50 protein-coding genes and 1 tRNA gene (2 of these 51 only partly in view) are annotated in these 57,027 nt (G+C 70.6%); 30 read left to right on the top strand and 21 right to left on the bottom strand.

Annotated features, from left to right (window positions below):
• From WG209_RS05035 to WG209_RS05025, 3 genes are all read right to left on the bottom strand, one after another.
• Window positions 1-209, bottom strand: partial view of an SRPBCC family protein gene (locus WG209_RS05035; RefSeq protein WP_337173915.1) — the 5' portion only. It extends 262 nt beyond the left edge of the window; the window shows 209 of its 471 coding nt (coding positions 1-209); its start codon is at window positions 207-209; the stop codon falls past the left edge of the window.
• Entirely contained in the window at window positions 202-510 is a 309-nt protein-coding gene (locus WG209_RS05030; RefSeq protein ID WP_337173914.1) for a metalloregulator ArsR/SmtB family transcription factor, read from the bottom strand. Before WG209_RS05030 ends, WG209_RS05035 begins: the two co-directional genes overlap by 8 nt.
• A 169-nt stretch (window positions 511-679) precedes the next feature.
• Window positions 680-1,384: a hypothetical protein gene (locus WG209_RS05025; RefSeq protein ID WP_337173913.1), complete on the bottom strand. Its 705-nt coding sequence runs from the start codon at window positions 1,382-1,384 to the stop codon at window positions 680-682.
• Window positions 1,385-1,742: 358 nt separating this feature from the next.
• Here WG209_RS05025 and WG209_RS05020 point away from each other — a divergent pair, with 358 nt between their 5' ends.
• The gene (locus WG209_RS05020; RefSeq protein ID WP_337173912.1) at window positions 1,743-3,761 is read left to right on the top strand and encodes an ATP-dependent helicase; all 2,019 of its coding nucleotides are present in this window, start codon (window positions 1,743-1,745) and stop codon (window positions 3,759-3,761) included.
• Between the two features lie 7 nt (window positions 3,762-3,768).
• Here WG209_RS05020 and WG209_RS05015 read toward each other — a convergent pair whose 3' ends face one another.
• The 5 genes from WG209_RS05015 to WG209_RS04995 are packed head-to-tail and all read right to left on the bottom strand — an operon-like array spanning window position 3,769 to window position 8,594.
• A complete protein-coding gene (locus WG209_RS05015; RefSeq protein WP_337173911.1) occupies window positions 3,769-3,996 on the bottom strand; it encodes a DUF6755 family protein in 228 nt (75 codons plus the stop codon).
• Window positions 3,993-4,538, bottom strand: a complete 546-nt coding sequence (locus WG209_RS05010; RefSeq protein WP_337173910.1) for a Rieske (2Fe-2S) protein — start codon at window positions 4,536-4,538, stop codon at window positions 3,993-3,995. The genes WG209_RS05015 and WG209_RS05010 overlap by 4 nt, the downstream gene beginning before the upstream one ends.
• Window positions 4,535-5,209, bottom strand: coding sequence for a 4Fe-4S dicluster domain-containing protein (locus WG209_RS05005; protein WP_337173909.1), 675 nt, complete (start codon window positions 5,207-5,209; stop codon window positions 4,535-4,537). Before WG209_RS05005 ends, WG209_RS05010 begins: the two co-directional genes overlap by 4 nt.
• Window positions 5,210-5,252: 43 nt before the next feature.
• Complete coding sequence (locus tag WG209_RS05000; RefSeq protein ID WP_337173908.1) at window positions 5,253-7,499, bottom strand: molybdopterin oxidoreductase family protein; 2,247 nt, start codon at window positions 7,497-7,499, stop codon at window positions 5,253-5,255.
• 36 nt (window positions 7,500-7,535) lie between these two features.
• The gene (locus tag WG209_RS04995; protein WP_337173907.1) at window positions 7,536-8,594 is read right to left on the bottom strand and encodes a hypothetical protein; all 1,059 of its coding nucleotides are present in this window, start codon (window positions 8,592-8,594) and stop codon (window positions 7,536-7,538) included.
• A 742-nt stretch (window positions 8,595-9,336) separates the two neighbouring features.
• On the opposite strand from WG209_RS04995, the gene WG209_RS04990 reads away from it, so the two are divergent.
• From WG209_RS04990 to WG209_RS04965, 6 genes are all read left to right on the top strand, one after another.
• Complete coding sequence (locus WG209_RS04990; RefSeq protein ID WP_337173906.1) at window positions 9,337-11,208, top strand: hypothetical protein; 1,872 nt, start codon at window positions 9,337-9,339, stop codon at window positions 11,206-11,208.
• A 3-nt stretch (window positions 11,209-11,211) separates the two neighbouring features.
• A complete protein-coding gene (locus WG209_RS04985; protein ID WP_337173905.1) occupies window positions 11,212-12,342 on the top strand; it encodes a hypothetical protein in 1,131 nt (376 codons plus the stop codon).
• 91 nt (window positions 12,343-12,433) lie between these two features.
• Complete coding sequence (locus WG209_RS04980) at window positions 12,434-13,255, top strand: glycerophosphodiester phosphodiesterase (RefSeq protein ID WP_337173904.1); 822 nt, start codon at window positions 12,434-12,436, stop codon at window positions 13,253-13,255.
• Window positions 13,256-13,366: 111 nt separating this feature from the next.
• Window positions 13,367-14,659 carry a diphosphate--fructose-6-phosphate 1-phosphotransferase gene (locus tag WG209_RS04975; protein WP_337173903.1) on the top strand — a complete coding sequence of 431 codons (1,293 nt, stop codon included), beginning with the start codon at window positions 13,367-13,369 and terminating at the stop codon, window positions 14,657-14,659.
• 103 nt (window positions 14,660-14,762) lie between these two features.
• A complete protein-coding gene (gene gnd / locus WG209_RS04970; RefSeq protein ID WP_337173902.1) occupies window positions 14,763-16,229 on the top strand; it encodes a decarboxylating NADP(+)-dependent phosphogluconate dehydrogenase in 1,467 nt (488 codons plus the stop codon).
• Window positions 16,230-16,446: 217 nt separating this feature from the next.
• A complete protein-coding gene (locus WG209_RS04965) occupies window positions 16,447-16,656 on the top strand; it encodes a carbon storage regulator (protein WP_337173901.1) in 210 nt (69 codons plus the stop codon).
• Window positions 16,657-17,791: 1,135 nt separating this feature from the next.
• Here WG209_RS04965 and WG209_RS04960 read toward each other — a convergent pair.
• Entirely contained in the window at window positions 17,792-18,526 is a 735-nt protein-coding gene (locus WG209_RS04960) for a hypothetical protein (RefSeq protein WP_337173900.1), read from the bottom strand.
• A 148-nt stretch (window positions 18,527-18,674) separates the two neighbouring features.
• On the opposite strand from WG209_RS04960, the gene WG209_RS04955 reads away from it, so the two are divergent.
• Window positions 18,675-19,022 carry a P-II family nitrogen regulator gene (locus WG209_RS04955; RefSeq protein ID WP_337173899.1) on the top strand — a complete coding sequence of 116 codons (348 nt, stop codon included), beginning with the start codon at window positions 18,675-18,677 and terminating at the stop codon, window positions 19,020-19,022.
• Window positions 19,023-19,042: 20 nt separating this feature from the next.
• On the opposite strand, the gene WG209_RS04950 is transcribed toward WG209_RS04955, so the two are convergent.
• Complete coding sequence (locus WG209_RS04950; RefSeq protein WP_337173898.1) at window positions 19,043-19,873, bottom strand: S24 family peptidase; 831 nt, start codon at window positions 19,871-19,873, stop codon at window positions 19,043-19,045.
• Between the two features lie 185 nt (window positions 19,874-20,058).
• Window positions 20,059-20,700, bottom strand: coding sequence for an FHA domain-containing protein (locus WG209_RS04945; RefSeq protein ID WP_337173897.1), 642 nt, complete (start codon window positions 20,698-20,700; stop codon window positions 20,059-20,061).
• 297 nt (window positions 20,701-20,997) lie between these two features.
• Here WG209_RS04945 and WG209_RS04940 point away from each other — a divergent pair.
• The 4 genes from WG209_RS04940 to WG209_RS04925 all read left to right on the top strand — a co-directional run bounded on the left by WG209_RS04940 (window position 20,998) and on the right by WG209_RS04925 (window position 24,129).
• Window positions 20,998-21,069, top strand: a tRNA-Gly gene (locus tag WG209_RS04940).
• Window positions 21,070-21,171: 102 nt separating this feature from the next.
• A complete protein-coding gene (tig, locus tag WG209_RS04935; protein WP_337173896.1) occupies window positions 21,172-22,656 on the top strand; it encodes a trigger factor in 1,485 nt (494 codons plus the stop codon).
• Between the two features lie 110 nt (window positions 22,657-22,766).
• A complete protein-coding gene (locus tag WG209_RS04930) occupies window positions 22,767-23,417 on the top strand; it encodes an ATP-dependent Clp protease proteolytic subunit (protein ID WP_337173895.1) in 651 nt (216 codons plus the stop codon).
• An 88-nt stretch (window positions 23,418-23,505) separates the two neighbouring features.
• Window positions 23,506-24,129 (top strand): ATP-dependent Clp protease proteolytic subunit, encoded by a 624-nt coding sequence (locus WG209_RS04925; protein WP_337173894.1) that lies wholly within the window; start codon window positions 23,506-23,508, stop codon window positions 24,127-24,129.
• A gap of 253 nt (window positions 24,130-24,382) precedes the next feature.
• Here the strand turns inward: WG209_RS04925 and WG209_RS04920 are convergent, their stop codons facing one another.
• From WG209_RS04920 to WG209_RS04905, 4 genes are all read right to left on the bottom strand, one after another.
• On the bottom strand, window positions 24,383-24,994 hold the full coding sequence (locus tag WG209_RS04920; protein WP_337173926.1) for a MarR family transcriptional regulator: 612 nt from the start codon (window positions 24,992-24,994) through the stop codon (window positions 24,383-24,385).
• 126 nt (window positions 24,995-25,120) lie between these two features.
• Entirely contained in the window at window positions 25,121-25,726 is a 606-nt protein-coding gene (msrB, locus tag WG209_RS04915; protein ID WP_337173893.1) for a peptide-methionine (R)-S-oxide reductase MsrB, read from the bottom strand.
• Window positions 25,727-25,751: 25 nt separating this feature from the next.
• Entirely contained in the window at window positions 25,752-27,254 is a 1,503-nt protein-coding gene (locus tag WG209_RS04910) for an aldehyde dehydrogenase family protein (RefSeq protein WP_337173892.1), read from the bottom strand.
• Window positions 27,255-27,344: 90 nt separating this feature from the next.
• A complete protein-coding gene (locus WG209_RS04905) occupies window positions 27,345-30,980 on the bottom strand; it encodes a protein kinase (protein ID WP_337173891.1) in 3,636 nt (1,211 codons plus the stop codon).
• A gap of 260 nt (window positions 30,981-31,240) precedes the next feature.
• On the opposite strand from WG209_RS04905, the gene WG209_RS04900 reads away from it, so the two are divergent.
• The 8 genes from WG209_RS04900 to WG209_RS04865 all read left to right on the top strand — a co-directional run bounded on the left by WG209_RS04900 (window position 31,241) and on the right by WG209_RS04865 (window position 39,751).
• Window positions 31,241-32,623, top strand: a complete 1,383-nt coding sequence (locus WG209_RS04900; RefSeq protein WP_337173890.1) for a Gfo/Idh/MocA family oxidoreductase — start codon at window positions 31,241-31,243, stop codon at window positions 32,621-32,623.
• 172 nt (window positions 32,624-32,795) lie between these two features.
• The gene (gene argB / locus WG209_RS04895) at window positions 32,796-33,734 is read left to right on the top strand and encodes an acetylglutamate kinase (protein WP_337173889.1); all 939 of its coding nucleotides are present in this window, start codon (window positions 32,796-32,798) and stop codon (window positions 33,732-33,734) included.
• A gap of 103 nt (window positions 33,735-33,837) precedes the next feature.
• A complete protein-coding gene (locus WG209_RS04890; RefSeq protein ID WP_337173888.1) occupies window positions 33,838-35,052 on the top strand; it encodes an aspartate aminotransferase family protein in 1,215 nt (404 codons plus the stop codon).
• A gap of 23 nt (window positions 35,053-35,075) precedes the next feature.
• Window positions 35,076-36,065, top strand: a complete 990-nt coding sequence (gene argF / locus WG209_RS04885) for an ornithine carbamoyltransferase (RefSeq protein WP_337173887.1) — start codon at window positions 35,076-35,078, stop codon at window positions 36,063-36,065.
• Window positions 36,066-36,076: 11 nt separating this feature from the next.
• Window positions 36,077-36,778 (top strand): ribonuclease PH, encoded by a 702-nt coding sequence (gene rph / locus WG209_RS04880; RefSeq protein WP_337173886.1) that lies wholly within the window; start codon window positions 36,077-36,079, stop codon window positions 36,776-36,778.
• A 192-nt stretch (window positions 36,779-36,970) separates the two neighbouring features.
• Window positions 36,971-38,020 (top strand): hypothetical protein, encoded by a 1,050-nt coding sequence (locus tag WG209_RS04875; RefSeq protein WP_337173885.1) that lies wholly within the window; start codon window positions 36,971-36,973, stop codon window positions 38,018-38,020.
• A gap of 133 nt (window positions 38,021-38,153) precedes the next feature.
• The gene (rdgB, locus tag WG209_RS04870) at window positions 38,154-38,807 is read left to right on the top strand and encodes an RdgB/HAM1 family non-canonical purine NTP pyrophosphatase (protein WP_337173884.1); all 654 of its coding nucleotides are present in this window, start codon (window positions 38,154-38,156) and stop codon (window positions 38,805-38,807) included.
• A complete protein-coding gene (locus WG209_RS04865) occupies window positions 38,804-39,751 on the top strand; it encodes a zinc-dependent alcohol dehydrogenase family protein (RefSeq protein WP_337173883.1) in 948 nt (315 codons plus the stop codon). The genes rdgB and WG209_RS04865 overlap by 4 nt, the downstream gene beginning before the upstream one ends.
• Window positions 39,752-39,759: 8 nt before the next feature.
• Here the strand turns inward: WG209_RS04865 and argC are convergent, their stop codons facing one another.
• Both argC and WG209_RS04855 read right to left on the bottom strand, forming a co-directional pair.
• Window positions 39,760-40,779 (bottom strand): N-acetyl-gamma-glutamyl-phosphate reductase, encoded by a 1,020-nt coding sequence (gene argC, locus WG209_RS04860; protein WP_337173882.1) that lies wholly within the window; start codon window positions 40,777-40,779, stop codon window positions 39,760-39,762.
• A gap of 18 nt (window positions 40,780-40,797) precedes the next feature.
• Window positions 40,798-43,203: a hypothetical protein gene (locus tag WG209_RS04855; protein ID WP_337173881.1), complete on the bottom strand. Its 2,406-nt coding sequence runs from the start codon at window positions 43,201-43,203 to the stop codon at window positions 40,798-40,800.
• A gap of 410 nt (window positions 43,204-43,613) precedes the next feature.
• On the opposite strand from WG209_RS04855, the gene csrA reads away from it, so the two are divergent.
• The 4 genes from csrA to tsaE all read left to right on the top strand — a co-directional run bounded on the left by csrA (window position 43,614) and on the right by tsaE (window position 47,103).
• Complete coding sequence (gene csrA, locus WG209_RS04850) at window positions 43,614-43,814, top strand: carbon storage regulator CsrA (RefSeq protein WP_337173880.1); 201 nt, start codon at window positions 43,614-43,616, stop codon at window positions 43,812-43,814.
• 86 nt (window positions 43,815-43,900) lie between these two features.
• Window positions 43,901-45,064, top strand: coding sequence for a glycerate kinase (locus tag WG209_RS04845; RefSeq protein ID WP_337173879.1), 1,164 nt, complete (start codon window positions 43,901-43,903; stop codon window positions 45,062-45,064).
• On the top strand, window positions 45,061-46,005 hold the full coding sequence (gene thiL / locus WG209_RS04840) for a thiamine-phosphate kinase (protein ID WP_337173878.1): 945 nt from the start codon (window positions 45,061-45,063) through the stop codon (window positions 46,003-46,005). Before WG209_RS04845 ends, thiL begins: the two co-directional genes overlap by 4 nt.
• A 609-nt stretch (window positions 46,006-46,614) precedes the next feature.
• A complete protein-coding gene (tsaE, locus tag WG209_RS04835) occupies window positions 46,615-47,103 on the top strand; it encodes a tRNA (adenosine(37)-N6)-threonylcarbamoyltransferase complex ATPase subunit type 1 TsaE (RefSeq protein ID WP_337173877.1) in 489 nt (162 codons plus the stop codon).
• Between the two features lie 18 nt (window positions 47,104-47,121).
• Here the strand turns inward: tsaE and hmpA are convergent, their stop codons facing one another.
• Complete coding sequence (hmpA, locus tag WG209_RS04830; protein WP_337173876.1) at window positions 47,122-48,354, bottom strand: NO-inducible flavohemoprotein; 1,233 nt, start codon at window positions 48,352-48,354, stop codon at window positions 47,122-47,124.
• Between the two features lie 93 nt (window positions 48,355-48,447).
• Between hmpA and WG209_RS04825 the strand changes: the two genes are divergently transcribed.
• Entirely contained in the window at window positions 48,448-48,975 is a 528-nt protein-coding gene (locus tag WG209_RS04825; RefSeq protein WP_337173875.1) for an Rrf2 family transcriptional regulator, read from the top strand.
• Here the strand turns inward: WG209_RS04825 and WG209_RS04820 are convergent.
• Window positions 48,865-49,836, bottom strand: coding sequence for a glycosyltransferase (locus WG209_RS04820; RefSeq protein ID WP_337173874.1), 972 nt, complete (start codon window positions 49,834-49,836; stop codon window positions 48,865-48,867). The two genes, WG209_RS04825 and WG209_RS04820, sit on opposite strands and share 111 nt — an antisense overlap.
• Window positions 49,833-50,144, bottom strand: a complete 312-nt coding sequence (locus WG209_RS04815; protein WP_337173873.1) for a DUF971 domain-containing protein — start codon at window positions 50,142-50,144, stop codon at window positions 49,833-49,835. Before WG209_RS04815 ends, WG209_RS04820 begins: the two co-directional genes overlap by 4 nt.
• A 58-nt stretch (window positions 50,145-50,202) precedes the next feature.
• Here WG209_RS04815 and WG209_RS04810 point away from each other — a divergent pair, with 58 nt between their 5' ends.
• The 5 genes from WG209_RS04810 to hemQ all read left to right on the top strand — a co-directional run bounded on the left by WG209_RS04810 (window position 50,203) and on the right by hemQ (window position 56,721).
• Window positions 50,203-50,490, top strand: a complete 288-nt coding sequence (locus WG209_RS04810) for a hypothetical protein (RefSeq protein WP_337173872.1) — start codon at window positions 50,203-50,205, stop codon at window positions 50,488-50,490.
• Between the two features lie 320 nt (window positions 50,491-50,810).
• On the top strand, window positions 50,811-52,799 hold the full coding sequence (locus WG209_RS04805; RefSeq protein WP_337173871.1) for a YjhG/YagF family D-xylonate dehydratase: 1,989 nt from the start codon (window positions 50,811-50,813) through the stop codon (window positions 52,797-52,799).
• Window positions 52,800-53,208: 409 nt separating this feature from the next.
• Entirely contained in the window at window positions 53,209-53,865 is a 657-nt protein-coding gene (locus WG209_RS04800) for a hypothetical protein (protein WP_337173870.1), read from the top strand.
• A gap of 402 nt (window positions 53,866-54,267) precedes the next feature.
• Window positions 54,268-55,713 carry a serine/threonine-protein kinase gene (locus tag WG209_RS04795; RefSeq protein WP_337173869.1) on the top strand — a complete coding sequence of 482 codons (1,446 nt, stop codon included), beginning with the start codon at window positions 54,268-54,270 and terminating at the stop codon, window positions 55,711-55,713.
• 105 nt (window positions 55,714-55,818) lie between these two features.
• Window positions 55,819-56,721, top strand: a complete 903-nt coding sequence (gene hemQ / locus WG209_RS04790) for a hydrogen peroxide-dependent heme synthase (protein ID WP_337173868.1) — start codon at window positions 55,819-55,821, stop codon at window positions 56,719-56,721.
• A gap of 79 nt (window positions 56,722-56,800) precedes the next feature.
• On the opposite strand, the gene rnhA is transcribed toward hemQ, so the two are convergent.
• A protein-coding gene (gene rnhA, locus WG209_RS04785; protein ID WP_337173867.1) for a ribonuclease HI crosses the window boundary here: on the bottom strand, window positions 56,801-57,027 show its end. It continues 262 nt past the right edge of the window; only the last 227 of its 489 coding nucleotides appear in the window; its start codon lies beyond the right edge, outside the window; the stop codon is at window positions 56,801-56,803.

The following is a 57,027-nucleotide window of genomic DNA, read 5'->3' as shown; positions in this document are numbered from 1 at the left end:
CGGCCGGGCTCGATCTCCACGATCTCGCCCGCGTCGGCCACGTTCCCGTCGGGCATCATGAGCTTCCAGGGGGAGCCCACCTTCCAGTCCGACACCTGCCACGTCTCCCCCCAGTACTTGCGCGTGAATTCCGACGACGTGAGAGCCTCCCAAAGTCTCTCGGGCGTGGCGCGGATGTAGGTGACGTAGACGAACCGCGATTCAGCCATCGGATCCCCCTTCAAGCTCGGCCTTCAGGTCCGCGAGGGCGCGCACTCGCACGCGCTCGAACTTGCCGATCCAGCGATCGGCGATCTCCTGGATCGGCGCCGGGTTGAGATGGTGCAGCTTCTCCCGGCCGCGCCTCAGCGCGACGACCAGCCCCGCCTCCTCCAGCACCTTCAGGTGCTTGGTGACGGCCTGGCGCGACATCCCCATGCCCTCGCACAGCCCCACCAGCGCCTGCCCGTTCTCGGCGTGCAGCCGATCCAGCAGCCGCCGACGCACCGGGTCGGCTAGGGCTCGGAACACCTTGTCGTCGTCGCCTTCCATGGGGGCATTATGCAACCAAACGGTTGCCAGTCAAGTCGGCATCTCCGGGCCGAGGGGAGCCACCGGGCCGAATCGATCGTCTTCGAAAACGGAACGGGCGGTCCCCGCGAGAGGGGCCGCCCGTTGAAGGGACCGCGGTTCCGGATCTTCAGGCCGCCGAGCGACGCCGGTTCCGGACATACTCCACGAGACCAGCGAGCGACGCCATCCCGACCATGACCACCGAGGACGGCTCGGGGACGGCATTGTGGATTTCGAGCGACGCTCCGACGGAACTGCCGCTGCCGTCCACGCGCTGGAACCGCGCCGCGAAGATCGCGTTCGGGTCGCCACCAATGCTGAAGGACTCGTAGAACTTCTGAGTCAGCGTCGCATCCGTAAGGCCCGAGAAGCTGCCCTGGAGGTTGAAGACAAAGACGCCGATGTCTCCCGCATCCAAGCCCTGGTTCGGGCTCCCACCTTGCCACGAACCGTTGCCGGTCGAGAGGCCGTAGTCGAACGTGCCGTAGGGGCCGGGGGTGCTGTTGACGGGCTCGAACACGGTGTTCTGGCCGAAGCTCGAGGAGTCGAGGACGATGCTCGAGACGACATCGCCCGGGCTGTTGAACGCGATGGCCGTGAGGACGCCATCAGGTGGGTCGGGCGTCGTGTTCTTGACGGTGATCGTCAGGGTTGCGTGCGTGTCATCGCTGATCACCGCCTCGTAGGAGGCGTCGTAGGCAACGCCCTGCGTTCCATGCGTGATGTCGACCTGGAGAGGCCCGCCCTGGGCCGTGGCGCCGAACAGGGTCGCCACCCCGTAGAACGCGGGGAGGACCAGCCGACGGAGGGTGAGGATCGATCGAGCGAGCATTCGCGGAGACTCCTTGGAGGGCCAATTGATGATGCGTTCTTGCCGGCTGAGCCGCCTTGCGCCGCGGCCACGACCGTATTAAAAATATCCTGTTTGACCAATTCAAGCCCGGCCCAATCGATATCGTTAACTCATCCTATATTTACTGCCGCCGAAAACCTGAACAGACTATATAAACTAAAACACGCTGCGTAACGCTCACGCGCGTTTCCGAAACCCAACGCGCGCCGAACTGGAGCCACGCCGAGTCGCCGCGACGGGGCAGCCGAAGCCGGCACGGTCGGGGCGGCGGCGGGGGGGTGGATCCTGCTAAGATATCTGGGTCCCCTTCGTCCCCGATCCTCGCGCCCAGGACGCCATGCGCAAGATCACCCTGAAGCACACCCCCCCCGCGGGGCTGGCCCGGCAGTTGGCGGACGACCTGAACCCGTCGCAGCGCGAGGCGGCCACGGCGCCGGACGGCTACAACCTGATCCTGGCGGGGCCGGGGTCGGGCAAGACCCGGGTCGTCACGTATCGCGTGGCCTGGCTGATCGGCCGGGGCATACCGGCGGAATCGATCCTCCTGGTCACGTTCACCCGCCGCGCGGCGCGGGAGATGGTGGCGCGGCTCGACGGCCTGGTCGGCAGCCGCGCGGGGCGGGTCTGGGCGGGGACGTTCCATCACGTCGGCAATCGTCTGTTGCGGAAATCGGCCCGCGAGCTGGGGTTCGAGCCCAACTTCACGATCCTCGACTCCGAGGACCAGTCCGACCTGATCCGGCTGGCGATGGACGACGCCGGGCTGATCTCGAAGGACAAGCTCGCGCCCAAGCCGTCGCAGGTGCAGGGCGTCGTCAGCTTCGCCGCGAACACGCGGAAGCCGCTGGAGCAGGCGATCGCCGAGACTGCCCCCGAACTCGCCGAGTGGGCCGACCACGTCCGCGCCGCCGCCGAGGCCTACGCCACGCGGAAGCAGGCGGCGAACTGCATGGATTACGACGACCTCCTGGTCCTCTGGCTCAAGCTCCTGCACGAGCACCCCGCGCGGCTGGCCGAGCAGGGGAAGATGTTCCGCCACATCCTCGTCGACGAGATGCAGGACACCAACGCGCTGCAGATCGAGGTGGTCGAGAAGGTCGCCGCCGCGGGGGCGGGGAACCTCACGGCCGTCGGCGACGACGCTCAGTCGATCTACCGATTCCGAGGCGCCGACTACGACAACATCCTGAAATTCCCCGATCGTCACCCCGGCTCGCGGATCTTCCGGCTCGACGTGAACTATCGCTCGACGCCGCAGATCGTCGCGCTCACGCAGGCTTCGATCGCCCGCAACGCGTCGGGATTCCCCAAGGCGCTCGTCTCGGCGCGTGGCGACGGCCTCAAGCCGACGCTGGTCGCCACGGCCGACGTTTACGAGGAGGCCGACCTCGTCTGCCAGCAGATCCTGGAGACGCGCGACCGCGGCGTCCCCCTGTCCGAGATGGCCGTCCTGTATCGCAACCACTATGACAGCGTCGTGCTCCAGGGGGAGTTGCTGGCGCGCGGCATCCCGTACAACGTCCGCAGCGGCATCCGGTTCTTCGAGCAGGCCCACGTCAAGGACGTGCTCGCGTTCCTCCGCGTGGTCCTCAACCCGCGCGACGAGGCGTCATGGCGGCGGCTGTTGCTGCTCCTGCCGGGGATCGGCCCGGCGAAGGCGGGGGCCGTGTACCGCAAGCTGGCGGCCTCGGGCAACCCGTTCTCGGCCGTCGCCGCCGCCGAGACGATGGCGACGGTCCCCCCCAAGAGCCGCGGCCTGTTCGCGGCCTTCGTCAACGACCTGAACTTGATCCGCGCCACCGACCCGGAGAACCGCCCGGCCGCAGCGATCCAGGCCGTGCTGGCCGGCGGCTACCCCGGCACGGTCCGCTCGCGGTACGACAAGGCGGAGAACCGCATCAAGGACGTCGAGCAATTCGCCGTGCTGGCCGCCAAGTACGAGAGCCTGGAGCGGTTGGTCGCCGACCTGATGCTCGCGGGCGACCTATACGGCGTCGAGTCGGCCGGCGGCGAGGAGCCGGAGGACCTCCTCGTCCTCAGCTCCGTCCACCAGGCGAAGGGGCTGGAATGGTCGAGCGTCTTCGTGATCCGGCTGGTCGACGACGGCTTCCCCAACCGCCGCGCCGTCGACGAGCCCGGCGGCGAGGAGGAGGAGCGACGGATCTTCTACGTCGCCGTCAGCCGGGCCAAGGATGAACTGATGCTGACGTACCCCTCCACCGTCAGCCGGGGCTACGGCCCGACCACGTTCTCGAGCCCCAGCCGCTTCGTCACCGAGGTCGACCCCGCCCTGCTCGACCGCGCCGAGTTGGAGCACGAGTTCGACCCGCTCCGGGTCGACGACGGCCAGGCGTGATGGGGCGTCACCGCGCGTCCAGGGCGTAGACGTAGCGCAGCAGGCCGGCGTTCAGCAGCAGGCAGGCGAGGCTGAAGAAGGCCGCGGGCCAGGCGACCCGGAGGTCGCCGCCGAGGTAGGCGTTCATGGTCGCCGAGAGCAGCCACAGTTGCAGGATGACCAGGGTCACGATCGGCCCGAGCACGCCGTAGATGATCGTGGTCTTCTGATCGCGGGTGAACGGGCGCTTGCTCATACGGTCCGGTCCTCCACCCCCAGGGCGTAGACGGCGCCGTCGCGGACCTCCAGCTTCACCAGCGGCAGCGGCCGGCGCGGAGGGCCGGCCAGCGGGCGGCCGGTCGCCATGTCGAAGGCCCCCTCGTGGCAGGGGCAGCCGATCCGCTTCTTGTCGACGTGGGGGACGACCGCGCAGGCGAGGTGGGTGCATTTCTGCCCGTAGGCGACGAACGATCCGTCCACGTCTCGGACCAGCAGGCAGGGGTCGTGGGGCCCGGGATAATGGAAGACGATCGCCCCGCCGGGGGGGATGTCCTCGACCCTGGCGACCTCGCGGGCCGGAGCGCGCGCGATGGCCCGCTTCAGGCCGGCGAACGCGATCCCGAACTGGCCGACCACGAAGGCGAGGCTCGTCAGGACCAGGAACTTCGCGTAGTCGCGGCGGGCGACGTAGGCGTCCTGGGCGGTGTCGATGGGGAAGTCGCGGCGCCAGGGGGGCTGTTCGGCCTCGGGCTTGCCGTCGGGGGATCGCTTGCCGTCCCCGCTCCGATCGCGGCTCATCGAGTCTCTCCCTCTTCGTACAGGGACGCCATCAGCATGTCGACCGGGACGAAGCCGTCGGCTCGATCGGCCGCGTCGCGGCGGCCCGCGGGCTCGTCCTCCATCGCCGAGAGGACGTCGACGTACTCCGGGGCCCGGCCTCGCGGGACCATCATCCGGACCTTCGTGGTGATCTCCTGCCGGCCGAACTTGAAGCGGTTGACCGGCTCGGACCGGGTCCGGAGGTGCTCGGCCTGCTCCATCGGCCCGAAGAACAGCGCCCCGCTGGGGCAGACGGTGGCGCACATGGGCTTGAGGCCGGCGGAGGAGCGGTCGTAGCACATGTCGCACTTCATCATCAGTTCCAGGCCCGGGTTCGACTTGGGGACGCCGAACGGGCAGGCCAGCACGCAGTTGTCGCAGGCGACGCACCGCGGCTTGCGGGCGGTCTGGACCACGCCGTCGGCCGTCCGCTTGATCGCGTCGGCCGGGCAGACCTCGGCGCACGTCGGCGAGTCGCAGTGCATGCAGACGACCGGGATCGTCTGCACCGAATGCGCTCGGTCGACATACTCCAGGTGCATCATCGACTTCCCCTTGTGCGTGTCGCACTCGGCGCAGGCGTGGACGCACGCCTGGCAGCCGATGCAGCGGTTGGGGTCGATGAAGAACATCAGGTGATCTGGGACCATGATCCCTCCGGGCGTCTCGATTCGTCTCGGGCGGGGGTCGCCGTCACTGCTGGGGTTCGAGGAGGCCGGCGTATTCCGGCGGGCCGGGGGCCCGCGACAGCCTCGCGGCGCACACCTTGTACTCGGGGATCTTGGAGATCGGGTCCTGGGCGGCGATCGTCAGGCGGTTGATGCTCCGGGGCCCGGCCCAGTGGTACGGGACGAAGAGGACGTCGGGCCGGATCGTCGTGACGACCATGGCCCGCAGCGTGCAGGTCCCGCGCCTGGTCTCGACCGTCGCCCATTCGCCGTCGGCGATCCCCATCTTCCCGGCCAGCCGGGGGTGCATCTCGATGCGAGGCTCCGGGTACTGGTCGACGAGCGGGCCGATGCGGCGGGTCTGCGTGCCGGAGAGGAACTGGCTCACGACGCGGCCGGTCGTCAGCATCAGCGGGAAGTCGGCGTCCACGTCCTCGGCGGGGGGGGTGTACGCGGCGACGTTGAAACGGGCCTTGCCGTCGGCGAAGTAGAACGGCCCGGCCCCGCGCGCCGCCGGGTTCCACGAGCCCTCCTCGAACAGCCGGGGGGTGCCGGGGTGGTCCACCGACGGGCAGGGCCAGAATACGCCCCCCTGCCGCTCGATCTTTTCATATGTGACGCCCGAGTAGTCGGCGATCCAGCCGGCCGAGGCCCGCCGCAGCTCGTCGAAGATCTCTCGGGGTTCTCGGAAGGTGAACCCCTTCGGCCGACCCAGCCCCGCGGCGATGTCCTGGATGATCTTCCAGTCCTGGCGGGCTTCGCCGGGGCAGGCGACGGCCTTGTTGATCTTGATGATGCGCCCCTCGACCTGCGTCACGGTCCCCTCGTCCTCCTCCTGGAGCGAGCCGGGGAGGACGACGTCGGCGTGGCGGGCCGTCTCGTTGAGGAAGAAGTCGATGGAGACGTAGAAGTCGAGCTTGTCCAGCATCCGGGCGACGAAGTCGGAGTCCGGCAGCGAGACCTTGGGGTTGAAGCAGAGGGAGAGGAGGCCCCTGATGTTGCCCCGGTCGATCTCGCGGAAGATCTCGTAGGCGTCCACGCCGACGCCCGGCAGGCTGTCCGGGTCGACGTCCCACACCTTGGCTACGGCCGCGCGGTGCTCGGGGTTGGCGATGTCGCGCATGCCGGGGAGCTGGTCGCACTTCTGGCCGTGCTCGCGCCCCCCCTGGCCGTTGGCCTGGCCGGTGATCGTGGCGTAGCCGCAGCCCTCGCGGCCGATCCGGCCGGACGCCAGCACCATGTTGATCGAGCCCAGCACGTTGGCGACGCCGTGACTGTGGTGCTCGATCCCCCGGGCGTGCATCAGGAAGCTGGTTTTCGCCGTCCCCCACATCTCGGCCGCCTTGCGGATCGTCGCCTCGGCGATCCCCGTCTCCGCGGCCGTGCGTTTCGGGGTCCACTCGCGGACGTGCTCGGCGACCTCGTCGAAGCCGACGGTACGGGTCCGGATGAACTCGCGGTCGACCCAGCCGTTCTCGATCATCAGGTGGAGGACGCCGTTGAACAGGGCGATGTCGCGGCCCGGCTTGATCGGCAGGAACAGGTCGCAGGTGCGGGCGATCGGCGTGATCCGCGGGTCGACGACGATGATCTTCGCGCCGTGCTCGCGGGCCTGCCAGACGTAGTTGGTGGTGATCGGCGCGCACTCGGCGACGTTGGCGCCGCTGATCCAGACGACCTCGGCCTTCGGGATGTCCGACCAGGGGTTGGCGGCGCGGTCGACGCCGAACGCCTTCTTGTTCGCGGCCCCGGCGCTGACCATGCAGAGCCGGCCGTTGTAGTCGATGTTCTTCGTGCCGAGGCAGACCCGGGCGAACTTGCCCATCAGGTACGCCTTCTCGGTCGTGAGGCTCGCCCCGCTCAGGATGGCGAAGGCGTCCCGACCGTGCGTCTCCTGGATCCTGCCGATCTCGGCGGCGACCCGCGCGATCGCCTCCTCGTAGCCCATCGGCGAGAAGCCGCCGGGCGCCGAGGGGTCGCGCCGCATCGCCGTCAGCAGCCGGTCGGGGTGGGACCCCTGGAGGTAGCGCCTGACCCCCTTGGGGCAGAGCTTCCCCTCGCTGAACGGGGACTCCATCCAGGGCTCGAAGCCGATGACCTGCTCGTCCTTGACCTTGAGCTGGATGCCGCACTGCTGGCCGCAGAAGCAGCAATGCGTCTTCACCAGCCGATCCGGCTCCACCCCGGCGTCGAGGCGGGCACCCTCGGGATAGCTGAGGTGCGGGCCGAAGCGCTCGATGACGTCCAGGGCTTCGGCGGGGAGTTGGGCCATCGTCGGTTCCTCGCGTCGGGCGATCGGTCGATCGTTCTATCGGGCCCCGGCCGGGCCGTCGTTCCAGATCCGCGCCTGGACCAGCGCCGGCATGCAACGGCGGCAGCGGGGGCAGATCCACTGGTAATGTTCCACGCCGGCGACGTCGGCCTCGTAGCGGTATCCCAGCCGCCGCTCCACGTCGATGAGGTCCTCGACGTGCATCCGCGAGGCGTATTCCTCGCCGCAGCGCCGGCAGCGGGCCTGCTCGCCCCGCCTCCCCGCGTCCTTGTACAGACCGACGCCCAGCTGGGCCGGCCTCATGAAGATGTGGAAGAACTTCCCGAACGGCATCCAGAGGAGCGTGAAGATGACCGTCACCGCGTGGAGGATGGCGAGGAAGTCGAAGGCGTAGCCCTCCATCCAGGTGTAGCTGGCCGTCAGCATCAGCCCGGTCACGCTGATGGCGAACAGGAGGATCAGCGGCAGGAAGTCCTCGCCGAACTGCTGGACGGCCGCCGCCCCGTGGTCGCGCATCCGCCGCCGCATCGCCAGCATGACGCCGGCGATCACCAGGAACGACGCCCACACCAGCATGTGGAAGATGATGAAGCCGGTGATCGACTCCACCGGGAACGTCTGCGCCGGGAAGCCGAAGACGTAGGCCTGATAGAGGTCCAGCCGGCCGGGGACGCTGGCGAAGTGGACCCAGCCGAAAACCAGCGGGAAGGTCACGGCGGCGGCCAGGATGCAGCCCCACATGATGAGCATGTGCGCCGCGGCCCGCCCCCAGTTCCGCTTCCAGATGAAGGTGTTCAGCGCGAACCCGTTGATCGCGCGGTGGGCCAGCTCGACGAAGTTCCGGCCCGGCCTCCTCGGATGGAGGAACAATTTCCAGCCCTTGCGCCAGTAGAGCGCCGTGGGGGGCCGTTGCAGCCACATGGAGTAGCGATACACCACGCCGAACGTGGCGAACAGCACGGCGAACGTGTAGCCCACCAGCGCGGCGTCGAAGTAGGCCAGGTTGCGCGAGCCCGCCACGATCAGGACCGCGAGCAGGACGGTCGCCACCGTCCCCCACGCCGCCGCCTTCCACTTCGCATGTTCGCCGGGCATGGGGTCGCCCCGAATCTGGTGGATTGGGCCGAGGGCGGACGTCGCCCCCGCCGGCCCCATTCTGCACTCGAAGGTCCACGATGTCCAGGTGGCACTCGCCGGGGGCTAGCCTTTCAATTCCGGTGCCGCGCGCCGGGCCACGACGATCTCTCGCCGCGTCGCGTGGGCCTCGCGAGTTGGCTTCGTTCGCGCGCCACGCCTCCCACGGTTATTACCCCAAACTTCTGTTATCCATAATCTTGCGACGAAACCACGTTGGCTTCGTTCGTCATTTTCGAAGTGGTTTTTTGCCCGTCGAGCGTGTGACTCGCGCCCCCTATCCCGCCGCGAGAGGGTGGCCCGGAGGGCCGGGCGAGGGCCGTCGGACAGCGGAGACGACACCGATTCCCGGCTGGCGTGGCCGGGGCTCCATCCGCGCTCCGACGACCCTCGCCCGCCGCTGGCGCGGCTACCCTCTCCAGGGGGAGAGGGGACGAGTCGGGCTGGGGCGCTCTGCAATCGTGGCCCTCATGGGACGGGGGCCCCGATTCTCAACCGCGTCCGATATGTCAAGGAACAACACCTTCAACTTCCTGCATGGTCAGCAACAAAGTCGGCGGGATTTCAGGAATCTCGTTTTTCCGCGGACGCGACCGTCGGGATCGCCGCGGGGTGGCGTTCAGGCTGGGGTCGGCGTAGCCTCGGAGGTTGCGCCGGTCGTCGCGGCCCGGTTCCTCGGCCGCTCGGCGCGGGAGGGCTCGGCATGATCGGAATCAGGTTGGCGAGCGGCTTGTTGGCGATGGTCGCGGCGGGCGCGCCGCTGTTCGCGACGGAGGGCGGGGACGGCGATCGGGAGCGGCCGTTCCGCGTCACGGTCGTCGACGACCAGACGGGCCGGGGCGTCCCGCTGGTGGAACTGCGCACGGTCAACCAGATCCTCCATGTCACCGACTCGAACGGCGTCGTCGCGTTCGACGAGCCGGGGCTGCTGGGGACTCGCGTCTATTTCGAGGTGAAGGGTCACGGCCACGAATTCGCCAAGGACGGCTTCGGCTTTGCCGGCGTCGCGCTCGACACGAAGCCCGGCGGCGAGGCGACGCTCAAGATCAAGCGGCTCAACATCGCAGAGCGGCTCTACCGGATCACCGGCGGCGGGATCTACCGCGACAGCCTCCTGACCGGCGTCCCCGCGCCCATCCGCGAGCCGGTCCTCAACGGCCTGGTCCTCGGGCAGGACAGCACCCTCAACGCCGTCTATCGGGGGAAAATCCACTGGTTCTGGGGCGACACCGCCCGGCCCGCCTACCCGCTGGGCAACTTCCACGCGCCCGGCGCCGTCTCCGACCTCCCCGACAAGGGGGGGCTCGACCCGTCGAAGGGGGTCGACCTGACCTATTTCCTCGACGAGAACGGCTTCGCCAGGCCCACGGCCCAGATGCCCGGCGAGGGCCCGACCTGGATCACCGGCCTCGTGGTACTGGCCGACGGCCAGGGCGGCGAGCGCATGTTCGCCAACTACGCCAAGATCAAGCCCCCTATGGAGGTCTACGAGCGCGGCGCCATCGAATGGGATCCCGACAAGGCCGAGTTCGTCAAACGCGCCGTCTACCAGGGCGATCACGCGAGCACCACCGGAGAGACCCTCAGCGGCCACACCTTCTTGCGCGAGGAGGGGGGCGTCGAATACGTCCACTACTGCAACCCCTTCCCCCTGACGCGCGTCCCCGCCGATCCCGAGAAGATCGTCGACGAGGAGGCCGTCGAGGTCTTCACCTGCCTGGAGCCCGGCGCGAGCGTCGACGCCCCCAAGGTCGACCGCGACGCCGACGGCCGGCTCCGCTACTCCTGGAAGAAGGGGGCCCCGCGGGTCGACCAGCGTGGCCAGGACGAGCTGATCAAGGCAGGCGCGATCAAGCCCGAGGAGGCGTTGATCCAGCTCCGCGACCCGGACACCGGCAAGGCCGTGAAGGCGCATGGCGGCTCGGTCTACTGGAATGAGTTCCGCAAGCGTTGGGTCATGCTATTCGTGGAGATCGGCGGCACGTCGCTCCTGGGCGAGATGTGGTTCGCCGAGGCCGATTCCCCGGTCGGCCCCTGGACCTTCGCCCGCAAGGTCGCCACGCACGAGGACTATTCGTTCTACAACCCCAAGCAGCACCCCATGTTCGACCAGGAAGGGGGCCGGCTGATCTACTTCGAGGGGACGTACACCCACACGTTCTCGGGCAACAAGACGCCGACTCCCCGGTACGACTACAACCAGGTGATGTATCGCCTCGATCTGGGCGACCCCAGGCTTTCGACGCCGGTCGCGGTCTACGAGGCGGGGCCGGACCGCCTGGCGACGGGGCCGATGCTCGGCGGGGACGTGGTCGGCAAGCGGGTCGCGTTTTACGCCCCCGACCGGCCGGGCGAGGGGACGACCCCGGTCGAGATCGGCGATGGGAACCGAATTTTCGTGCTCCCGGCGGATTCCCAGCTTGCGGAAACGGCCCCGATCCACGAATACTCCCAGGAAGGGAGCACGCGAAGGACGCTCTCCCTCGACCCGGATCGCGAGGAGGCGGGATGGCGGCGGTCGCCCCAGCCCGTCGGCCGAGTTTGGAAGAACCCGGGGCCTCCCCTGGCCTGGTGATGAATGGAATCGACCGCCACGCGGACATCGGCCGCCCCCACGCCCCCGGACGACGGCCCCGGCTCGGCCATCGACGACCTGCTCGACGGCCTGGAAGTCGCCCCCGAGGAGTCGTGGGACGCCTTCCTGGGGCTGGAGTCGCTGGACGCCGAGCTGCGGCGGTCGATCGTCGACGAGCTGGTCGTCGCGCCGGCCAGCGAGGGGGTCACGCGCCTCCTGCACCTGCTGGGTGCCAGCCGCGACGAGGCCACGCGCCTCGCCGCGAGGCGGGCTCTCGGGACCGACGGCCGGCCGGTCGTCGCGCGGCCGAGGCGCGTCGTGGCGACCCCCGCGCGGATCGACCGCGACCCGCCGCGGATCGTCCGGTCGCTGGCCACGGCCGTCGACGGCGAGGGCACCGGGGCCGTCGCCCTGGCGAGCGTCCACGACGGCCGGACCTCGCTCGCCGCGTTCCTCTGCGACGTCCGGGGCGGGATCCGCGACGTCCTGGGCGAGACCCTGGACGGGACCGACGCCGACCTTGGCCTGTTCGACCGCTTCCCGGAGCTGGCCCTCGGCCCCTGCGTCGAGGACGCCCACGCGCTGGCGACCGGGCTGCTGGCCGGCGGCCTGATGCTCTCCGGCCGCGAGACACCGCCGGCCGTCCAGGAATGGCTCGACGCGACCGTCGGGCGCGGGTTCCACGCCGGCGCCCTGCTCGCCGCCAGGCCCGAATGGTCGCCCTGCGCCCTCGACCCCGCGGCCCTCGCCGACCGATCCTGGCGCGTGCTGGAGGCCTGCCCCGGCTGGGTCGACCGCTCCGTCCTGACCTTCGACCTCGCCGAAGAGATCACCGTCCGCGAGCGCCGGGCCGTGGCCGACCCGCTCCGCGACGCCGGCGCCTACCGCTTCCTGTTCGAGCGCCGGCTCCTCCACCGCCTGGAGCTGTACCGCCGCATGCTCCTCTGGATGGCTTTCTTCTGGGACGCCGCGGGCGAGGCCGACCTGTCGCTCTCCGCCGGGATCCTCTCCGGGCAGCTCGCCGACCCCCAGTACGCCGTCCCCTCCCACCCCTTCACCGTCGCGCTCACCACCCGCAGCCTGCACGAGGCCCAGCGGCGGATCGGCACCGCCGAGGATCCCCGTCGCCGCTAGTCCGACACCCTTCGGCCTCCCTGGCCCCGGGCGTCGCCGGGCATTACAATCGCCGCCGGTGCAACGTCCTTCCACCTCGGGAGTTTCCGCCATGCCCCGTCGGATCGGGATCCTGACCCTCGTCGCCCTCGCCGCCCTGCTCCCCGCCTCCCGAGCCGACGCCGGGGAACCGAGGCCGATCGTCCTCGCCCATCGCGGCGGGGCCTTCGAGTTCGAGGAGAACACGCTGGAGGCCTTCCAATCCTCCCACGAGCGAGGCATCCGCGGCTTCGAAACGGACATCCGGATGACCAGGGACGGCGTGCTGGTGATCCTGCACGACGACGACCTGACCCGGACCCACGTCGCGGAGGGCGCGGTCGAGACGATGACGGCCGAGGAGCTGAGGCCGACCTCGTCGAAGGGGGGCCAGAAGTTCCTCTTCCTGGACGAGTTCCTGGACTTCTTCGCCGACCGGCCGGGCTGCTACATCGAGCTGGAGATGAAGACCAGCAACAAGCAGCGATACCCCGACGACCGGATCGAGGAGTTCTGCCGGAAGCTCCACGCCGCGGCCGAGTCCCGCAGGCCGTCGGAGTCCACCTACGTCTTCAGCTCGTTCGACGAGCGCCCGCTGAAGGCCATCCGCGCCATCGACGCGAAGGCCCCCATCTCGCTGATCGCCGGGAAGCCCTGCTCCGCCGAGTTCATCGCGAAGGCCGGGGAGGTCGGGGCGGATCGGATCGCCTGCCAGCTGAAGGGGACCTCGCGGGCGGCCGTCGAGGAGGCCCACAAGGCCGGCCTGCTGGTCAACGTCTGGCCCGGCCACGCGGTCGAGGACTACTACCTGGCGCTCGGCCTGGGGGCCGACGTCCACTGCACCGACATACCGACGAAGGTCCAGGCGGCGGCCGAGAAGCTCCCCTCCCCCTGATCGCCGCGGCCCGGCGGAGCCTTGCCCGCCGGGCCCGTTCGTGATGCAATCGGAACCCGATCGAGTCCCCCCGCGTCCAGCGGCCTGGAATCCGAGGATCGAGAACGCCCCATGCCTCCCCGCAACGTCGTCGTGGCCCAGTCCGGCGGGCCGACCTGCGTCATCAACAACTCGCTGCGGGGGATCATCGAGGCCGCCCGGCGACGCCCCGACAGGATCGGCAAGGTCTACGGCGGCCGGTTCGGGATCGAGGGGGTGCTGAAGGAGGAGCTGATCGACCTCTCCGCCACGCCGGACGAGGAGATCGCCCTGCTGCGGACCTCGCCGGCCGCGGGGAGCATCGGCACCTGCCGCTACAAGCTCAAGAAGGGGCAGGACGAGGACTTCGCCCGCGTCGTCGAGGTCTTCAAGGCCCACGACGTCGGCTACTTCTTCTACATCGGCGGCAACGATTCCCAGGATACCGCGCACAAGGTCAGCGTCCTGGCGAACGAGCACGGCCTGGACCTCGTCGCGGTCGGCGTCCCCAAGACGATCGACAACGACCTGGGCGACGCCGAGTTCACGCTGCTGGACCACTCGCCCGGCTACGGCTCGGTGGCCCGCTACTACGCCCACTACGTCCGGCAGGCCAACGAGGAGAACGCGGGGTCCCGCCCGGCCGACCCGGTCCTGGTCATCCAGGCGATGGGCCGGAAGATCGGCTACATCCCCGCCGCCGCGCGGCTGGCCGACCCCAGGCGGGAGATGCCGCTCCAGATCTACCTGACCGAGTCGGGCCTGTCCCTCCAGCAGCTCGGCGAGAACGTGATCCGCCAGCTCGAATCCGACGGCCGCTGCATCGTGGTGGTCAGCGAGGGCTTCGACGTCGGCGAGGTCGGCTCCGTCCGCGACAACTTCGGGCACGTCCAGTTCAGCTCCAGCCAGCAGACCGTGGCCCAGGTGGTGGTCAACTACCTGAATACCCTGAAGTTCCCCGTCCCCGGCAAGGCCCGCGGCCAGGTGCCGGGGACCGACCAGCGCAACGCGATCGCCTACGCCAGCTCGGTCGACCTGGACGAGGCGTACGGCGTCGGCCGGCACGCGGTCGAGATCGCCCTGAACGAGGGGAACGGCTGGATGGCGACCATCCTCCGCGACCGCTCCGGCTCGGCGTACAACGTCCATTACGACAAGGCCCCGCTGGAGAAGGTGGCGAACTCCGAGCGGTTCTTCCCGAAAGAGTGGCTCGCCCCGAGCGGCATCGACGTGACGGACGAGTTCGTGGACTACGCCCGGCCGCTGATCGGCGAGGACTGGGTGAGCGTGCCGACCGTCGCCGGCCTCCCCCGCTTCGCCAGGATCGCCCAGGTGTTCGCGCCCAGGAAGCTGCCGGCCTACGTCCCGCAGACCTACAGGAAGTGAGCCCGCCCGTCGCCGCCGCGATGGACCGCGCGGCGGCCGGGAGATAGAATCACGCCTTCGACCGACAATTTCGCCCCGCCTGAACGATTGGGAATCGAAGCACATGGCCGCCATTCAGCCGACCGCGGACATCGGACTCGTGGGCCTCGCCGTGATGGGCGAGAACCTGGTGCTCAACATGGCCAACCACGGGTACACGGTGGCCGTCTACAACCGGACCACGTCCAAGGTCGACGCCTTCCTCGCCGATCGCGCCAAGGGGAAGCCGATCATCGGGACGCACACGGTCAAGGACCTGGTCGCCAACCTGAAGCGGCCCCGCAAGGTCATGATCATGGTGAAGGCCGGCGCGCCGGTCGACCACGTGATCGACGAGCTGATCCCCCTGCTGCAGCCGGGCGACGTCATCATCGACGGCGGCAACTCCCACTTCCCGGACTCCACCCGCCGCACCCGGGCCCTGAAGGAGAGGGGGATCCTGTTCGTCGGGGCGGGCGTCTCCGGCGGCGAGGAGGGGGCGCTCAACGGCCCCTCCATCATGCCCGGCGGCAACGCCGACGCCTGGCCGCTGGTGAAGCCCATCTTCCAGGACATCGCCGCCAAGGCCCCGGACGGCACCCCCTGCTGCGACTGGGTCGGGCCGGAGGGCGCCGGGCACTACGTCAAGATGGTGCACAACGGCATCGAATACGGCGACATGCAGCTCATCTGCGAGGCGTACTTCCTGATGCGCCGGCTGCTGAAGATGGAGCCCCCCGCGCTCCACGACGTCTTCGACCGCTGGAACAAGGGCCCGCTGGACAGCTACCTGATCGAGATCACCCGCGACATCCTCGCCCACAAGGACGAGGAGACGGGCAAGCCGACCGTCGACCTGATCCTGGACACCGCCGGCCAGAAGGGGACCGGCAAGTGGACCGTGATCTCCGCCTGCGACAACGGCGTCCCCCTGACGCTCATCGCCGAGGCCGTCTTCGCCCGCGCGCTCTCCGCCCAGAAGGAAGAGCGCGTCGAGGCGTCGAAGGTGCTGAAGGTCCACCCGACCTCGTACAACGGCAACCCCCAGACGATGGTCGACGGCATCGAGCAGGCCCTCTACGCCAGCAAGATCATCTCCTACGCCCAGGGCTTCGCGCTCATGCGGGCGATGGCCAAGGAGTCGGGCTGGGAGATCAACAACGGCGCCGTCGCCATGATGTGGCGGGGCGGCTGCATCATCCGCAGCGCCTTCCTCGGCCGCATCAAGGAGGCGTTCGACCGCGCCCCCGACCTCACGAACCTCCTGATCGACCCCTTCTTCGCCCAGGAAGTCGGCCGCGCCGAGCAGAGCTGGCGGCACGTCTGCGCCTCGGCCATCACCCACGGCATCCCCGCCCCGGCGATGACCTCCGCCCTCTCCTACTTCGACGGCTACCGCTCCGCCGAACTCCCGGCGAACCTGCTCCAGGCCCAGCGCGACTACTTCGGCGCCCACACCTACGAGCGGATCGACCGGCCCCGCGGCGAGTTCTCCCACACCAACTGGACCGGCCACGGCGGCACCACCGCCTCCTCGACCTACAACGTCTGACCCTCGCCCCAGCATCCAGGGCACCCATCCAACCCCCTCGCGACGCCGGCCCCGGCGTCGCGAGGTTTTTTTACGCGCCGCGCCGGCAAAAACCCAAAAATCGTGTCGGCCTTGGGGCCGGGATTTCGTCGTAACTGGTGACGGAGTAGTCAAGGACGCGAAGCACGACAAGCGAAGTTCGACACCCGGGCGGTTCAAGCGAGACAAGGAGGTCCCGATGCTGGTTCTCAGCCGCAAGCCCATGCAGTCGTTGGTGATCGACCAGGAAATCAAGATCACCGTCATCCGGGTCGAGGGGAATCAGGTCCGTCTCGGCATCGAGGCCCCGGGCCACGTCCGTATCCTTCGCGGCGAGTTGGTGGACGAATCCGAGCCGACGACGGAGTATTCCGAGATCCTCCTCGACCTGGCCTCCGCCGCCTCCTGAACGCCGCGCCGACGCCGACACCTCATCCCCATGGCCTCGCCCCGCTCTCCCCGCCCCACCGACGTCGGTGGCGGTCCCCTGGAATCGGCGGTGATAGCATCGTCGCGTGGGTCTGGCTTCGTTCGTCGCGACGCGACCACCGGGATTTCGACGCAACCTTAGATAGTCAAAACCCTTGGAATCGATCCGCCGTGGCTTCGTTCGTCATTCTCGAATGAGTTTCCGCTCATCGACCGGCTCGGCGGCGTTCGTCCTCATGACGCGACGAACAACATCCGCGTCCCCCGCGCAGCCCATCAAGCATGGTGTCCTCCACTTGATCTTGGGGGTCGCCAGGGTCCACCGCTTCGGATTTCTCCATCATGTAGTGCTACACAAAGCGGGCTTTGAGAATCGACCGGAGAAGATTTCTCGGGGGCTGGCTCGCAGAGTTGCTTCCAAGACGTTTGCAGCCAGGCATTTGCACCAATCGGATTCTTGGTGCATGGGCAGGATTTTCCTGCTGGCGTGACATCGATCGCTCCTGAAAGCGGAATGGCGGCTCGCCACCCTGCCGGGATCGAGCATCGACCCTTCGACGCGCTCGGGCGAGCCGCCACGAGCCGTCCTTCCTTCCCTGGTGGGGGAAGGTGCCCCACGCGGGCGGGCGAGGGGGGCGACCCAGGCCGTCGCCTCGCATCCCTCGCGAGTCGGGGGGTGCGACGGCGGCTTCCCCCTCACCCGGCTTCGGCCACTTTCCCCCACCACGGGAGGATGGGCGGGATCGGTCGACGCCGCCGTCACGCGGACGACCCGACGCTTGTCCGCGGGCCGACGTCTCGGGGGCAGGCAAGGTCGCGGGACAACTGTCACGCCGCCCTTCGGAACGCCGCCCCGAATTCCTGCCACTCGGCCCCCCGGCCGCCCCTCCGGCATCCAGTTGGAAGGCCATTCGGAAGAGGGCGTCCGCAAGGCCTTGGGGCACCGCGGGACCGACAGGCGATCCCGTGGGCGATCCGATCGGTATCGGGCCGGCGGCTCCCGGCGGGACATGTGCCGCGCGGTCGATGTGCGACGCGAGGCGCGCAAGGAAACCGGGGCCGCCGCGTGGGGCCCCGGTTCCGTGAGGTCGGGTCAGGTTGGCGCGAGTCGCGGGTCAGATCGGGGGGCCGGCCTCGCCGCCGCCCTCGGCCTCGATATCGTCCTCATTGCCGCCGCTGAACGCCTGGCGGGCGGCGTCGCCGACCAGGAAGTTCTCCAGCGTCAGGGCGATCTTCGGGGCCACGGCGTTCCTGTCCGACTTCAGATACTCGAAGATCAGCGCGACCTTCTGGGGCGAAGTCTTGGTGCCGTAGAGGTAGACCTGCATCTCCCTGGGGTCGCGGTCGACCGTCGCAGTCCGGAAGGTGTTGCTCACTCGCCGGTACCGGACCTGCTTCGTCTCCTCCTTGAACTGCGCCTGGTCGATCTCCGAGCCGGTCGCGTTGCGGATCAGCTCGATGACCTCTTCGTTGAAGTCGCCGCGGGGCGGGGCCTCGGGCTGCGCCGGGTCCCCCTTCTTCGCCGCCGCCTTGGGCAGGTCGACGCGGGCCAGGATGTGGAGGCTCTGCCTGTCGGCGTCCAGGAATGTGTTTTCCAGGTCGAACCGGCCGGGCTCGATCGCGGCGAACTGGAACGTCTGCGTCGGGCCGGCGAGGTTCTTCGGAGGCCGGATGTAGATCCCCAGCTCCTCCAGCCTCCCCTTGACCTCCGGCATCAGGTTCTCGTCCAGCCGCCTCTCATACTTCATGCGCTCCAGCGTCTGCTCGATGCGGTAGTCGTAATTGTTCATCCCGCAGCCGATCGCCAGGAGCGTCCCGAAGCTGATCAGCATCCCGCGCGCGCGTTTCATCAACGAAAGCCCCTCTCGTCTCGCCCCATACCGCTGGGCGACGCCCCCGGCGCGTTTCCGGGGGGCCGGGCCCGTGGTAATCTCAGAATCATAGTCCCCCGGCGCGGCCGACGCCAGGCGCCGCCGTGAATGCGGAGGAGGTCACGCGATGTCCGATCCCGACGACAGCGACCCGGGCTCCGCCCCGTTCCAGATCATCGCCCTGGTCAAGCCGTTCCGGGCCCAGGCGGTGCTGGCGGCGCTGCAGTCGGTCGAGATCCTGGGCGGCTTCGTGCGCGAGGCGATGGGGCACGGCCGGCAGAAGAAGCGCCTGCATCAATACCTGGGGAGCGAGTACAACGCCTCGTTCCTCCCCAAGGTGGAGCTGACCGTCTTCGTGGAGGGGCGCCACCTGGACGCCGCGCTTCGGGCCATCACCGAGAAGGCCCGGACCGGGCGCATCGGCGACGGCAAGATCCTGGTGCTGCGATGCGGGCCGGATCACCTGGCCTGGTGAGCGACGGCCGGCCGAAGGCTTCAGCGGGCCGCCTCGATCCAGAGGACGCGACGGATGGGCGGGGGCTCGTCGGCGTCGAGGTCGACGCGCACCGGCCGTTCCCGCGGGTCCTCGGCGCGGAGCACCCCGTGATCGCCGCGGTCCTCGAACCAGCGGACGATCGCCTCCCCGTCGACCCGCGCGACGACCATCCGGCCGTCCAGCGAGGCCGGGGGCTCCCCCGCGGGGGCGTAGGCGATCAGCGTCCCTCGGGCCAGCACCGGGGCCATCGAATCGTCGGGCGTGGGGAGGCATCGGCCGTCGCGACGGGCGTCGAGCCACTCCCGCTCGCCCCGGCCGCCGTCGGCCCGGAGCATGTCGCGATCGAGCCGGGGCGACGCCGGGGGGGCGTCGGTCGCCCGCTCGTCGGGGAGGGCCTCGGGGAGGCCGTCGGGCCGGCCCCCCACCGCCCGCTCCGCCTCGACGAACCGCGCGGTCGCGATCCCGAGCTCGGGGGGGGCGTTGCCTTCCAGGATCTCCAGGGCGGTGCGCAGCAGCGCCCCGACCGCGCGGCTGGGCCGCGACGGCTCGCTCTCGTGGTCGCGACGGGGCTCGGGCTGGAACTTCGGCCCCTTGCCGTGGAGGAGCCAGCCCGGCTCGGCCGAGGTCAGCTCGATGACCTTGAGGATGACCTCGGCGGGGACGGTCACCCCCCCCTCGTAGTTGTACCAGGTGCGGACCGGGATGCCGAGCTTGCGGGCCATCTCCGGCCCCCCTCGCTCGCCGAACAGTTCCAGCCGCAGGGCCGTCAGCCTCTCCGCGAGTTCGAGCTTCGCGCGCAAGGATTCCGGGAGGGTCTTTCGCCGAGCCATTCGAGGATCCTATCCACAACAGGAGGCCAACGATCGATCGTCGAGGAAACACCGCAAACGGCACGAACCATACGGAATGGCACCGTGGGGCCATTTATAGCAGATGCGAGGGCGTTGGCCAAGACGGATTTCGGCCGGTTGATAAAGTTCAACATGCGCCCCCGCGACGGACGCGGCCGTTGGGGTCAATCCTCGTCGTCGAGCTTCAGGTCCATGAGGAACTGGGCGACGGCGTCGTCCTCGGGCACGGCCCCTCCCTCGCCGATGGAGGCGAGGTCGACCGTGGCGTCCTCGGAGGCCTCGGCGGCGGCCTTCTTCTTGGTCTTGGCGGGGGGGGCGTCGTCCTCCAGGGGGATGGCGTCGTCGGAGCCCCCCGGCAGGTCGCCGACGTCCCCCATCTGGAAGCCGTCCTCGTCGTCCTCCACGATGGCGACCTCGAAGTCGTCGGCCTCGTCGACCTCGACCGCGTCGACGACGTCCTGCTCGGAGGTATCCCCCATCGGGGTCGGGACGGGGGTCGCCGGGGCCGCGCCGCCGGCCGGGTCGACGCGGAGCGCGACGCCGCCGATGGAGATGACGTCGCCGACCTTCAGCGGCTGCTGCCCGAGGACGCGCAGGCCGTTGACGTAGGTGCCGTTGGAGGAGCCCAGGTCGCGGAGCATCAGCCGGCCGTCGGACTCGAAGATCTCGCAGTGGCGGCGGCTCACCTGCGACGAGCGGATCCGGATGACGCAGTCGTCGTGCCGGCCCACGCTGTTGACGCCGTCGATCAGGCGTAGGGCGGCGACGTCGCTCCGCCCCTTCAGGACCTGGAGTGTGTAGTTCATCGCGAATCGATCTCGGCTGCTATCGGGGCCGCGGGTGGGGGCGCGAGGGGGCCGGGGGACGACCGCGGGGCGCTCGCGCCTCCCTGACGAAAGTATAGCCTTGGGGCGCGGCGAGCAAATGGAAAACCGCGGCCCCCCCGCATCCCCCCCCTCCCCCGCCCGGGGGCGAATTTCGAGATTTCGGGGGCGGCCGCTTGCATTCCCCGCGAGGCCACGTATAGTAGGTCTACCGCCGACGCGAGGGACGTCAAACGCCCCTCACCCTGGTTGGCGGACCGGCCCACGCGGCCGAGTTTCGCGGGAGTAGCTCAGGGGTAGAGCACCACGTTGCCAACGTGGTTGTCGTGGGTTCAAATCCCATCTCCCGCTCTCTTGAATAGCCATCTGGGTTGGCGCTTTCGCTCGAGCGCGTCGGTTGCGTGTTGGCGAGTCAAGCCGCCCAGCCCGACGTGACCCGAGGAAACGCCTCTCATGACATCCGGCGAAGAGCTTCAGTCGACCCCCGTCGAGCCCACGGAAGCCGAGACGGTGCAGGCCGAGCCCGAGAAGCGGAAGCTCGAACTCGACGTCCAGATCGCGGACGCCGGCGCCTGCAAGAAGCATGTCACGATCACGATCCCTCGGGCGGAGATCGACCGCCAGTACGAGGAGTCGCTGGGGACCCTCCAGAAGGAGGCCCAGGTCCCCGGCTTCCGCGCCGGCAAGGCGCCCAAGACGCTCGTCGTGAAGCGGTTCAAGAAGCAGGTCGCCGATCAGGTGAAGTCGACCCTGCTGATGGAGACGCTGGACCAGGTCGACCGCGACTACCAGCTCAACCCCATCACCCAGCCCAAGCTGGACGTGGCCGCCATCGCCCTGCCCGACGAGGGTCCGCTCACCTTCGACATGGAGGTTGAGGTCCGCCCCGAGTTCGCGATCCCCTCTTACCAGGGCCTGAAGGTCAAGCGGCCGGTCCGGAACATCTCGGACAAGGACGTCGACCTCCAGTACGATCGCTTCCTGGAGCGGTACGCCCGCGTCGTCCCCCGCCTCGAGGGGGGCGCCGAGATCGGCGACTACGTCACGGCCGACCTCTCCTTCGTCCGCGACGACGGCTCGGTCATCAACGAGGTCAAGGAGATCCAGTTCCGGCTCCAGCCCGAGCTGCGTTTCCAGGACGGCCGCGTCCCCGAGATGGGGAAGGCCCTCGTCGGGGTCAAGCCGGGCGAGACCCGCGAGGCCGAGGCCGAGCTGGGCAGCGCCGTCTCCGACCCGGAGCTTCGCGGCGCCAAGGTGAAGGTCCAGGCGGTCGTCCACGACCTGAAGACGCTGGAGCCGCCCAAGGTCGACCAGGAGTTCCTGGACTCGATCGGGTTCGAGAGCGTCGACGAGCTGCGCGAGGCCGTCCGCGACGCCCTGGCCCGCCGGGTCGACTCGCAGCAGCGGCAGGCGGTCCGCCGCCAGGTGCTCGACGCCCTGATCGAGGCCACGCCGTTCGAGCTGCCCCCCGACCTGGTCTCCCGCCAGGAGAAGAGCACCGCCAACCGGCTCGTCATGGAGCTGCGCGACGAGGGCTTCTCCCCGGATGACATCCGCGCCCGCCAGGCCGAGATCCGGGCCAACGCCCACGAGATGACCCTCCGCTCGCTCAAGGAGTTCTTCATCCTCGCGAAGATCGCCGAGGCCGAGGACATCAAGGTCGAGGCCGAGGACCTGGAGGCCGAGATCGAGGCGATGGCCGAGCGCACCGGCGAGAACGTCCGCCGCGTCCGCGCCCGGGTCGAGAAGGAAGGGCTCGACGACGCCCTGGCGACCCAGATCTTGGAGCGCCGGGCCCTGGAGCACATCCTCAAGTCGGTCGAGTACGAGGATGTCGCCGTCGACGAGCCCGAGGTCGCCGTCGAGACCCTCGACGAGGCCGCGACCCCCGAGCGCGCCGACGCCGGGGAATCCGACGACGAGACCGCCCCGGCGTGACCCCGCCGTAGCGGACCCCCTTGAATTTCGGCCGCCGGCCCCTCCAATAGCATGTCGAGGAGAGGCCGCGCGGCCGTCTCGCCACCACTCGTCACCGAAAGGGACCGTCCATGGCCTTCGACCACCCGCTGGCGGAACCGAAGCTCCAGCGCCATCGCGACTACGCGCGCCAGAGGCAGATGACCCTCGGCGACCTGCTGCTCGAGAACCGGATCGTGTTCCTGGAAGGCGTGATCGACGACGCCGTCGCCAACGCGACGGTGATGAAGTTCCTCTACCTCCAGTACGAGAACCGGACGCAGGGGATCAGCTTCTACATCAACAGCCCCGGCGGCAGCGTCAGCAGCACGCTGGCGATCTACGACACGATGCAGTTCATCGAGTGCCAGATCGCCACCTACTGCATCGGCCTGGCGGCCTCCGGCGGGGCGGTGCTCCTGGCCGGCGGCAGCAAGGGCCGGCGGTTCTCGCTGCCGCACTCCAAGATCATGATCCATCAGCCTTACGGCCAGGTCGGCGGCCAGGTCTCGGACATCGAGATCCAGGCCGAGGAGATCATCAAGAGCCGTCAGGTCATTAACGAGATCCTCGCCCTCCACACGGGCCAGCCGATCGAGCAGATCGCCCGGGACACCGAGCGCGACCGCTACCTGACCGCGCAGCAGGCGAAGGAATACGGCCTGGTCGACGAGGTCGTCGGGCGCATCGGCGGCCTCAAGGGCGCCGACGGCGTCCCCGCCCCGACCCCCGGCACCTACTGATCCGAGATCCGTTCCGGGACGAGGACGAACTCCACCGCGGCGCCGGGCCCATCCGCCCGACGCGCCGCCTGTCCGAGGGCTCACACCGATGCCACTGGTTCCCATCGTCATCGAGCGCAGCGGCCGCGAAGAGCGGGCGATGGACATCTATTCGCGCCTGCTCCAGGACCGCATCATCATCCTGGGGACCGCGATCGACGACAACGTCGCCAACCTGGTCGTCGCCCAGATGCTGGTCCTGGCCCATCAGGACGCCAAGGCCGACATCCACCTGTACATCAACAGCCCCGGCGGCAGCGTCACCGCCGGCATGGCGATCTACGACACGATGCAGTGGGTCCCCTGCGACGTGGCCACCTACTGCATGGGCCAGTGCGCCAGCATGGGCTCGCTGCTGATGTCGGCCGGGGCCGCGGGCAAGCGGTACGCCCTGCCGAACAGCCGGATCATGATCCACCAGCCGCTCGCCGGCATGGAAGGGACCGCCACCGAGATCCTGATTCACGCGGAGGAATTCGTCCGCATGAAGAAGGCCCTCAACGACATCTACCGCAAGCACACCGGCCAGTCGCTGGAACGCCTGCAGCAGGACACCGACCGCGACCGCTTCATGTCGCCCGAGGAAGCCAAGGACTACGGCCTCATCGACCATGTCGTCGATCGCGCCCCGGCCTTCCCGACCCGGACGGCCGAGGAGCCCGAGAAGTCCTGAGCCTCGCGACGGGTCTCCCCGATCTCCGAAACGCCGCGCCTCCGGGCGCGGCGTTTTTTCGTTTCCGGCCGACGGGCATGCGACATCGAGACACACCGTCGGCCCTCGCCGGCCCTCCCTTCTCCCCTCGTGGGAGAAGGGAGGGGATTCGCGACAGGACCCCGCTTCGCGTTCATGCCCGAATCGGTGTCGGGTCGTCAGCCGGGCGGGGGATGGGACGCGCATCGTTCGCGCGATGGACCGACGCGCGCCGTCACTTCCGGGACGGGGTCGGGGGGGCTTCCTCTTCCTCGTCCAGCGGCTCGACCGAGTCCTCGGGGGCGAAGCCGGGCTTGGCGCCCTTGCCCCCCTTGGAGAAGAGTTTCGCGATGATGGTCCCGCCGCGGAATAGGCGGAGCATGGCCGGTGTCGGCAGGTTCTCGATATGGCCATACCAGTCTGTGACCATCTTCGTGAAGGCGAGCATCTTGTTGAGCTGCTCGCGGGTGTAGGCCTCCGCGTCGCCCCCCGCCTCGGCCTCCTCGATGCAGTGCTCCAGCAACGAGATGGTCGGGTCCATCTCGCGGCGGCGGCGCTCGGCCATGATGACGCGGAACGTGTCCATCACGTCCTTCAGGGCCTCGAAGCGGTCGCGACGGTCGCCGATGATGTGGACCCGGCGCACCACGCCCCAGGTGATCAGCTCGCGGAGGCTCGTCGAGACGTTCGACCGGCTCACGTCCAGCAGCGAGCTGATCTCCTCCGCGTCCAGCGCGGTCGGGGCGATGAACAGCAGGGCGTGGACCTGGGCCATCGTGCGGTTGATGCCCCAGGCCTGGCCCATCTCGCCCCAGTGGAGCACGAACTTCTGCGCGGCAGGCGTCATTTCCACGATAGATCACCGCTCCGTCTGGTTGGACAGTTTCTACAGAAAACTTACAGCCTGTGAAACGTCCGAACAAGTGGAAACGCGATGAAATTTCCGAAATCGACGTCGCCGTCGGCGTGGGCGTCAGGGTTTGCCGGCCTCCTCGGCGGCGGGCTTGGCGGGCTTGCGCTTCTGGAAGTCGATGGCGGCGGAGTTGATGCAGTAGCGGAGGCCGGTGGCGGTGGGGCCGTCCTCGAAGACGTGTCCCAGGTGGGAGTTGCACTTCTTGCAGAGGACCTCGGTGCGGGTCATGAAGAGGCTGTGGTCGGCCTCCTCCTGGATCTCCTTGTCGCCGACCGGCTTGTCGAAGCTGGGCCAGCCGCAGTCGGAGTCGAACTTGGAGGACGAGTCGAACAGGGGGGTGCCGCAGCCGCCGCAGCGGTAGACGCCGTCCTCGCGGTGGTTCCAGTACTTGCCGGTGAAGGCGCGCTCGGTCCCCTTCTCGCGGAGGATGCGGTACTGCTCCGGGGTGAGCTTCTTGCGCCACTCTTCCTCGGTCCTGGGGATGTCGGCCGTTGGGGTCTCGTCTGGGGTGGGCATGTCCTTGGCGGTCTCCTTGGTGGGGGCGGCCTTCGGCTTCGGCGCCTGGTCGACGGGCTTGTCGTCCTGGTAGCCGGCGAAGGCCGCGAAGGCCAGGGTCGCGACGATGGCGGGGACGAGCAGCGCGGCGAGCATCTTCCGGTCGTTCATGAGAATTGGTCCTCCTGGCCGCATTTTACGCGCGGGGATGGAAGAGGAGGCGGTAAAACCGCAGGAAGCCGGCGACGAGCCGACCGTCGCCGTAGGGGAAGAGTTGGGGGCGGAAGCCTCCCGCCCGACGGGTGAACAGGACCTGGGGGGCGACGAACTCCCGGAGGCCGATCGCGCCATGGGTCCGGCCATGGCCGCTGGCCTTGAAGCCGCCGAACGGCGCCGCGGCCGAGGCGGCGGGCGTGACGGCCTCGTTGACGCCGACCGTCCCGGCGGTCACCCGGCGCGCCACGTCGCGGGCGGCGGCTCGGTCGGAGCCCCAGACGCTCGCGGCGAGCGCCATGTCGGCGTCGTTCGCCGCGGCGACGGCCGCGTCGGCGTTTTCGAACCCCCGGACCAGCACGACCGGGCCGAACGCCCCCTCCAGGGCCCGTTCCGACTCCGGGGTCCGGCCCAGCAGGACCGTCGGTTCGTAATAGCATCCGGCACCTTCGATCGCCCGGCCGCCGGCGAGCACCTCGGCGCCGGCGTCGACGGCCGCGCGGATCGTCGCGTGGAAATGGTCGCGGGCGGCGGGGTCGATCATCGGGCCGACGTCCACGCCGGGGTTGCTCGGGTCGCCGACCACGAGGCGCCCGGCGGCATCGGCCAGCGAGCGCGCCCAGGGCTCGGGGTCGCCGACGACCAGCACGCGTTTGACCGCCACGCAGGTCTGGCCGCAACCGACGAACGCCCCCCATAAAAGGGCGCGGGCCGTTGAATCCCTCGGCGCGTCGGGGAGGACGATGGCCGGGTCGTAGCCCGACAGCTCCGCGACGGCCGGCACGCCCCGGGCGGCGGCCGCCTGGAGCACCTTCCGCCCCGTCGCCACGCCGCCGGTGAACAGCACCTTGTCGATGGGGGCCTCCAGCAACGCGGCGCCGACGTCCCCCCTGCCCCGCAAGGTCGCGACGAGCCCCTCTGGGAAGCCGGCCTCGTCGAGGCTCGCTCGAAGCCGCTCGCCGGTCGCGACGGCCAGTTCCGACGGCTTCCACGCCACGCCGCAGCCGGCGGCCAGCGCGTGGGCGATCGGGCCGGCGTTGAGGAACAGCGGATAATTCCAGGTGCCGATCATCCCGACCACGCCCACGGGCCGCTGACGAAGGCGTCCAACGGGCATCATCAGCATGCGCTGCCACGAGGGGCCAATGCGTTCGTCGGCCAGGACCGACCCGGCGCGCTTGACGGTCCAGCGGAGGGCGTCGAGCGTGGGGACGACGTCGCCGGCCATGGCCTCGGGCGTTGGCTTGCCGATCTCGTCGCGGATCAGGTCGGCCCAGGCGTCGGCGTCGCGGGCGAGGATCCGCCGCCACCGTTCGATGGGCCGCCGGCGCTCTCGCCAGGGGAGTTCGGCCCAGGCCTCCTGGGCGCGACGCGCCCCGTCGACGAGCGCCGCCACGTCGCCCGGGGGCGTCGGCGCGACGCGGCCGACCTCGGCGCCGGTGGCCGGATTGCGGGTGACGAGGTCGGGGTCGACGGCGGTCGCCATGCGTGATCCTCCGGGGGGGCGTGGGCCGCTCCCCTGGGGGAGCATACCAGGATACGCCCCGCGCGCCCCGTCGGATCGGCGCGAGGCCGCTCACTCGGCCTTTTTCATCAACTCATCGACGCCCGACCAGAGGGCCTCCCATGCGGCCCGCTCGTCCTCGGGCAGGCCGGCGAGACGGTCGGCGTCGCGGATGCTCGCGAGGTCGGGGTCGCCCTGCCAATGGCGGAGGACCTTGGAAATCTCCTCCCGGGATTCGGGAGGGCCCGATCCCAGGAGCCTCGACCAGACATCCGCCTCGGACTTCAGCCAGGCGAGGGCCCGGCCGCGCAAGCGGACCTTCTCGGAATGGTCGGCCGGAGGGTCGACCCCCTTCCCGTCGGCGGCCAGGACGGCGGCGCAGGCGGCGTTGTAGGCGTGCAGCGTCCGACGGTCCTCGGCGAGGCCGGGCTCGGCGTCGAGCGCCTCGCCCCACAGCCTGGCGGCAAGGGCGAAGCGCCTCGTCTGGTAAGCACGCAAGCCTAGCTTCAGCCGCTCCGCGGCGTCCTTCGGGGCCTTGCCTTCCAGCACCCCCTTCAACTCCGGGTCGGCGACCGCCGGTCGGGGGTCGTCACGCCGGAATTCGGCCAGCTCGCGCTGTGCCCGCGCGAACCCTTCCGTGTCGCCACGTTCCTGCTCCAGGAGGAGCAAGGCTTGCAATTGGCGCTCGCGAGCCGTCAGGATCGGGGGGTTGGCGGGGCTGGCGGCCAGGGCCTTCCGGTGCCAGGAGCCGGACTCCAGCATCCGCTCGCGCGCCTCGTCGAGGCGAGCGGAGTGGATGTCGCACCCGGCAAGGTTGAGCAGGATGGCGCCGAGGGCGCTCGCGAAATCGGGAGAGCCCGGCTGGTCGCGAGCCAGGCGACGAAACGTCTCCTCGGCCTGCTCCAGGCACGCCCTGGCCTTGTCCACCCGCCCCGAGACGGCGTGCAGGACTCCGAGGTTGGCGTGGCAATTGGCCAGCAGGGCGTGGTGGGCGACGACGTCTGGGTGGTCGCGGGCCAGCCGCTCGCCAATCTCGATCGCGCGCCCGAACGCCGGCAACGCGTCGTCGGCCCGCCCCGAACCGTTCAGCAGCGAGGCGAGGCCGAAGTGAGCCTTCGCCAGGGCGGCGTGATGCCCGACGACGCCGGGCTGATCGCGGGCCAGCCGCTCGCCGATCTCGATCGCCCGCTCGAAGCACCTTCGCGCGTCGTCGACCCGCGCCGCGATCAGGAATTGCCAGCCGAGGGCGTCGCGAGCCGCCGCCAGCTCGGCCCGGTATTCGGGGACGTCGGGATGGTCTCGGGCCAGGCGCTCGCCGATCTCGGCCGCCCGCTCGACGGCCTCGACCCCCTCGGCGACCCGCCCCCCCTTCAAGTAATGAAGGCCGAGGTTCCTGTGGCTGGTCGCCAGGAAAGCCTGGCTCGCGGCCACGGCGGGCTGGGCCCGGGCGACGCGCTCGCCCAGCTCGACCGCCCGCTCGAACGCCCGCCGAGCGTCGTCGACCCGCCCGGCGGCGCTGAGCACGGTGCCCGAGTTGATCCGGACCCTCGCCATCTGGGCGTCGTAGCATGCGCAGGCGGCATGCTCGCGGGCCAGGCTTTCGGCGAGCTCGATCGCCCGTCCGTTGGCCTTGAGCGCCTCGTCGACGCGGCCGGCGTCAATGAGCAGGACGCCAAGGATGTCGTAAGCGGTCGATAGGTTGGCCCGATGGAAGACGACGTCGGGCTGCTCGCCCGCCAGGCGTTCGCCAACCTCGATCGCGCCCGCGAGCGCCGCCAGCGCCTCGTCGACGGAGCCGGTTCGCGCCAGCAAGGCACCGAGGTCGACTCGACCCCTCAGCAAAAGGGCCCGGTGGCCGACGATCTCGGGCTGCTCGCCCGCCAGGCGTTCGCCGATCTCGAGCGCGCGAAAGAGCGCCGCTCGCGCCTCGTCGACTCGGCCCGCGTTGCCCATCAGGCCCCCGAGGTAGGTCAGGGCGCTCGCCAGGCCGGCGTGGTGCCCGAGGACGTCTGGGCGGACGACGGCCAGCCGCTCGAGGATGTCCGCTGACTGCCGGAAGGTCCGAATCGCTTCCTCCTTGTCGCCGATCTGGTCGGTGAGAATGGCGTGCGCGCCGATGGCGTCCGCGAGCCGGAACAGCGTCTCGGGCCGGGGGGCGGCCTCGGACTGGAGGCGATCGCGGAGGCGACCGAAGAAGGACAACGGTTCCCGCAGCAACGCCTCGCGAAGTGGCCCCAGCGTGGGGTTAAACCTCAGCTCCGGGTTGGCGATGATGGCGTCGTTGAACCGCTTCACGGCGTCGATCGCCTCGGACTCGTTCGCCTCCGCCCGCTCGCGCTGGAGGTCCAGTTCCAGGTTGATGGCGGCGAGGCGGGCGTTGGCCCGCGACTGAGAGGCCACGAGAACGCCCAGAGCCGCGATGGCCACCAGTCCCGCCGCGCCGGCGGCGGTGACGCTGACGCGGTGGCGGGTCAGCCAGCGGATCAGGCCCCGAGTCCACGGCTCGGGATACGCCTCGACTCGCTCGTCCGCCAGCCAGCGCTCGACGTCCTCGGCCAGGGCCTTGGCGGAGGGATAACGCGAGGCCGGGTCGGCGGCCATCGCCTTCAGGACGACCGCCTCCAGCGCGGGGTCGATGGAGGCGTCGATGGCCCGAGGGGGCGGGAAATCACCCGCCCTCACCGCGACCAGCACGTCCGACGGCGGCCCCTCGAACGGGGCGCGGCCGGTCAGGAGGCAGTAGAGCGTCGCCCCCAGCGAATAGACGTCCGACCGCGGCCCGAGGCCCTCCAACTCGCCGCGGGCCTGCTCCGGGCTCATGTACGCGGGCGTCCCCATCGCCTGGCCGGGGATCGTCGCCGACCCGTCGCCCCCCGACGAGGTGGACAGGGCGCCCTCCGGGGAGCCGGGTTCGGAGACGCCCGTCGCCCTGGCGAGCCCCCAGTCGAGCACCAGCGTCTCGCCGTGCTTGCCGACGATCACGTTGCCCGGCTTGATGTCGCGGTGGATCACCCCCCGCGAGTGGGCGTATTCGATGGCCTCGCAGACGTCGGTGAACTTCTTCAGCAGCCGGCGGAACGCCAGCGAGCCGTCCGGCCCGGATGTCGGCCCCTCGTGGAACGCCTCGATCGCCTGGCGGAGCGACGCGCCTCGGACGAGCCGCATGGCGTAGAACGGCCGTCCGTCGCCCTGCCGGCCCAGCCCGTGGACCGGCACGATGCCGGGGTGCTCCAGGCGGCCGGTGATCTCGGCCTCGATCAGGAACCGGCCGCGGCTGCCCGGGTCGTCGGCGTGGTCCTCGCGGATCCGCTTGAGGGCCACCTCGCGGTTCAGCTCCGAGTCCAGGGCGACGTACACGACTCCCAGCCCCCCCTCGGCGTGGCGCCGGAGGATCCGGTAGCGGCCGGCCCCGGGAGTCGGGCCGGGCTCGACGGCAGGGCCGGACGAGGCGGGCGCGGGGCACGATCGAGTCCGGTCGGGGTCGGCCTCGGGGTCGGACTCGGTCGAGGCGGCGACCTCGGCCCGCGCGGCCAGGTCGGCCCGCTGGGCCTCGTCGAGGCACCCCATCGCGACCAGATGGTCGTCGATCGGGCGGGAATCGTCGACGAGCCAGGCGCGGAACGCGTCGACGAGCTGATCTCCCCGGATCAGGCCGGCCCGGAGGGCGAGGAGTCCGCGCGGGAGATGGGGGTCTGCCGACTGGCGCATCCGGCTCCCTCCAATCGACATGCACGAGAAATGGCGATGCCGCCGATGTTACCCGCGCGGCGGGCCCTGGGCCAGATTTTTCCGGACGAATGCGAATCATTCCGCCCAAGGGGGCCGGCCGGGGAAAATTGGATTTCTCTTTGAGAATCGCCGAAGCGAGGTTTATGATCCAGTTGCAAGGGTCCGGGCGTAGCGCCCCCTCCGATCCCTCCATCCTCTCCCCGCCCCTGCTTCCGACCGCAGACCTCAGGAGCGACGAAATGACCGATCCGAAGACGGGTGCCTCGCGCCGGGACTTCCTCAAGACGGGCGGCGCGGTCGCCGCCGCCGCGACGCTGGCGCAGGCCGCCTCCCCGCTGGTCCACGCCGGCGAGGACAACACGATCCAGGTCGCCCTGATCGGCTGCGGCGGCCGCGGCACCGGCGCCGCCGAGAACGCGCTGTCGACGCAGAGCGGGCCGATCAAGCTGGTCGCGATGGCCGACGTGTTCGAGGACAAGCTCAACGGCAGCTATTCGCAGCTGGAGAAGACGTTCAGCCCCGAGTCCGGGCAGCTGGACGTGCCGGCGGAGCGGAGGTTCCTCGGTTTCGACGCCTATCGCAAGGCGATCGACTGCCTGAAGCCGGGCGACGTGGCGATCTTCGCCACCCCGCCGGCGTTCCGCTGGCTGAACTTCGCCTACGCCATCGAGAAGGGCGTCCACGTCTTCATGGAGAAGCCCGTCACCGTCGACGGCCCCACCTCCAAGAGGATGCTGGAGCTGAACGAGAAGGCGATGGCGAAGAACCTGAAGGTCGGCGTCGGCCTGATGTGCCGCCACTGCAAGGCCCGCGGCGAGCTGATCGACCGCGTCCGCTCGGGGGAGATCGGCGACATCGTCACGATGCGGGCCTACCGCCAGACCGGCCCGGTCGGCGTGGCCTTCGTGCCGCCGAAGCCCGACGACATCAGCGAGGTCGCGTACCAGATCCGCAAGTTCCACGGCTTCCTGTGGGCCTCCGGCGGCTGCTACAGCGACTTCCTCATCCACAACGTGGACGAGTGCTGCTGGGTGAAGGACGCCTGGCCGGTCAAGGCCGAGGCCGCCGGCGCCCGGACCTACCGCGACGACTGCATCGACCAGAACTTCGACACCTACTCCGTCGAGTACACCTTCGACGACGGCTCGAAGTTCTTCCTGGGCGGCCGCAACATCGACGGCGTGAAGTCGGAGTTCGCCAGCTACGCCCACGGGTCGAAGAACTCGGCGGTGATCTCCACCAACTCGCACTCGCCGGCCAAGTGCCGCATCTACAAGGGCCAGAAGCTCGGGTCCCGCAAGGACCTGCTGTGGGCCTTCCCCCAGCCCGAGCCGAACCCGTACCAGCTCGAGTGGGACCACCTGGTCGAGGCGATCCGCAACGACCACCCGTTCAACGAGGTCGAGCGCGGCGTGAAGGCCAGCCTGGTCACGTCGATGGGCCGCATGGCCGCCCACACCGGCCAGGTGATCACCTACGACGAGATGCTGAACTGCGAGCACGAGTTCGCCCCCGACCTGGCCAACCTGACGATGGACGGCCCGGCCCCGCTGCAGCTCCTCCCCGACGGGAAGTACCCCATCCCGCGGCCGGGCATCGTCCGGGACCGCGAGTTCGGCTGATCCCGGCCGCCCCCCCGACGGGGCCACGGCGCGAGGGAGGCCCCGGGCGCGACCACGGTCGGCGCCCGGGGCCTTCGTCCGTCGGGCGACGGCCTTTACATCCGCGCCGGCGATCGCCAGAATGGCGGTTTGCTCCGGGGAGCGTTGTCCGTTGGCGGTGAGGGGCCGACCCGTGTACGAAGAGGCGATCCAGAAGGCCGAGGTCCTGATCGCGGCCCTCGGCTACATGCGCAAGTTCCACGGCCGGTTCACCGTGATCAAGGTCGGCGGGTCGGTCATGGAAGATCCCGAGTCGCTCCGCGCCCTGCTGGTCGACGTGGTCTTCATGCAGACGGTGGGGATGCGGCCGGTGCTGGTCCACGGCGGCGGCAAGGCGATCACCGCCGCGATGGAGCGGGCCGGCCTGGAGCCGCGCTGGGTCAAGGGCCGCCGCTACACCGACGACGCCACCCTGGAGATCGTCGCGCGCGTGCTGGCCGAGGAGATCAACGCCGACATCGCGCGGCACATCAGCAAGTTCGGCGGCCGGGCCTCCGGGCTGCACCACAAGACCCACCAGTGCCTCTACGGCCGCCGGCTGACCATGCCAGGCGACGACGGCGAGCCGGTGGACCTGGGCCGGGTGGGCGAGGTGACCGAGGTCGACGTCCTGCCGATCGAGAACCTCTGCCTGGCCGGCGTCGTCCCCGTGCTCCCCTCGCTGGCCGAGGACGAGGACGACGAGGAGAAGCTGCTGAACGTCAACGCGGACACCGCCGCCGCGGCGGTCGCGCAGGCGCTCCGGGCCGACAAGCTCGTGTTCCTCACCGACACCCCCGGCATCCTCCGCGACCGCGACGACCAATCCAGCCTGATCTCCGCGCTGACCCCCGACGAATGCCGCGACCTGATCCGCGAGGGGATCATCGACAGGGGGATGATCCCCAAGGTCGAGGCGTGCCTGAGCAGCCTGGAGGCCGGCGTGCGCAAGACGCACGTGATCGACGGCCGGCTGCGGCACTCGCTCTTGCTGGAGATCTTCACCGAGAGCGGCGTCGGCACCGAGATCGCCGTCGACGAGCACGCCGACCGGGCCTCCCCCGCCGGCAGGCGCCCCGTCGTCGTCCGCTGAACGGCCGGCCGGCCGGCCCCCACCCCGACCCGACCCTCGCCATCGCCGCGAAGGGGGGCGACGCGAGATCCCTCGCCCCCCCCTCGTCCCTGGAGCCCCCCCCTTGGCACACGCGCCGACCCCTCACGCATCCTCGCGGGAGACCATCGCCGAGTTCGAACGCTACGTCGTGCCGAACTACAGGCGCTACCCGGTCTCGCTCGTCCGCGGCGAGAACTCCTGGATCTGGGACGCCGAGGGGACGCGCTACCTGGACTTCTTCCCCGGCTGGGGATGCAACCTGATCGGCCACTGCCCCCCGCGCGTGGTGGAGGCCGTGCGCGAGCAGGTGGGCGAGCTGATCCACGTCCCGAACACCTGGTACATGGAGGCGCAGGGGCGGTTCGCCCGCGCCCTCTCCGAGCGTTCGTTCGGCGGCCAGTGCTTCTTCTGCAACAGCGGGGCCGAGGCCAACGAGGCCGCCATCAAGGTGGCCCGCGCCCACGGCGCGCCGAAGGGCAAGTTCAAGATCGTCACGATGGAGGGGGGCTTCCACGGCCGCACCTACGCCGCGCTGACGGCCACCGCGCAGCCCAAGTACCACGAGGATCTGGGGCCGATGCTCCCCGGCTTCGCGTACGTCAAGTACGACGACGTGGACGCCGTCGCCGCGGCGATCGACGACCAGACGGCCGCCGTGATGCTGGAGCCCGTGCAGGGCGAGGGGGGCGTCAAGATCCCCTCGGCCGACTACCTCCCCCGGCTCCGCGAGTTGTGCGACCGGACCGGGACGCTGCTGATCCTGGACGAGGTCCAGACGGGGATGGGCCGGACAGGCGAGTGGTTCGCGTACCAGCACTCGGGGGTCGTCCCCGACGTCCTGACCTGCGCCAAGGCGCTGGCCGGGGGGATCGCCGCCGGGGTGATGATGGCGAAGCCCGAGGTCGCCGCGTCGCTCCGGCCGGGGATGCACGCCTCGACGTTCGGCGGCAACCCGATCGCCTGCCGCGCCGGCCTCGCGACGGTGGAGACCATCGAGGCCGACGGCCTGCTGCCCCGCGGCGCCGAGATCGGCGAGCGGTTCCGCGCCCGCTTCCATGCCCTCCGGGACGAAATGCCCGGGAAGATTCGCGAGATCCGCGTCCTCGGGACGATGATCGGCCTGGACCTGACGTTCGACGCCTCGGCCGTCGTGGCCGGGTGCCTGTCGCGCCAGCTCCTGATCAACGCGACCCACGGCCACGTCGTGCGACTCCTGCCGGCCCTGACCATCGCCGACGAGCAGATCGACGCGGGCTGCGACATCCTTGCCGAGGTCTTGCGGGAGACGAACCCCTGAAAAGCTCCAAGCCACGCGGGTCGATGCGAACCCAACACCCCGTCGCGGCTCGCGACGACGAGAGCGACGGCCGGCCCCGCCCCTCGCATTTCCTGGATCTTCGCGGCCTGACCCCGGAGTCGGCCCGCGCCCTGCTCGACCGCGCCGCGGCGATGAAGGCGGGGGCGATCGGCGGGCCGCCGCTGGCGGGCAAGACGCTGGGCCTGGTCTTCGAGAAGCCGTCGCTGCGGACGCGCGTCAGCTTCGAGGCCGCCTGCACCCGGCTGGGCGGGAACTCCATCTTCATCCGGGGCAAGGACGCCGGCATGGGCGTCCGGGAGAGCGTGGCCGACTTCGCCCGCGTGCTCAGCCAGTACGTCGACGCGCTCGCCGTGCGGACGTACGCCCACGCGACGCTGGAGGAGCTGGCCCGGCACGCCACGATCCCGGTCGTCAACGCCCTCTCCGACGACGCCCACCCCTGCCAGGCCATGGCCGACATGCTGACGCTGGCCGAGCTGAAGCCCGCGCTCGCCGGCCTGAGGCTGGCCTTCATCGGCGACGGCAACAACGTGGCGATGTCGCTGGCCGAGGCCGCCGCCCTGCTGGGGGTCGACTTCGTGCTGGCCTGCCCTGAAGGGTATGAGTATCCGGAGCCCTTCGTCCGGGCGTTCGCCGAACGCTTCCCGGGCGCCGAGCTGGCCGTCGTCCACGATCCCCGGGCCGCCGCCGACTCGGCCGACGCCGTCTACACCGACGTCTGGGCCAGCATGGGGCAGGAGCACGAGGCCGACAGCCGCCGCGAGATCTTCGCCCCGTTCCAGGTCGACGAGGAGCTGATGGCCGCGGCGAAGCCCGACGCCGTCTTCCTCCATTGCCTCCCCGCCCATCGGGGCGAGGAGGTCACCTCCAGCGTCCTCGACGGACCCCGGAGCCGCGTCTTCCAGCAGGCGGCGAACCGCATGTACTTCCAGATGGCGCTGCTCGAATCCCTCGTCCGGGATCGATCGGCCGCCGAGCGCCTCCGCCCCTGAAAGAGATCCCCATGCCCCGACGCGACGGACGCAACGACGACGACCTCCGGCCGGTGACGATCGTCCCCGGCTTCGCCAGGAACTGCGCCGGGAGCGTGCTGTACACCTGCGGCGGGACGACCCTGCTGGTCACGGCCCAGATCGCCGAGGGGGTGCCTCCGTTTTTGGAGGGCAAGGGGGTCGGCTGGCTGACGGCCGAGTACGCGATGCTCCCCGGCAGCACGCCGACGCGGGTCTCGCGGCGGACCGACGGCCGGGCGACCGAGATCCAGCGGCTGATCGGCCGGAGCCTCCGCGCGGTGGTCGACCGCCAGGCGCTCGGCCCGTGGACGGTCCACGTCGACTGCGACGTCGTCAACGCCGACGGCGGCACCCGCACCGCGGCGATCACCGGCGCGTACGTCGCCGTGGCGCTGGGCCTCCGCAATCGGCTCGGCCCCGAGCGGGCCGCGGCGGTCCTCAAGGATTCGGTCGCGGCGGTGAGCGTCGGGATCGTCGAGGGTCGGCCCGTCCTGGACCTGGACTACTCCGAGGACTCCCGCGCCGACGTCGACGCCAACGTGGTCCGGCTGGGCTCCGGGGGGCTGGTGGAGGTCCAGGGGACCGGCGAGGGAGGCGTCTTCTCGCGCGCCCAGCTCGACGCCCTGATGGACCTGGCGGAGGCCGGCATCGACCGCCTTGGCGTCATCCAGCGCGACGCCATCGGGGGCTGATCGCGGCCGATCGCTCTGGGCGGGCCGGCGTGCTTCTGCTAAAGTCCCGCGCGTGTCCCGCCGGGGCCGCCACGAGGGCGAGCCTCGCCCCGCGCGGGGACCTTCGCGAATCACGTCATTGACTCGGGACGAGGGCCGCGGGCCCGCGCCACGTCCCGGCGGCCGATGATCCGACAAGGAGGGGGATCGTCCATGAAGAAAACCGTCGCAGCGCTGGCACTGGTCGCGGCCCTGGCGGGCGGGGCCGCCCGCGGCCAGAACATCCCGGAGCAGACCGTCGAGGTCATCCCGGACCTGACGAGCCCGGACCAACTCAAGGATCCGTCGGGCATCCTCCCGGACGACCCGATCGAGCCCTTCCTGCTCACCAAGCAGAACGGCCCGTTCATGGTCCTGGCGAAGACCTTCCGCGGGCCCGACTCGGATCGGCTGGCCCTGGCGCTGGTCAAGGAGCTGCGCCAGGAGCACGGGCTCCCCGCGTACATCCTGCGCACCAAGGACTGGCCGGGCCGCAGCAACATCCGCAACATCCCGCCGCAGGCCGACCCCCAGGTCGCGCGGGCGTCCGTCAACGTGCCGGAGAAGTACCGGACCTATGACGAGGCCGCGGTGCTCGTCGGCGACGAGAAGACCCAGGAGGCGGCGGTCAAGCTCCACCACAAGGTGAAGAAGATCAAGCCGAAGTGCCTGGACGAGGTCTCGTCGATCTTCCCCTGGCGCGAGGGCCTGAGCAAGGCGATCCGGACGACCAACCCCTACGCCGCCTCCCAGGACCTCTACCCGCACAAGGTCGATCGCCTCGTCGTGGAGATGAACTCGGGCGACGGCAGCATCGCTCGCTGCCCCGGCCAGTACAGCCTCCAGGTGGCCGAGTTCACCGGCCGCGCCACGTTCAACGAGAAGGACAGCGCCTTCCAGGGGCACCTGGCCCTGCTCAAGAGCCCGCTGCGCACCGCGGCCAGCGACGCCGAGAAGATGGCGAACGTGCTCCGCAAGGACAAGGACGTGGCGAAGCTCGGCCAGCCGATCTTCGTCTTCCACGACCGGACCTCCAGCAAGGTCTACGTCGGCTCGTTCAACGCCCCCGACGACCCCCAGGCCGGCGCCCTGCGCGACGCCCTGCTGAAGCTGGCCGTGCCGCTCATCGACGGCAAGTCGCGCTCGAAGACGGTCGACACCATGATCGTCCCGGCCGGCGCGCTGACGGACCTCGCCCCGATCAAGGCGAACTTCGTCAAGTGAACCGGGGGGAGGGGCCGCCGCGGGCCGCCCCCCCTTCCCCGCCCGACCGCCATCGGCGACAATGGCCCGCCGCCCCCCCGCCGCGAGGGGCGGCGGTTTCGCGTTTCATCCGGCCCCCATACGACGACCCACCATGAGCGATTCCCCCACGATCCGCCTCGTCCTCGGCTCGCGGAACGTCAAGAAGTGCCGCGAGATGGCCGAACTGATCGCCCCGCCGTGGGAGCGTCGGCCGTGGATGGACCGGGTCGTCATCGAGTCGATCGCCGCTCATCCCGAGGCCCCGGAGGTCGTGGAGGACGCCGACACGTTCGCCGGCAACGCCCGCAAGAAGGCGTCCGAGGGGGCGAAGGCGCTCGGGGTCTGGGTGCTGGCCGACGACTCCGGCCTGGCCGTCGACGCCCTGAAGGGGGCGCCGGGCGTCCTCTCGGCCCGATACGCCGGCGAGCCGAGCGACGACGCGGCGAACTGCCGCAAGCTGCTGGAAGCCATGGCCGACGTCCCCGACGAGCGCCGCGGCGCCGCCTTCCGCTGCGCCCTGGCGCTGGCCGACCCCGAGGGGCGGATCCGCCTGGAGTCCGAGGGTTCGGTCCGCGGTCGGATCATCCGGGAGCTTCGCGGGCCGGGGGGCTTCGGGTACGACCCCATGTTCCTGATCCCCGAGTACCACAGGACGTTCGGCGAGCTGTCCGCGCTGGTCAAGCACCAGTTGAGCCACCGCTCGCGGGCCTTCGCCCACCTGCGGCCGATGCTCGCGAAGCTGGTCGCCGAGACGGTCGGCGGTTGAGCCCGGCCGACGTGGACCGCGCCCTCTGGTTCCGACGCTTCGGCCCGCCGCTCGACGCGCTGACGCTGGAATCGGCGCCGGCGCGCCCCCGGCCGCCCGGCCAGGCGCGGGTTCGCATGGTCGCCGCGGCGATCAACCCGTCGGACCTGATCCCGATCACGGGCGCGTACCGCCATCGGGTCTCGCCGCCGAGGGTCGCCGGGTACGAGGGCCTCGGCGTCGTCGCGGAGGCGGACGACCCGAACCTCGTCGGCCGTCGCGTCCTGCCGCTCCGGGGCGATGGGACGTGGCGAACGACCGTCGACGCCGACCCCGAGCTGTTGATCCTTGTCCCCGACGACATCCCCGTCGACATCGCCGCGCGGGCCTACATCAACCCGCTGGCGGCGATGTTGATGCTGGAGGCCCATCCCGTCGCGGGGCGTCGCGTGCTGCTGACGGCGGCCGGCTCCGCCTGCGCGCGGATGCTCGCCGCCTGGGCGCTGGCCGACGGCGCCCGCGAGGTCGTCGCCGTCCACCGCTCGCCGATCCACCGCGCCACGCTCGCCGCGATCGGGACGACCCCGGTCGGCCAGGATGACCCGACGCTGATCTCGCGCGCCGCCCGATGCGACCTCGCGTTCGACGCCGTCGGCGGGCCGCTGGCCGACGCCATCCTCGCCGCCCTGCCCCGCCCGGCCGACCTCGTCTCCTACGGCCTCCTCTCGGGCTCGCCTTTCCGCCCCGTCGCCGGCGGCCCGACGCTCCGTCGCTTCCACCTGCGCGACCGCCTGGAAGGCGTCGCGAATGACGAGTGGCGCGGGTGGTTCGATCGGCTCTGGCCCCGGCTGCGACGGGCCGACTTCCTCCCCGACGTCCGCCCCTTCCCGCTCGACGATTGGCGCGAGGCTCTCGCGGCGTTCGACGAGCCGGGGAGGACGTTCAAGCCGATGCTGGCCTTCTGATCCGACGATCAGAGCAGCGCGGTGGTCTCCGGCAGGCCGAGCATGAGGTTGAGGTTCTGCACGGCCACGCCCGACGCCCCCTTCACGAGGTTGTCCAAGCACGCGAGGACGACGATCCGCCCCCGGACGACGCGGACGGTCACGTCGAAGAAGTTGGTGAAGGCCGAGTCCTTCGTCGCGGGGAGGCGGGTGACGACCCGGACGAACGGGGAGTCGGCGTAGAACGAGCGGAACAGGTCGATCAGGTCGTGCTCGGCCACCGGCTTTTTGGGCGTGGCGTAGATGGTGGCGAGGATGCCGCGATCCATCGGGATCAGGTGGGGCGTGAAGATGACCTCCACCGGCTCGCCGCCGCCGGCGACCGCCGTGAGCACCTGGTCGATCTCCGGCGTGTGGCGGTGCCGGCCGACGTTGTAGGCGGTCAGGCTCTCGTTGCACTCGGGGAAGTGCGTGGTCAGCTTGGGGGACCGCCCCGCGCCCGACACGCCGCTCTTGGCGTCGATGATGATCGACTTGCGATCGATCAGGTCTTGCGCGACCAGCGGCGCCAGCGACAGGATGCTCGTCGAGGTGTAGCAGCCGGGGTTGGCGATCAGACCGGCGGCGGGGATGCGGTCGCGGAACAGTTCGGGCAGGCCGTAGACGGCGTCGGCCAGCGCGGCGGGGTCGGTGTGGGCGTGGCCGTACCAGTCCTCGTAAACCTGGGCGTCGGTCAGGCGATAGTCGGCGCTCAGGTCGATCACCTTCACCCCGCGCTCGCGGAGCGACGGGACGATGGCCATGCTGGCCGTGTGGGGCAGGCCGAGGAACGCGAACCGGCAGCGCTCGGCCAGGCGGTCGGCGTCGAACGGCTCGCAGGCCAGGTCGATCCGGCCCGTCAGGCTGGGATGGAGCGCGTCCAGCCGCTCGTCCTGGCGCGAGGTCGCCATCGCGATCCGCGCCCCCGGGTGCCGCAGGAGGATCTGGATCAGCTCGCGCGCCGCGTATCCCGACGCCCCAACCACCGCCACGCCGACAGGTTCCGCCACGTCTACACGCCCTCCGCCTCAAGCCGCCTTCCGCTCCCGACGCCGCATCACGATTATCGCCGCGATCCACGCCCCCCAGCAAGCCGCCGAGGCCCACAAGCCGCGGCGGATGTCGGCCGCGTCGTAGGCGAGGACCAGTTTCGCCCCCGCCTCGCGGGTCGGCGGGACGTCGATCGCCATCCACGCCCCGCCCCCCTCCCCGACGCGGAATGCCGGCCGGACGTTCGCGGCGGCCTCGCGACCGTCCGGCCCGACCACGGTCGCCCGCCACTGGGGGTCGTGCAGCACCGACATCAGGACCGTCCCGCCGGGGCCGTCCAGCGGCACGACCCAGCCCGCGTCCGGGGTCGACGCGGCCGGCAGCGGCGTCGCGGCCTCGACCGTCGCCAGCACGCGCCGGGGGTCGCCGTCGGACGCCTCCGGGATGGGCTCGCGGACGAGCCAGGCGATCGGGGCGTCGGCCGCGCGGACGATCTGGAAGTCGACCGGAGCGACGTCCTTCCGCCCGTCCGCGATGCCCAGGGCGGGATAGAACTCCCCGGCGTTCCAGTCGGGGCCGAACAGCCAGCGTGCGAGTTCGGGGTCGCGGATCGTCTCGACCGGGCCCGGCGGCGAGACGCCGCGGAGCTTCATCGCCGCGACCTCGATCGGGTCGAGCACGCGCAGCCCCGCGCCGACGGCCCGCATGGCGCGGGGGGCGAGATCGCCGTCGATCGGCCCCGCCGCCAGCGCCGAGAGGCCGACCATCGCCGGCAGGTCGAGCGTCCGATACGCCCGAACCGGGGCGAGCCCGGCGGCCATCGCCAGGTTCCGCGTCGGGTCGATCGTCCGCGTCCCCGCCGGCTCCCGGGCCAGCGCCGCCAGAACCGGACTCTGCTCCGTTAATGGTTGCAGGCGGCCGACCTGGACGTACCGATGGCCGGCCAGCAAGGTCAGGTCCAGGAACGTCAGGCCGACCAGCAGGACGGGCACCCGCTGGCGCAGCCGGGGGACGGTCGCGATCGCGATGACCGCCGCCAGGACGGCGAGCGTCCCCGTCAGTTCCTCGCGGTAGATGGTCCAGCGGCGTTGCTCGAACGATCGCGGGTCGCGGGGCTGGGTCGAGCGTCGGACGCCGGCCCGCTCCAGCGTGGGGGGGATGGCCGGGTCGACCGACGGCCGACGGGCCAGGCTCGCCACGGCGCGGAAGTCGGGGTCGCCCTCCCACGGCAGGGCGGCGAACGCCTTCGTGTACATCGCCTCCACCGCGCGACTCCCCGAGGGGGACGAAGACCAGACGGCCAGCTCGATCAGCCCGAGCACGACCGCGACCCACGCGACCGCCGCCAGGCCCAGCCGGACCGCGCCCCGGCCGGGACGTTCCCACGACCGCCAGCGGTCGAGCCCCAGCCCGGCGAGCATCGCCAGGGCCAGCGACATCGGCAGCGTCCACCGCGCGGGGGCCCGGAAGAACGAGAAGCCGGGGAGCTGGATGAGCCACCGGAACCCGGGGAGATACGGTCCCAGGCTCAGCAACAGGCAGGCGATCGCCAGCACGCCGAGCGCCCGCGCGGCGGCGTCGCGGCGGGCCTCGCGGGCGAGGGTCATCAGGGCCAGGATCAGCGGGACGATCCCGACGTAGGCCAGCAGCTCCTCGGGGGAGGTGTGGAAGGGGTCCCAGATCAGCGGACGCCACAACGGCGAGTCGTGGAACAGCCGGGGCGCGACCAGACCGACCAGGTGGAAGGGGGTCGCGGCGAAGCCGGACAGGTATTCGTAGTCGCGATGCCCCTCCGCCATCGCGGCCATCCGGGCCGTCGGCCAGACCTGGGCCGCCGCCAGCGGCAGGACGACGGCCGCGCCCAGCAGGGTCAGCCCGACGCGCGCCATCGGCCGGCGTTCGATAATCGACCAGGCCGCCATGAGGCCGACCGTCGCCTGCGTCATGAACGCGATCTGGAAATGGCCCGGCAAGACCTGCATCGTCAGCGCGACCGACAGCAGGAACAGCCGCCGGGCCGTCCCCCGACCCGACTGGTCGAGGAGCGACCAGGCCAAACCCCAGGCCCAGGGCATCCACGCGCCGGTGGTGTAGCCCCAGGGGTGGGGCAGATGGATCACGAAGAACCCCGACGCCGCGAACACGAACCCCGCCAGCCCGGCCCCCAGCCTCGCCGCGCCGAACCGTCGAGCCGCCCAGTATCCCCCCAGCCCTCCCCACAAGGTGTGGAGCACCAGGCTCAGGACGTAGGCCCGTTCGAGGCTGAAAATCCCGTAGAGGATCAGGTGGGGAGGATAGAAGGCCCCCATCTGGCTCTCGCCGACGCCCGGGAAGCCGTAGCCCCACAATCCGTTCCAGGACGGGATGGTCCCCTGGGCCAGCGATCGCGACAGGACGGCCATCAGACCCAGGAAAAACTGGGTGACGTCGCCGCCGACGGGCATCGAGCTTCCCAAACTGAAGGGGGCGAGCCAAACGAGAAGCGCGATGACCAGGACCGCCGGACCGATCGGCCGTCGCGCGACCGCGTGCGCATCGCCCCGCCCCTCCTTCGCGACCTTGGCTTCCCCCACGCGGTTTCGAGCCCCCGAAATCGAGGTAACTTTTGCAAATCCCCGGGCGATGTTACAGGAATTCGGGTTGACCGTCATGGGCGACGTAATCTTTCGGACGGGCCGGTCGCCGAATTCTCGGGGATTTCGACTCAAGTTACGAACCAGTCGATCGACGGCGGCGTCTTGGCATACAGAGTGCTCTTACCTGGGGCGACGAAGGCGGGGCGAACGGAGCTTCCCCCCTCCTTCCGATCCACCGACCGCGATCGAACTCGAATCCGAAACACGGAGGATATATCATGCTGGTCCTGAGCAGGAAGGCGGGCGAGGCGATCCAGATCGGCGAGAACATCCGGATCGTGGTGTCCAAGATCGAGGGGAACCAGGTCCGCATCGGCATCGAGGCCCCGATGAGCGTCTCGATCAAGCGGCAGGAGATCTGCTTCGAGATGCCGGGCGACCGCGAGGCCGATCGGCTCATGCAGGCGGTCGGCGCTTGACGACCGGCCCCCGGGCGCGGCCAAATCGTCGGGGATGACGCGAGCCGACTTTCCGGCCGCGCGTCCCGCGCCCGGATGGTACCGTCATGCGAGTCGTGATCGCACCCGACAAGTTCAAGGGGAGCCTCTCGGCCCCCCAGGTCGTCGAGGCCGTGGCGCGAGGCGTCCGCGCCGCGGATCCGTCGACGGAAATCATCGGCGTCCCCATGGCCGACGGCGGCGAGGGCCTCGTCGACGCCATCACGGCGGCGCGCGACGGCGGCGAGATGCGACGGGTCCGGGTCACGGGGCCGCTCGGCGATCCCGTCCACGCGCGATTCGCCCTGTTCGAGGACGGGACGGCCGTGGCCGAGATGGCCTCGGCGTCGGGCCTGGTCCTCGTGCCGGAGGACCGCCGAAATCCGGGCGCGACCACGACCCGGGGCGTCGGGGAATTGCTCCTGGCGATGGCCGAGGCCGGCGCGCGCCGGATCGTCCTCGGGATCGGCGGCAGCGCGACCAACGACGGCGGCGCGGGGATGGCCCAGGCCCTCGGCTATCACCTCGTCGACTCCGACTGGCGCGACATCCCGCCGGGCGGATTCGGCCTCGAATATCTCGACCGCGTCGAGCCGCCGACCGGCGTCCCCGGATCGGTCGCGCGAAAGGGCGTCCAGGTCGCCGTGGCGTGCGACGTGACCAATCCCCTCTGCGGTCCGACGGGCGCCTCGGCGGTCTACGGGCCCCAGAAGGGGGCGACGCCCGAGATGGTCGAACGGCTGGACCGCGGGCTGCGACGGCTCGCGGACGTCATCGCGCGCGACCTGGGCGTCGACATCGCGGAGGTCCCGGGCGCGGGGGCGGCGGGGGGCCTCGGCGGCGGGCTGATGGCGTTCGCCAACGGGCGGTTGAAGCCGGGTATCGACCTGGTGATCCATGCCGTGAAGCTCCGCGACAAGCTCGAAGGGGCCGACCTCTGCATCACCGGGGAGGGCTCGCTGGACGCCCAGAGCGCCTACGGCAAGACGGCCGTCGGCGTGGCGAGGCTGGCCCGATCGCTGGGCGTGCCGACCTTCGCGCTGGTCGGCTCGATCGGCGACGGGGCCGAGGCTTGCCTGGAGGAAGGCCTGGACGCCTACTTCCCGATCTGTCCGGGTCCGACCACGCTGGGCGACGCGATGGCCCGCGCGTCCGAGTACCTCGCCGCCGCCGCGGAGCAGGCGACGCGGGCGTTCATGGCCGGGGCGCGATCCGGGAAGGCGGGACGATGAGCGGGCGACCGTCGGGCGAATTCGGCCTCATCGAATGGATCCGGGGACGTCGGCCGAGGCTGGGGCCGGACCAGGGGGTGGAAGGGGACATCGGCGACGACTGCGCGACGGTGCGGTTCCGCGACACGGCCGCGATCGTCACCACCGACATGCTGATGGACGGCCGGCACTTCCTCCTGGACCGCGACGGCCCGGAGGCGGCCGGCTACAAGGCGATGGGGGTTAACATCTCCGACATCGCCGCGATGTGCGGTTCGCCGCGGTTCGCCGTGGTGGCCGTCGCGCTGCCGCGCGGGGAGGCCGAAGCGATCGGCCGGGGGCTCGACGCCGGCCTGCGCCGGATGGCCGATCGCTTCGGCGTCGCGCTGGTCGGCGGGGATACGAACGCCTGGGACGGGCCGCTGGTGGTGAGCGTCACGATGATGGGCGACCCCCACCCGCTGGGCTCCCCCAGCCGCGCCGGCGCGAGGGTCGGGGACGTCATCCTCGTTACCGGCCCCCTCGGCGGGAGCCTCCTCCGCGGCCGGCACCTGCGCCCGGAGCCCCGGATCCGCGAGGCCCAGGCGATCCGGCCGGCCTTGAATCCGACGGCCATGATCGACCTCTCCGATGGGCTCTCCTCCGACCTCGGCCACATCCTCGACGAGAGCGGCGGCCTGGGGGCGGTGCTGGACGAATCCGCGATCCCCGTCCACGCCGACGCGGTCGCCCTGGCGGCCGAGGACGGCGTCTCGCCCGTCATGCACGCGCTGAATGACGGCGAGGACTTCGAGCTTTGCTTCACCGTCCCCCCCGAGGCCGCGTCCCGGCTCGTTCCGGGCGTGACGCTCCACCGCGTCGGCGAAATCGTCGCCGAGCCCGGCATTTGCCTGCGCGCCGCCGACGGTCGCGCGACGCCCTTGCGACGAGGCGGCTTCGACCACTTCCGACGCGGCCGGTGACCTCCCCGGAGTTGGCTTCGTTCGTCGAATGGAGATCGGCCGCATTTTGACGCAACACCACAATTTGACCTAGACTTGCGTCATTACAAAGTTGGCTTCGTTCGTCGTTATCGAATGAGTTTCCCGTCCTGGCTCGGGGTGACCGTGCGGGCTTTCGAAGGACTGCGGGAGGTGGATGTGGCTCGGGTTTGGAGGGGGCGCGTGATGTCGTTCATCGGTCCGCCATGCGAATTGCCAAGGAACGGGATGAGGTTTCCTACCATGTAGTGCTATACAAATGGGGTTTAGAGAACGCGGCGCGGCGCATTTTCGCGGCATATTCACACAAACTATCTCATCTAAACCTGTTGCGTCGACAGCTTTTTTAGCGAGCGTGAAACGCGCGTCCCCTCTCCCGCCGGGAGAGGGTGGCCCGAAGGGCCGGGTGAGGGCCTTCGGATTTCGGGGATCGCGACGGTTCATGAGGGCGCTTCTGATGTGGTTCCCGAAGCGCCGAGCCCCTCACCCGCCGCTGGCGCGGCTACCCTCTCCCGGCGGGAGAGGGGACGGATTAGGCCTACTTGTGGCGCGGGCGTCGCTGAATCGATTTCCTCGGGGGGATCTGGCTCGATGGACGTTCGTCGTGAAGCCGCCGCGTTGGTCGTCGATCTCGACGGCGAGGGGGAGACCGAGGCTTTGGGGAAGGCGCTGGCGGGAGTGGCGGCGGCCGGGACCGTGGTGGGGCTGGTGGGGCCGCTCGGGGCGGGGAAGACTCGGTTGTCGCGGGCGGTCGCGGAGGCGCTGGGGGTCGACCCGGCGGCGATCGCCAGCCCGACGTTCGTGCTCATCCATGAATACGAGGGAGACCTCCCCGTCTATCACTTCGACGCCTACCGACTCCCCTCCCCCGCGGCGTTCGAGGATCTGGGGCCGGCCGATTACTGGTCGGCCGGGGGGGTCTGCCTGGTGGAGTGGGCCGACCTCGTCGTCGACTCGCTCCCCCCGGACGCCTGGTGGATCCGCGTGGAACCTCGCGGGGAATCGCGCCGGTCGATCCGGGTCGAGGCCCCGGGGGACGTGCTCGATCGCCTCGGCGAGGCGATCGGACGCGGGGGATGACATGGGCGTCGCGTCAAGTCAGGAGGTCGCCGGGGCCAGGATCTCCTGGCGGGGACCGAAGAACTCGAAGCGGATGCGGTCGTCGGGGACGTCCAGCGACTTGAGGGCGGAGTACGCCGATTGCATGAACGGCCTGGGGCCGCAGAAATAGAAGGAGGCGCGGTCGTGGGGAGCCCACGACCGGATGAGATCGGCGTCGAGGAAGCCGACCGAGTGGCAGCGGTCGGCGTCGTGGTCGTCGGGGAGCGGCTGGTCGAACCGGACGTGGACGTCGGCCCGGGGGGCCTCCGCCAGCGCCCGCAGCTCGTCGGCGAAGGGCTGGATGCGGCTGTTGCGCGCGGCGTGCAGGAAGTACAGCTCGCGCTCCGGCTCGCGGTGGACGACGTCCTTGGCCATGGCCAGCAGCGGCGTCACGCCGATGCCGCCGGCCAGCATGACGACCGGGCGATCCCGCTCGTCGGGGGCGAGGACGAACTCGCCGCACGGCGGGCCGATCTCCAGCTCGTCGCCGGCGAGGACGTCGTCGTGCAGGTAGTTCGAGATCAGCCCGGCGGGGTCGTTCGGCGTGGGGCTCGGCTCGCGCTTGACGCTGATGCGGTAGTGGCCCTGCCCCGGGCGGTCGGAGAGGCTGTAGTTGCGGGGGGAGGTCGGCGTGCCGGGGTGGTCGACGCGGACCGTGATGTACTGGCCGGCGCGATACGGTGGGAGCTGGCCGCCGTCGGCCGGGACGAGGTAGAGGGAGGTGACGATGTCGCTCTCGGGGACCTTCCGATCGACCACGAACTTGCGGTAGCCGTTCCAGCCGCCGGGCGCCTCGCGCTGCTCGCGGTAGATCTCGGCCTCGCGGGCGATGCAGACCTCGGCCAGGAACCCATAGGCCTCGCCGACGGCCGAGATGACCTCGTCGGTCGCCGCGTCCCCCATCACGTCCTTGATCGCCGCCAGCAGGTGCTTGCCCACGATGGGATAATGCTCCGGCTGGATCCCCAACGAGCAATGCTTCTGGGCGATCAGCTCGACCGCCGGCCCCAGGGCGCCCGGGTTGTCGATGTGGGCGAAGTAGGCGCAGATCGCCCCGGCGAGCGCCCGCTGCTGCCCCCCGCTGAACTGGTGGGCCTGATTGAAGTAGACCTTCACAGCCGGGTCGCCGTCGAACATCCTGATGTAGAACCGCCGCGTGATGGTCTCGGCGTGGGCCGCCACGACCGGGGCCAGGCGCTTGATGAGGTCGATCGTCTCCGGGCGAAGCATCGCGTCTCCTCGCAGGAAGGGCTGGGAAATCTTCATCACAATGTACAGAATTAATACTGGAGGTCAAGGTCCGGATTTCAGGGTGGTGATCTCATGATCCCAAAGACGGCGGAATACGCGCTGCGGGCGACGGTCTGCCTGGCGGGGGCGGCGGGGGGCCCGGCGTCGGCCGACGTGCTCGCGGAGCGGACGAAGGTGCCGCGGTCGTACCTGAACCGGGTGCTGCGCGACCTGGCGGCGGCGGGGCTCTTGCATTCGAAGCCGGGGCCCGGCGGCGGGCACGAGCTGGCGCGGCCGGCCGACGAGGTGACGATCCTGGACGTGGTGAACGCCGTCGCGCCGATCGAGCGCATCGAGCGATGCCCGCTGGGGCTGCCGTCGCACACCTCGCTCTGCCCGCTGCATCGCGAGCTGGACCGCGCCTACGCCTCCGTGCAGGAGGCGTTCCGGCGCGTCACCCTGAGGGACCTGATCGAATCGACCGACCCGATCATCCCCCTCTGCGACCTGTCAATCGCCGCGAGCCAGCCATCGGCGCGCGAGCCCGGGGGCGAGGGCGAGGAGGCCCATCTGGGCGGCGAGGCGGGGGTCTGCGAGGGCGGCGGCGGTTGCCGCCGGTGACAGCCTGGCCGCGCGTCCCAGCGCCGTCCTTGCCAGCTCGACGCGGCCGGCGCGGGCGGCCTCGTGCGCCCGGTTGAGGTACGCGCGGGCCAGAGCCCGGCCGGGCCGCCCGCCGCGGGAGCTGACCAGCCGGGCGCTCTCCTCCAGGTCGTCCAGGCCGTGCTTGAAGCGGTGGGTCTCGCTGGCCGCGTGCCATCGGACGGAGACCAGCGGCGGCCCGACGATCCAGCGGACGGCGAAGCGGTCGGCCGCGCGGAGCCAGAATTCCCAGTCGACGACGTATCGCCACGACGGGTCGAACCCGCCGAGGGCCCGGTGCGCCCGCCGGCTGGTGGTCACGGCCGAGCACCGCAGGACGTTCGACGCCGCCAGCCGCTTCGAAAACTCGCCGGGGGCGAAGTCGACCACGCCCGACCCCGAGGGGTCGCGGTCGTTGACGCCGCCATATCCGACCACGGAGGGGGGGACGGGCCGGCCGGAGCCGTCGACGACGTCGGCGGGCTCGGCGAGCAGGCCGAGGGCGTCGGCGCCGGGCCTCGCCAGGGCGTCGGCGCGGCGGGCGAGGTCGCCGGGTCGCATCACGTCGTCCTGATGGAAGACCGCCACCCAGGGCGTACGGGCCGTCGCGACGCAGCGGTTCCAGTTGCCGGCCAGCCCCAGGCGCTCGGCGTTGATCTCGATCCGCGCGCGATCGCCGGCGAGGTCGCGAACCATCGCCACCGTGTCGTCGTCCGAACGGTCGTCGCGGACCAGGAGGTCGAACGCCGCGCCGCGCTGGGCGAGGACGCCGGCCAGCGTCTCGGCCAGGTGGGCCGAGCCGTTGAACGTGGGGATCGCGACGGTGATCAGGGGGGCGGTCACGACGCGGCGAGGTCGGCGGCGGCCTTGCGCAGCAGCTCCCAGGTGAAGATGCCGGTGGAGTGGCCGTCGCTCCAGGAGGGCTGGAGGGCGTAGGTCCCCACGGTCTCCAACCCTTCGAGCCGGATGTCCTCGCGGACGTGGTCCGGCCGGATGATGCGCTCGCCGGTCCATTCGTCCTGGCAGCTCGCGCAGGGGCACTCGGCGCGGAGGAAGCGATAGGGGAGGCGGTCGACGGCGCCGTCGGGCCAGGAGACTTCCAGGATCTGCTCGGCCTGATGGGCCTTGATGTTGCTGGGAGGGTCGATCATGGCGGCGTCTTCTTCAGGGATCGGGCACCGGCGCGGACGCGCCGACGGGGGCGCGAACATGGACATCCAGGGTACCAACTTGGGCGCGGCGGACGAAGGGGCGATCGCGGAGGACGCCGCGGCGCGGATGCGGTTCCACGTCGCCGCGCCGAGCGTCTCGGCCGTGCGACGGGCGCTGTTCCGCGCGCCCGGCGGGGCCCGCGTCGTCGGCCGGTACGATCGCGACACCGTGGAGTGCAGCCACACCATGAACGCCCACGGCTTCGCCCGGCACTGGCCCGTCCTGCTCAGCCGGCTGGAGAAGGCGGGCCTGCGCGTCGTCCCGCGGCCGTCCGACGGGACGTGACGGGCGGCCGCGGGGTTGCCGTCGGTATTTTTGGAGGCATAGACTAGCTCAGCATCGGCCCCGACCTTTCATCCCCTCTCCCACCGGGAGAGGGTGGCCCGGAGGGCCGGGTGAGGGTCGGCGGATAGTAGAGATAACCTCGGTTCGCGACTCGCGCGACCGACGGTCCCTCCCCGACGCGACGACCCTCACCCGCCGCTGGCGCGGCTGCCCTCTCCCGGCGGGAGAGGGGACGACGCATGCCGCCCGATCGTTCCAGCATGCCGAGCCGCGAAGACGCCCCCGCCCTCCCGCCTCACGACCTCGAATCGAGCCCGCCCATGTCCACCCCCGACCCGTCCGAGAATCCCGATTGGCGCGGCCTCGTCGAATCGCCCGAGGTCGACTGGAGGTCCGTCGCCACGAGCGCGGAGGGGCCGGCGGGCGAGTTGCCGCTGACGGACGAGATGCTGCGCGAGTGGCCCTCGGGCGACCTGTTCGGGATGTCGCAGGACGCCGGCATGGGCTGGGCGCCGTCGGAGACCCGCGGCGACCAGTTCCTGATCCTCAGCACGCAGGGGGGCCTGCGCGGCGAGGACGGCAGGCCCATCGCGCTGGGGTATCACACGGGGCACTGGGAGATCGGCCTGCTGGTGAAGGCGGCCGCCGAGGAGTTCAAGCGGCTGGGGGGCGTCCCGTTCGCGGGGATGGTCTCCGACCCCTGCGACGGCCGCTCGCAGGGGACCAAGGGGATGATGGACAGCCTCCCCTACCGCAACGACGCGGCCGTCGTCTTCCGCCGGCTGATCCGGTCGCTGCCGAGGCGCAAGGGCGTCCTCGGCGTGGCGACCTGCGACAAGGGGCTGCCGGCCATGATGCTGGCCCTGGCCGGGACGCCGGGCCTGCCGACCGTGCTGGTCCCCGGCGGCGTGACGCTGCCGCCGCGCTCGGGCGAGGACGCCGCGGCGATCCAGACGATCGGCGCCCGCTACGCCCACGGCGAGATCACGCTGGAGGCCGCCGCCGATTACGGCTGCCGCGCCTGCGCCTCCCCCGGCGGCGGCTGCCAGTTCCTCGGCACGGCGGCCACGGCGCAGGTCGTCGGCGAGGCGCTCGGGCTGTCGCTGCCCCACTCGGCCCTGGCGCCCTCGGGCCAGCCGGTGTGGCTCGACATGGCCCGGCGATCGGCGAGGGCGCTGGCGGACCTGGCGCGTCGGGGCGCGACCACGCGCGAGGTCGTGACCGACGCGGCGATCCGCAACGCGATGGTCGTCCACGCGGCCGTCGGCGGGTCGACGAACCTGCTGCTGCACGTCCCGGCGATCGCGCACGCCGCCGGCCTGCGGCGGCCGAGCGTCGACGACTGGCACGCCATCAACGTGAAGGTCCCGCGCCTGGTCAGCGTCCTCCCCAACGGCCCGGTCCATCACCCCACCGTCCGGGTCTTCCTCGCCGGGGGCGTCCCGGAGATCATGCTCCACCTGCGGGCGCTCGGGCTGCTCGACGAATCGGCCGCCACCGTCGCCGGGACGAGCCTCGGCCGGGTGCTCGACTGGTGGGAAGGGAGCGAGCGCCGGAAGCGGTCGCGCGAGCGGCTTTATCAGGAGGACGGCGTCGACCCCGACGAGGTCATCATGAGCCCCGGGCGGGCGCGCGAGCGGGGCCTGACCAGCACGGTGACGTTCCCGAGGGGGAACCTCGCGCCGCTGGGGTCGGTCATCAAGAGCACGGCGATCGACCCGACGGTCGTCGACGCCGACGGCGTGTATCGCAAGCTCGGCCCGGCGCGGGTGTTCACCCGCGAGCGCGACGCCGTGGCGGCGATCAAGGGGCGGACGGTCGCCCCGGTGGTGGCGGGGGACGTGGTGGTCCTCATCGGCTGCGGGCCGCTGGGCGCCGGGATGGAGGAGATCTATCAGATCACGTCGGCGCTGAAGTTCCTGCCGTTCGGCAAGCACGTCGCCGTGCTGACCGACGCGCGATTCTCCGGCGTCTCCACCGGCGCGTGCGTCGGCCACGTGAGCCCGGAGGCCCTGGCCGGCGGGCCGTTGGGCAAGCTCCGCGACGGCGACCTGGTCCGCGTCGTCATCGACCGCGTGAACCTCGAAGGCACGATCGACATGGTCGGCGCCGACGGCGTCGAGGTCGGCCCCGTCGAGGGCGCCCGGATCCTGGACGGGCGCCCGCCCCACCCCGGCCTCGCCCCCGACCCCGACCTCCCCGACGACGTCCGCCTCTGGGCCGCCCTCCAGGAAGCCTCCGGCGGCGTCTGGGGCGGCTGCGTCCACGACGCCGACGCGATCATCGCGGCGATGGGCCGCGGGGGGTGACCTCGGTCGACAGGGCCGGGTACTCACTTTACCCGATTGAACGACGGGCCGGGCGAGGCTCCCGGTCCAGCGTCACGGGCCCGCGGCCCGGCGTCGCCGGGACCTCCCTCCACTTCGGCCCAAGTCGCGGGGCCGGTCTTGCCGATGATGCGGGACGAGAGGCGCGAGGTTGAGCGTCGTTCGGGGTCCGGGGTCGGCGGGGGAATCTCGGGGGAATCCGGAAATTCCTCACAAGCGACGCGGGCCGCGATCGATAAGAAGACCAGATGGACCGGTCGCGATGAGGAAGTCGCCGGAACGATCGGTCGACTTTGCCCGAGACAGGATAGCGATCCCGGCGCCGGTAGGTCGACGCGGCTGGAGCGCCCGTCGGCGTGTTCGCGCACACTCCCAAGGAGGGGATAAGACCATGTTCCGATCCGCGCGGCACCTGAGCCACAAGACCCCGCGCTGGGTTCGCGGCCTTGCCATGGGTGCCCTGACGGTGGCCCTCTGCACGACGCACGTCGGCTGCGGGCTATCTTACGTCTTCCGCAACATCTCGCCGCTGAAGCCCACCGGCTGGTCGTTCGCCTGGCCGATCTTCGCCTCCCAGTCGCAGCGACTCGAGGAGGACATGGAGCGCGAGAACCACGAGGGACGGGTGCCGATCCTCGACCCGATCCCCGGCGACTTCGCCCCCGCCGCCTGCCTCGACCCGCCGAGCGAGGAGGAGGTCTGGGAGAAGGTGCCCAAGTTCAAGAACGGCTCGCCCGTCTTCTACGAGACCCAGCGGAACAACGTCCGCTTCCTGATCGAGAAGATCGGCGAGAAGGTCGACCCGTGCAAGGTCTACCCCCTGGCCGGGCCCTGCCAGCTCGTGCACTGCCACTACAAGTGCACCGTCTACTTCGACGAGCTGTACTGGGCCGACTACCCCATCCCGTTCAACCACGTCAAGCACCGGGTCGAGGTCGTCTACATCGACAAGGACCACCTCCGCCGTTGCGCCGGGCCCCCGGCCATCGACGCCCCGCCGGCCCCGCTGCCGGTCAACCCGGCCACCGGCGCCACCATCAACCCCTGATCGCCGCGCCACCGCCGCGGGCCTAATCCAGCAGGCGTCCCCGAGTTACATCGGGGACGCCTGCTTTTGTTGGTTAACCGCCGGCCCAAGCGGCCTTTTTTTTCACCCCAGAGCGTCACATGATGCCTGGGTGCAGCGAATCTAGATTGTGGGGCGTCTCGACGACTCGATGACGGCCCCGGTCGACGTTGACGCGCGATGAGACCACCCGAGCGGAGCGACGCCATGACGGCTCACCGGCCGAGAGGGGAAATCGGGGCGAGTTGGCCTTCGCGGTGGGATGGCTTAGGTTCTAGGGCGGAGGGCTGGACGCCGATCCCGTCGGAGGACGCGTGCGTGGCGTCGGCCCGCATGCGGAGGCCGCGACGCGGCCAGGAACCGAGGTCGATGGAGTCCGGGAAGATGAACGCTCCGGTCCGGGTGGTCTGCCGGGGTTGCCTGCGCAGCGTCGAGCTGGAGGCGGGCGGGGTCGATCCGGCCTCGGGGGCGTGCCCGTACTGCGGCCAGGCCCTCGACAGCCGGGCGGGGTCGGACGACCGCGACGACTCCTCGATCTCCGCCACGATGGAATCGCTCGCGGCCAGGGGTCCCGACTCCGAGTGGACCGCGACGTGGTCGCGGGGCTCGCTGGGGGTCCTGGGCCGGTTCCAGCTGCGCGACCGCCTGGGGGACGGCGGCTTCGGCGAGGTCTTCCTCGCCTACGACCCGCGCCTCGACCGCGACGTCGCGCTGAAGATCCTGCGCCAGGCCCGACCCAACGACCGCGTCCTGGAGCGATTCTTCCGCGAGGCGCGCGCCGCGGCGAGGCTGGACCACCCGAACATCGTGGCCGTGTACGACTCGGGCTTCGATCGGGGCCGCTGCTGGGTCGCCTATCAGCGCGTCGTGGGCAGGCCGCTCTGGTGGCACCTGGACCATCACGCCTTCGAGCCCGCGGCCGCCGCCCGGATGATCCGCGACCTAGCCGACGCCATCGGGTACGCCCACGAGAACGGCGTCGTCCACCGCGACATCAAGCCGGCCAACATCCTGATCGACGAGCACGGCCGGCCCCGGCTGATCGACTTCGGCCTGGCGCGCCGGGCCGACATGGACTCGGACCTGACGCACGACGGGGCGATCGTCGGCACGCCGATCTACATGAGCCCGGAGCAGGCCCAGGGGAACAGCCGCCAGGCCGACGAGCGCAGCGACGTCTTCAGCCTGGGCGTCGTCCTGTTCGAGACGCTGGTCGGCCGGGGCCCGAACTCGGTCTCCACCGTCCGCTCCCCGGCCGCCTCGCCGGTCGGCCCGTCGGCCCCCTCGGCCGAGGACTGGGCCGGCATCGACCCCGCCATCCCCGCCGAGCTGGTCCGGATCTGCAAGCGGGCGACCTCGGAACGCCCCCACGACCGCTACGCCAGCGCCCGGGCGCTCGCCGCCGACCTGGACGCCTGGCTGGGCGAGCAGGCCCGGCCGGTCGCCAGGCCACGCCGACGCCCCTCGCTCGCCGGGCTCGCCGGCGGCCTGGTAGTCCTGGCGCTGGGGCTCTCCCTGGGATACTTCGGGGCCACCCGATTCCGACCGGGCGCGCCCGGGACCGCCGCCCCGTCGCGGGGGCTCGTCGCCGCGCTCTCCTCGGCCGAAGCCGCCCCGCCCGCCGGCCAGGCGGACGAGGCCCGGGGTCACGCCTTCGTTTACAACGCGGACTCCATGATGTTCCACCGCGCCGGATGCTCGGCCGCCGCCAAGATCGCCCCGGCGAACCTGCGGACGCTGGGTTCGATGGAGGAGGTCGAGGCGAAGCGGCTGAAGGCGTGCGGCCTCTGCAAGCCGCGGACGAACGGGGCCGTCGCGGACCGCCCCTGACGCCCCGCGAAATCCCCCGGCCTTGTACCCCGCGAGCGTCGCGACCTACAATCGGGCCTTGAAGAGACCGAGGCCGACTCAGGCGCCGTTCGCGAGGGGATCGACATGAACCAGGAGACTTCCACCGCCACCCAGCCCGCCCAGTCCCCGGAGGCCCACGCCGGCGAGCGTCCCGCGCGAAGGCCATCGCGCCAGGAGGTCCCGGCCTCCCTGGTCCCCGAGACCGGCTGGCACTTCCTCCACCTGTTCTACAAGGTGGACCGCGACATCCTCGGCCGCTTCGACGAGGCGACGCGGAAGCGTGGCCGCGAGGCGTTCGCGGAAATCCTCGGCGCGAGGCCCGAGGGGGTGGAGCAGTCGCAGGTCTTCGCGGTCCCCGGCCACAAGGCCGACTTCGGCGCGATGCTCGCCGGGCCGGACATCCAGGCGATTCACGGGATCCAGAACGCGCTCGCGGCCTCGCCGCTGGGGGCGGCCTTCCGCCCGAGCTACTCGTTCTACTCGGTCACCGAGGTCTCGGAGTACGTGCCGGACGCCGACCAGTACGCGGCCATCCTCCGCGATCGCGAGAAGCTCGACCCCGAGAGCCCGTCGTTCCGGGCCAAGGTCTCCTCCTACGCCGAGCGCCTCGGGCCGATGAACGAGCATCGGATGTACCCCAAGTTCCCCGACTGGCCCTGCTTCTGCTTCTACCCGATGAGCAAGATGCGCCAGGGGGATCAGAACTGGTACCTCCTGCCGTTCGAAGAGCGATCCGAGCTGATGGCCCAGCACGGCAAGAGCGGGATGGCCTACGCCGGGAGGGTCAGCCAGGTCATCACCGCCTCGACCGGCCTGGACGACTGGGAGTGGGGCGTCACCCTCTGGGCCCGCAACCCGCTGTTCCTCAAGGACATCGTCTACACCATGCGGTTCGACGAGTCCTCCGCGAAGTACGCCCTCTTCGGCGATTTCTACTTCGGCTACTTCCTCACCCCCGAGAAGCTCGCCGAAACCCTCCGGCTCTGATTCCCGGCCCGATCCCGCCCCCTCTCCCGCCCGGGAGAGGGGACGACGCGGACGGCGGCGCTGGGGTCCCATCGCGCGCTCAGGCCGAGCCGTTGCGCTTCAATTCCTTGTAGGCGGCGACGGCCATGCGGTCGCAGGCCTCGTTCTCGGCGTGGCCGCGATGGCCCAAAACGTGGGTGACGCGGACGTCGTGGGCGGAGAGGAGCTCATCGAGCCGCTTCCACAGGTCGACGTTCATCACCGGCTTCAGCGCGTTGCCTTCCTTGCGCTGCCAGCCCCGTCGCTTCCAGTTGGGCATCCACTCCT

Origin of the sequence: Paludisphaera sp. (genome assembly GCF_037189885.1) — a bacterium.
Lineage (GTDB): Bacteria > Planctomycetota > Planctomycetia > Isosphaerales > Isosphaeraceae > Paludisphaera.
The sequence above is the reverse complement of the archived record's forward strand: the minus strand, read 5'-3'. Positions and strand labels throughout refer to the sequence as shown.

Coding starts and splice junctions, on each gene's coding strand:
- WG209_RS05025 (WP_337173913.1), bottom strand. CDS start 1,384: ATGCTCGCTCGATCGATCCTCACCCTCCGTCGGCTGGTCCTCCCCGCG.
- WG209_RS05020 (WP_337173912.1), top strand. CDS start 1,743: ATGCGCAAGATCACCCTGAAGCACACCCCCCCCGCGGGGCTGGCCCGG.
- WG209_RS05015 (WP_337173911.1), bottom strand. CDS start 3,996: ATGAGCAAGCGCCCGTTCACCCGCGATCAGAAGACCACGATCATCTAC.
- WG209_RS05010 (WP_337173910.1), bottom strand. CDS start 4,538: ATGAGCCGCGATCGGAGCGGGGACGGCAAGCGATCCCCCGACGGCAAG.
- WG209_RS05005 (WP_337173909.1), bottom strand. CDS start 5,209: ATGGTCCCAGATCACCTGATGTTCTTCATCGACCCCAACCGCTGCATC.
- WG209_RS05000 (WP_337173908.1), bottom strand. CDS start 7,499: ATGGCCCAACTCCCCGCCGAAGCCCTGGACGTCATCGAGCGCTTCGGC.
- WG209_RS04995 (WP_337173907.1), bottom strand. CDS start 8,594: ATGCCCGGCGAACATGCGAAGTGGAAGGCGGCGGCGTGGGGGACGGTG.
- WG209_RS04990 (WP_337173906.1), top strand. CDS start 9,337: ATGATCGGAATCAGGTTGGCGAGCGGCTTGTTGGCGATGGTCGCGGCG.
- WG209_RS04985 (WP_337173905.1), top strand. CDS start 11,212: ATGGAATCGACCGCCACGCGGACATCGGCCGCCCCCACGCCCCCGGAC.
- WG209_RS04980 (WP_337173904.1), top strand. CDS start 12,434: ATGCCCCGTCGGATCGGGATCCTGACCCTCGTCGCCCTCGCCGCCCTG.
- WG209_RS04975 (WP_337173903.1), top strand. CDS start 13,367: ATGCCTCCCCGCAACGTCGTCGTGGCCCAGTCCGGCGGGCCGACCTGC.
- gnd (WP_337173902.1), top strand. CDS start 14,763: ATGGCCGCCATTCAGCCGACCGCGGACATCGGACTCGTGGGCCTCGCC.
- WG209_RS04965 (WP_337173901.1), top strand. CDS start 16,447: ATGCTGGTTCTCAGCCGCAAGCCCATGCAGTCGTTGGTGATCGACCAG.
- WG209_RS04960 (WP_337173900.1), bottom strand. CDS start 18,526: ATGAAACGCGCGCGCGGGATGCTGATCAGCTTCGGGACGCTCCTGGCG.
- WG209_RS04955 (WP_337173899.1), top strand. CDS start 18,675: ATGTCCGATCCCGACGACAGCGACCCGGGCTCCGCCCCGTTCCAGATC.
- WG209_RS04950 (WP_337173898.1), bottom strand. CDS start 19,873: ATGGCTCGGCGAAAGACCCTCCCGGAATCCTTGCGCGCGAAGCTCGAA.
- WG209_RS04945 (WP_337173897.1), bottom strand. CDS start 20,700: ATGAACTACACACTCCAGGTCCTGAAGGGGCGGAGCGACGTCGCCGCC.
- tig (WP_337173896.1), top strand. CDS start 21,172: ATGACATCCGGCGAAGAGCTTCAGTCGACCCCCGTCGAGCCCACGGAA.
- WG209_RS04930 (WP_337173895.1), top strand. CDS start 22,767: ATGGCCTTCGACCACCCGCTGGCGGAACCGAAGCTCCAGCGCCATCGC.
- WG209_RS04925 (WP_337173894.1), top strand. CDS start 23,506: ATGCCACTGGTTCCCATCGTCATCGAGCGCAGCGGCCGCGAAGAGCGG.
- WG209_RS04920 (WP_337173926.1), bottom strand. CDS start 24,994: ATGACGCCTGCCGCGCAGAAGTTCGTGCTCCACTGGGGCGAGATGGGC.
- msrB (WP_337173893.1), bottom strand. CDS start 25,726: ATGAACGACCGGAAGATGCTCGCCGCGCTGCTCGTCCCCGCCATCGTC.
- WG209_RS04910 (WP_337173892.1), bottom strand. CDS start 27,254: ATGGCGACCGCCGTCGACCCCGACCTCGTCACCCGCAATCCGGCCACC.
- WG209_RS04905 (WP_337173891.1), bottom strand. CDS start 30,980: ATGCGCCAGTCGGCAGACCCCCATCTCCCGCGCGGACTCCTCGCCCTC.
- WG209_RS04900 (WP_337173890.1), top strand. CDS start 31,241: ATGACCGATCCGAAGACGGGTGCCTCGCGCCGGGACTTCCTCAAGACG.
- argF (WP_337173887.1), top strand. CDS start 35,076: ATGCGAACCCAACACCCCGTCGCGGCTCGCGACGACGAGAGCGACGGC.
- rph (WP_337173886.1), top strand. CDS start 36,077: ATGCCCCGACGCGACGGACGCAACGACGACGACCTCCGGCCGGTGACG.
- WG209_RS04875 (WP_337173885.1), top strand. CDS start 36,971: ATGAAGAAAACCGTCGCAGCGCTGGCACTGGTCGCGGCCCTGGCGGGC.
- rdgB (WP_337173884.1), top strand. CDS start 38,154: ATGAGCGATTCCCCCACGATCCGCCTCGTCCTCGGCTCGCGGAACGTC.
- WG209_RS04855 (WP_337173881.1), bottom strand. CDS start 43,203: ATGCCCGTCGGCGGCGACGTCACCCAGTTTTTCCTGGGTCTGATGGCC.
- csrA (WP_337173880.1), top strand. CDS start 43,614: ATGCTGGTCCTGAGCAGGAAGGCGGGCGAGGCGATCCAGATCGGCGAG.
- WG209_RS04845 (WP_337173879.1), top strand. CDS start 43,901: ATGCGAGTCGTGATCGCACCCGACAAGTTCAAGGGGAGCCTCTCGGCC.
- thiL (WP_337173878.1), top strand. CDS start 45,061: ATGAGCGGGCGACCGTCGGGCGAATTCGGCCTCATCGAATGGATCCGG.
- tsaE (WP_337173877.1), top strand. CDS start 46,615: ATGGACGTTCGTCGTGAAGCCGCCGCGTTGGTCGTCGATCTCGACGGC.
- hmpA (WP_337173876.1), bottom strand. CDS start 48,354: ATGCTTCGCCCGGAGACGATCGACCTCATCAAGCGCCTGGCCCCGGTC.
- WG209_RS04825 (WP_337173875.1), top strand. CDS start 48,448: ATGATCCCAAAGACGGCGGAATACGCGCTGCGGGCGACGGTCTGCCTG.
- WG209_RS04815 (WP_337173873.1), bottom strand. CDS start 50,144: ATGATCGACCCTCCCAGCAACATCAAGGCCCATCAGGCCGAGCAGATC.
- WG209_RS04810 (WP_337173872.1), top strand. CDS start 50,203: ATGGACATCCAGGGTACCAACTTGGGCGCGGCGGACGAAGGGGCGATC.
- WG209_RS04805 (WP_337173871.1), top strand. CDS start 50,811: ATGTCCACCCCCGACCCGTCCGAGAATCCCGATTGGCGCGGCCTCGTC.
- WG209_RS04800 (WP_337173870.1), top strand. CDS start 53,209: ATGTTCCGATCCGCGCGGCACCTGAGCCACAAGACCCCGCGCTGGGTT.
- WG209_RS04795 (WP_337173869.1), top strand. CDS start 54,268: ATGAACGCTCCGGTCCGGGTGGTCTGCCGGGGTTGCCTGCGCAGCGTC.
- hemQ (WP_337173868.1), top strand. CDS start 55,819: ATGAACCAGGAGACTTCCACCGCCACCCAGCCCGCCCAGTCCCCGGAG.